The following is a 57,671-nucleotide window of genomic DNA, read 5'->3' as shown; positions in this document are numbered from 1 at the left end:
TTCGATGCCTATAGGGGAAATCAGCATAATATCGTCCATGCCTTCTGAATAGCTTGGTATATAGGGACATATTGTGAGGTGGTGGATGTATGCAAATTCATGTGGTACAGCGTGGAGATACATATGGGAGATAGCCCTCCGTTATGGGGCGGATATCAATCAGGTTGTTTTAGCGAATCAACTTAATCTTCCGGACATACTGGTGGTTGGGCAAGCATTGGTAATACCGGAGCCTGGCCGGGAGTATGTCGTGCAACAGGGTGACACACTTTGGGGAATCGCCCAACGTTTTGGAATGCCTCTAGAACAATTGGGGCAGCTCAATCAGATTTCGGACCCGTCGTTGATTTTTGTTGGTGACATGTTGGTCCTTCCTTATTTTCCACATACTGTCCAACCAGGAGAAACTTTATGGGCATTAGCTCAAACCTATAACGTACCTGTCCAGCAAATCATGCAAGTAAACCAAATTGCTGATCCATCCTTTCTTTCCATAGGCCAAGTGCTCTATATACCGAGGGGAGCAAAGCCTGTAAAAGATATTAATGCGTATACAACAGATATGAGTGAGACAGGAAGGCAGGAGGTGCTTGCACTTGGCAGGCATTTCACCTATTTAACACCATTCACTTATTCCTTCCGGGAAGATGGCTCTCTTACAGAATTGCAAGATACTCCGCTGCTGGAGGCGGCTAGGGCAAATAATGTAGCGCCATTGCTTGTATTGACCAATTTTTCGGGTGGTTCGTTCAGCTCGGACATAGCAGCTGCTGTACTGAGAAATACCGAGCGTCAGAATTCACTCATCGACCATATCCTTGAGGAGATGCAGGAAAAAGGATATACAGGAGTAAATTTCGATTTAGAGTACGTTTATCCGGAAGACAGGGAAAACTACAATAGTTTTCTCAGACGTGTAGTGGAGAGGCTGCGACCGCTGGGGTATTCTGTATCCTCCGCCCTGGCACCGAAGGACAGTGCAGACCAAGCAGGACTACTATATGAAGCACATGATTATGCCGCACAAGGGGAAATCCTTGATTTTGTCGTATTAATGACATATGAATGGGGGTGGGCCGGCGGCAGGCCATTGGCAATCGCACCTATTCATGAAGTAAGGGAAGTCCTGGATTATGCGGTGACCGTCATCCCGCGTGAAAAAATATTGATGGGAATACCCCTGTATGGTCGTGACTGGAATATACCATGGATAGAAGGGACACGTGCCCGCACCGTCAGCCCCAAGGAAGCTGTGGAGCTCGCTGCAAGATATGGAGCATCCATTCAGTATGACCAAGTTTCCCAATCTCCCTATTTTCGCTATGTTGATGAAAATGATCAAGAGCATGAAGTTTGGTTTGAAGATGCACGAAGCATGGCAGCGAAATACGATACCATTGAAGAATACGGCTTGAGAGGAGGAAGCTACTGGGTATTGGGGAGCCCATTCCCACAGAATTGGCCAGTCCTTCAAAGCTACTTTACCATACGTAAGTTATAAGGGGAGTTTGTTTTTTTGAATCAACCACCAATCAGCTAATTATCAAATGTGTGCCTATTTTCACCAATAGAATTGGGGGAAATAGGTTTTTTGGTTAACGACCACATCCTAAACTGTGGCTCCTTTGCCTATCTGGAAGAGATTAGTAGGCATAGACAATAAATAGTGAAAGCCGTATACTCTAGTTAGTTATCTGTCAATCAACGGGGGAGCAGTGAGTCATTTGCAAAAAGAAAAGTTGTGGACAAGAGATTTCGTTGCCATTTCGATGGTCAATTTTGTCACCATGCTGTCGATGTATCTATTGTTGGTAACTATGGCTTCTTATGCTGCTGATACATATGACGCTGCCACAAGTATGGCTGGATTGGTGTCCAGCATTTTCATCCTCGGGGTCTTGCTCGGGAGATTATATGGCGGGAAGGAAATCGGAAAAATAGGCAGTAAGAAAATGTTGGTTATTGGAATTTTGTTTTTTGTTACCATGACGTTGTTTTATTTACTGTCTATATCTATCTATGTCCTGCTCTTGATCCGCTTCCTGCATGGCATTGGGGTAGGTTTGGCAACCACTGCTACTGGAACCATAGCCGCGCAGGTGGTACCGGACTCCAGGAAAGGGGAAGGTATCAGTTATTTCAGCTTAAGTATCGTGTTATCAACGGCGATCGGTCCGTTAATTGGTGTCGTCCTCATTGGTTATTTTGGATATTTGAGTATATTTATATTTTCGTTAGTCGTAGGGATTATCAGTCTATTATTTGCCCTTCCGGTACGGGAACCCATAGTAGAGTATAAAGAAGCGAACAATGGGAAGAAGGGCCTGTCCTTATCCGACTTTATCGAACCACGAGCATTGCCTGTTTCCATTGTCATGTTAATCTTGGCAGTTGCGTATTCTGCAACACTATCCTTTATAACTACCTATGCGGCGGAAATCAATTTGGTAGAAGCTGGAAGTATGTACTTCTTCGTGTATGGGGTGGCAATCTTAGTATCACGGCCTTTTACAGGAAAGTTGATGGATGTAAAAGGCGGTAACACGGTTGTTTATCCTGCCTTGATTATATTTGCACTGGGAATGTATCTGCTCAGCCAAGCGGATACAAGTGTTGTCTTCTTGCTGGCAGCAACATTAATCGGTTTGGGTTATGGTAATCTACAGTCGGTCATCCAAGCGTTGGCGATCAAATTGACACCACCGCATCGAGCGGGACTGGCGAATTCCACCTATTTTATTTTATTGGATATAGGGATAGGTATAGGACCTTTCTTCTTAGGTTTCCTTGTACCAGAAGTCGGTTATAGAGGCCTGTACTTATCAATGGTTGGCTTGATAGCAGCAGGCATCTTTGTCTACTTCCTTCTGTATGGCAGAAAGGAAAGTAAGTTCACCTCCCTGGAAACCAGAGCAGATTCTTGAAGCGGAATCTAGACGATGAGTTGTATCAGAAAATCCTATGCACCTTTACCGAGATAGCGCATATAATGGCTATTGTGTGAGAAATCGAAAGGAAGGAAGAAGAGCCATGGAACAAATCGACAAACAAATAGATTTTGGAGGGTATAAAATAATATCCGTAGATATGTCCGACCCATCAGAGGGTCTATATGCAGTGTGCACACCGGTCAAAAATAAGTAATTAAACCTCACCGGAGGCCATCTTCTTGTAGGATTACATAGGGGGATGGCCTTTTGATTTTGTTATAGGTATCTGTAAACCACCTCTGTTTCCCCAATGAGCAAGCTAACTTTGGTAATGACGGAAATCTGGTAATGACGGAAATCGAAAAACTTTGAAACTATTCCCACCGGAAATCGTAGCATCTACTGACCACAATCTTTCGAATAAAACATATGGTTCTGATCAACAATCAAAGGAAGGGGAGGATTGAAATGGATTATTTTTGGCTAGCTGTAGGGATTGCCGCTTTAGGATATTTCATAGGGGATGGGTTAAAGAACTTTAAGAACCCACCATTAAAAAGCCATATGGATTTCTTCCATGAAGAAGATGACCATGAGCTGATCAAGGAAAAAGATGTTCATTATTTTCTAGGGATTTCTAAAGAGGATGCTAAAGCTTTGACCGAAGATCACCCGGACATCCCCCATATTGTCCTGAATGGGAAGGTCTATTATCCAAAGGGAAAACTGCGTAAATGGTTGGCTGATTTAGGAGAATAAGGGAAGTCAGTCATGAATGGTCGGTCTCTCAAGTCGACAGGGAATGATAAAAATAGGGAAAGCAGGTGGGAGAATATGGACAGGCGATGGTGGAAGGAAGCAGTTGTTTATCAGATCTATCCAAGAAGTTTTAAAGATTCGAACGGTGATGGAGTTGGGGATATCCAAGGTATCATATCCAAACTGGACTATTTGAAGGAACTTGGCATTGACGTCATTTGGGTTTGCCCTGTCTACAGTTCGCCGAATGATGATAATGGATATGACATCAGTGACTATAAGGGGATCATGGAAGAATTCGGCACCATGCAGGATTTTGATCAAATGCTTGAAGAAACCCATAACCGTGGTATGAAATTGATTATGGATCTCGTCATCAACCATACATCCGATGAACACCCGTGGTTCATTGAATCCCGTTCTTCCAAGCACAACCCCTATCGTGACTATTATATATGGCGTCCGGGAAAAAAAGGAAGGGAACCGAATAACTGGGAGTCCATCTTCCACGGCTCAGCATGGGAATATGATGAGCGGACCAAAGAATATTATATGCATGTTTTTTCTAAAAAACAGCCGGACTTGAACTGGGAGAATCCAGTCGTTCGCAAGGAACTGTACAGCATGGTCAATTGGTGGCTTGATAAGGGGATTGACGGATTCCGGGTTGATGCCATATCACATATAAAAAAACTTCCCGGATTGCCGGACCTTCCTAATCCGGAACAGAAAGAATATGTTCCGTCGATGGAGGGGCATAGAAACAGGGAGGGTATTCAGGTATACCTGAAAGAATTGAAAGAGGAGACATTTTCCAATTATGATATTATGACTGTCGGTGAAGCAAATGGTGTCACTGTAGAAGAAGCCGATGAATGGGTCGGCGAAAAAAATGGGAAGTTTGATATGATCTTTCAATTCGAACACTTGGATCTATGGGGAAAAAGCACGTCAGGTGGATTGGATATCCACGCATTGAAAGAGACGTTGACAAAGTGGCAGAAAGGTTTAGAAGGGAAAGGATGGAATGCTCTATTCCTTGAAAACCATGATCAGCCACGCTCTGTATCCACTTGGGGCGATGACGGGCCTATCTGGGAGAAGTCTGCCAAATGTCTGGCAACGATGTATTTCTTAATGCAAGGGACACCATTTATCTATCAGGGTCAAGAAATAGGCATGACCAATGTACGGTTCGATTCAATAGATGACTATAAGGATGTTGCCACTCATAATCTCTATCGCGCAGAGAAAAAAGCAGGGAAGAGCCACCAAGAGATTATGGAGATCATTTGGAAAAACGGACGTGATAATTCCCGCACACCGATGCAGTGGTCAAACAGGAAGCAGGCTGGTTTTACGGATGGTGTTCCATGGATCAGAGTCAATCCAAATTATCAATTCATTAATGTACAGCAGGCAATGAACCAAGAGGATTCTATATATCAGTATTATAAAGAATTGATACTGCTAAGGAAACGGGAAGAAGTTCTTGTCTACGGAAAGTATGAGTTGATTTTGGAAGAGGATGATCAGGTCTATGCCTATACACGCAGGCTGGGTGGGGAAGTAATGATCGTGATCACCAACCTTTTTAACGAAGAAACCGTGTGTGAACTGCCTAAGGGGTTACATGGTAAAAGGGCGAAAAATTGTCTAAGCAACTATGTGATCCGTGAAGAGGATAAATTAGGTACCATCAACTTGAAACCCTTTGAAGCAAGGGTTTATAAAATGAAGCAGTGAGCGGGAGAAGAAGTTTTATCGATTTTCATCATTCAGCTATTGAATGCTGGTGGGAATATTGTTACTATAAAAGAAATGAAAAGGGCTATATGTAACTGGCGAAACACGGATCACCGTGAGGGAGCATATAGTGACGATCAGCCGTTCGCCTGGGCAGAGGTAAGGGAAATTTTTCCCTTGCCTCTTTTTGCTTTTTTAGGAGGGATAGCCACGAATTGAAACCTAGAAATTGAGGATGAACGTCAGTAACACTTGTCATTTTACATTGTGTATAAGGAGGAAAAATGAAAATGGTGACCACCACATTGGATCAAGTAAAAACAATAAAAACACTCAACAACATCGCTGAACGGGGATTGAATGTCTTTGATAAGGAGCAGTATGTCGTCACGGATGATCATGAAAACCCCGACGCCATTGTTGCCCGCAGTTATTCGATGCACCACATGGATTTCCCTGATAATTTAAAGGCGATTGCTCGGGCAGGGGCCGGAGTCAACAACATCCCTGTCGACAGATGCACTGATCAAGGAATTGCTGTTTTCAATACACCAGGCGCCAATGCAAACGCGGTAAAAGAGCTGGTTCTGACTTCCTTGATTGCCTCATCCCGTAATCTTTTCGACGGTCTAAGCTGGGTGAAAGGATTGGATGGAAGAGAAGAATCGATTTCCAAACAGGTCGAAGCAGGCAAAAAGCAATTTGTCGGTAAAGAAGTGAAAGGGAAGACCTTAGGCGTGATCGGCTTGGGGGCTATAGGGGCGCTTGTTGCCAATGATGCCCTGGCCCTGGACATGAATGTCATCGGTTTTGATCCATTCATCTCTGTCAATACTGCCTGGAATCTCTCCAGGAACGTCCATCGCGCCATGACCATAGAGGAACTGTTTGCCAACTCGGATTATATCACCGTTCATGTTCCATTGACTGATGATACAACAGGAATGTTCAATGAGGAAGCATTTGCCTATATGAAACCGGATGTACATATCCTGAATTTCTCTCGTGATGGTTTAGTTAATGAAGAGGATATGGCATTAGCACTTCAAAACGGAAAAGTGGGAAAATATATTACCGATTTCCCGAACGAGAATGTATTGAACATGGAAAATGCCGTGCCGATTCCGCATCTTGGCGCGTCTACGCGGGAGTCAGAAGAGAATTGTGCTGTAATGGCTACCAAGCAGGTGAAGGAATTCTTGGAAACAGGGAATATCAAAAACTCGATCAACTTCCCGAATGCATCCTTGCCCTACACCGGTAAAAAACGTGTAACTGCATTCCACCACAATGTTCCGAACATGGTCAGCCAGATCATCTCTATTCTTTCCAGCCATCATCTGAACATTGCAGATATGGTGAACAGAAGCCGGAGAGATGTTGCATATACCATGATTGACATTGATGACGAGGTTAGCGAATATATGCTGCCTGAGCTGGAAAAAGAAATCAGTAGAATCGAGGGAATTGTATCAGTCCGTCTTATATAGTCCGGTATTTTGGATAATGATCCTGCAGCCAGGTGTATTTCTTGAAAATACGCCAGGCTGTATTCATGCGGTTAAAAGGGTTAAAAGGATATGCATATAACGTCCTACTAATCAACTGGGTGCACATAGGCATACGTACATTCTATGAACTTCACGCATAGGCTGATTCTGTAGAAACCATGAAGGGAATGAGCAATGTGTATTACGATCACCGCATGTACCCATACCCCCAGCTAGTAAACAATCCGTCATATCACCAGGGCGCTATGGTTGGAAGCAATCATCAAACAGTAGAGGCTATTCTGGAAGTGATTAAAGGAGAAGCGGAAGCGATTGATCTATACAATCGGCTTGCAAATAGTGCTTCTGAGGAACAAAAACGCGAGGAAATCTTTGGAGCTATGCAACATAGAACAGCTCGCCTTCACCATCTTAACGACTTATATATTTCCATGACAGGAAGAGTGCCTGTATACCAGTTGGATAGGGTGCCTTTCAACTCGTTTGATGAAGGGGTGCAAAAAGCTTATCACACGGTACTGAAAAATGGGGAGGCAAATCGGAAAGCTTATCTAATGACACAGTCTTCACCAATAAGCGAGGTGTTTTTGAGAGCATACCATGAGGAGACAGGGCATGCAGAACGTTTCAGTTCATTATCATCAAATCACCCAGATAATATGGAATACAAGGATTATGGGGGCCAGCCATTCGTTATAAATATTGAAGAAGCCGCTGAGAATAATAACACGTTTCGCACCGCAATATGGACGGGGGAGCATTTGCAGGTTACTGTAATGAGCATTGACGTGGGTGATGATATTGGGTTAGAAGTCCACCCGACGGTAGATCAATTCCTGCGTATTGAGGAGGGGCAAGGATTAGTGCAAATGGGAGATACAGAGGAACAACTGGACTTCCAACGGCAAGTATCCGAGGATTATGCCATTATGGTGCCGGCCGGCAAATGGCATAACTTAACCAATACAGGTCGAAAGCCACTAAAACTTTATACAATTTACGCGCCGCCGGAGCATCCTTTCGGTACGGTACACATGACAAAGGAAGATGCAATGGCAGCTGAAGAAGGTTGAACTTCCCAGTATAGGAAATATATAAATCGTCAGAGATATAAAAAACATGCGAAGAAACCTCCAGTTTCTTCGCATGTTTTTAAATTGTTTATTCACCCAGTACATCTTGGGCAATATTAACAGCATGGTCCCCGATACGCTCCAAGTTGCTTAGCATATCGACAAATACAATACCTGCCGTACCGCTGCATTGTCCTTCGTTTACACGGATAATGTGTTTTCTGCGGTATTCTTTCTCCATTTTATCAATTTCTTCCTCTTTTTTCATGACATCCAATGCCGTTTCCCTATCCATACCTTCTAAAGCTTTCACAGCCTGTTTCACTGTTAGGATGGTCAAGTCAAACATATTATTCAACTCTGTCAACGCCTGTTCTGTCAAGTGCACTTTATGGGACTTCTTATAATCGACAAGCTCAATAAGATTCTCAAAGTGATCGCCGACCCTCTCGATATCCCTGACAGAATTCATCAAAGCTGTATGCTTGCTGCTGTCAGATTCTGAGAGTGATTCCGTAGAAATGTTGACCAGATAATCCGTAATCTCTTTGTCCAGATTATTTAATGCCCCCTCAATCTGCATGGCCATCTCAGAATGCTTTGCCTGGTTTGTCGTCAGATAAAGGTTCGTTTCTTCAAGCCCATTGGCCGCATAATCACCCATTCGTACAACCTCTTGTTTAGCTTGATCAAGAGCTAGTGTTGAGGATTGCTGGATAAAGATGGGATCCAAGTGCTTCGGTTTATATTCGACCATGACATCTTCGCCTGGAACCAGCTTAGTCATCAACCATGCCAAAGCTCCAATGAATGGGAATTGCACGATGGTATTGGCTAGGTTAAAGCTTCCGTGTGCAAAAGCAATGGTCATTTCCGGATTCAAGTCGAATGTAGTCTGTAGATAGGCGACAAATTGAGTATAAACGCCCAGCAGCAGAAGAACCACGATGGTACCGACCAGGTTGAAAGTCACGTGTGTAAAAGCAGCTCTTTTAGCCGCAACAGAAGCACCGATGGAGGCAAGTACCGCCGTGATGGTTGTACCGATATTATCTCCAAATAACACTGGCAACGCAGCATCCAAGGAAATTGCTCCTTGGGCAAACAGTCCTTGTAGAACCCCGATGGTGGCTGAGGAGCTCTGTACAATGACAGTGAATACCGTTCCGATGACTACACCGAGAATAGGATTGGAACTCATGCTCACGGTCAGATCCTGGAAAGCTTGAAGTTCCCGCAGTGGGGACATGCCGCTGCTCATGAATTCGAGTCCTAAGAATAACGCACCAAAACCAAAAACCGTCTGGCCAATATGGTTTATTTTCGGATTTTTAAAGAAAAAGAGCAGGAAAGAACCTAAAGCTGCTATAGGAAGTGCGTACTCTCCAATATCAATACCAATGATGAAAGCAGTGACGGTGGTTCCTATGTTGGCTCCCATAATGACTCCGATAGCCTGTCTGAAACTCATGAAACCTGCATTTACCAATCCGATCGTCAATACAGTTGTTCCTGTACTAGATTGGATCAGTATGGTCACGACAATCCCTGCCAGTACTCCCATGAATGGATTGCTTGTAAATTTATCGAGGAGATCTCTCAGACGATCGCCGGCTGTTTTTTGCAGCCCGTCACCCATGTATTTTATACCTAGAAGGAAGATACCTAATCCTCCAATGAATTCGAAAATTAATGTCTGTACATCCAGTTCCAAAATTTTTACCTGCCTTTCCATGTCGAAGTATGCCATTTGAATGACATTCTTATTGTTAATGACAGGCAGTTATTTGTAAATAGGATGAACAGAAACTTTACACTAAATTTACACTTCTTTTTCTTAACACAAAAAACAAACGTAAAGATGATGTTTACGTTTGTGGTATATCCATATCAACGTATGAAATTTTCCACCTGCTGCGGTTTTTTCCGAGCAGGGGGGTTATTTGCGTTCAGTGGTTTGTAAAATCTGTTCCGGATGGTCAAAACGTAATGGGCTGTCCTGGTCAAAAGTGCCAAGCTGGTCACGATGGTGGTATTCCGGAGAGTTCTGCTTTCCGGTCGATCGATATCGGATATGGAACTCTTCTTCGTATTCGGTAATGTCCTCCTCCTGAGCGGGCTGTGCCATACCGGCTATCCATGCTTCGAATGGATATGTACCTCGTTCAATGATCCCGCATAGGTCCTCCAAGGATTTAGTCAGCTCCATTAAACAATCCAATCCATTATTTAAGAAAATTCCCCGCTTTTTTGCCTTTTCGATAGAATGTTCCAATCGATAGGAAGTTTCCTGATAACGAAATTCAATAAAGCAGCTTTTACGGTCCCAGTTAAAGTTGAAGTTTCTGACTCTTAACCGCTTCATCACTTTGATCAACTTTCTTTCGCATGTCACCTGGTCTTTTCGTGGGAGCCATTTCAGTAGGTCTTTCTTGAACATTCTGTTCACCTTCCTTGTGTTGTGTTGCCTTATAACAGTAATTCTACAAAAGCCTTTAAATCCCTGCTGTAATCGTTTTCCATTAATCGATGTTTTTTTACAAAAAACGGGGGGTCATTAATAATTCTACCCTCCATAACAAAGGAACTAACAATTTACAATAGAATTATTTATATAGATTTGGAGAGAGCATTAATAAGCTGCATGTGTGGTAATTACAGGTCTGACCATAATAAGAGACTTCACCATCTATCTATGGGAAGTCTCTTATAGGAACCTACATATTTCTTTGCAGCATACTATATCCAACACTTATTTTCTTTCGGTGAATATGAGTACGAAGTCATATACTGTCACTCTTCGGAGAGGGAAGGAAAGGATGAAGGTCAGACAGCAAATGAATTGATGAGATAACGTTCAATGAATTCAGCTAATCCATCTCTTTGATGATGAGTTGTGATGAAATCAGCTGCAGCTTTCACTTCAGGATGGGCATTGGCCATGGCAACTCCTGTACCGGCAGATTGCAGCATTTGAAGGTCATTAGGCCCGTCTCCGATAGCGACCGTCTCTCTACTGTTGATTCGGAAAGCTTGAAGCAGTTTATTAATGGCCGACCATTTGGATACTCCCGGTGCAACAATCTCAAACCCATCTTCCCAATCAATCACATGACCTTTGTCTTTGAATAATCGAGATAGTTCCGGACTTTGGGCACCAGTCCGTATACTATATTTCAGTACATGTTGATACTCTGCCTTTCTCAAGTCACCAATATACCGGGGAGGGATTCCACTTTCTTTGACCCATTCAGCTACTTCTGCACTATTTTGTCTGCAAAAAAGTCCGTCTGTTGTGTGGATCATAATGTTACAAGGGACACTGGCGGTTACGTAGTGGAAGTGCTCTTCATCCAGATGTATTTGTCTTGTATGGATGGCATTTCCTGTAATACCATCATGAATGGAAGCCCCATTCAGACAGATCATAGGAGTTTTAAGACCGAGTGCAGCATGATAGGGAGCGGTAATCTCATATTGGCGGCCTGTTGCCAGAAAGACCTTAACCCCCTGATTAGCCAGTCTTGAGACAGCTTCCATATTTCGCTCGGATATTTCATTGGAGTTCGTCAGCAATGTGCCATCCATGTCAATAAAAATTGCCCGTGCTTCCATGAAATGCCTCCTCTTTGTTTGGATACATTCAGCTTATCAATAGAATGTTAAGAACTGTTGAAGTGGGTGTATGGTTTTATTAAAGATTGGGTTTGGCCGACAGTTATTCTGCAGACATTTAGATACGGGGCAAATTATCGGATGTAACACAAGCCTGAAAAAAGACGAACCTTTTAAAGGGTCGTCTTCAAATCTTGCTAATGTATGAGCTCGGCGAAGGAATGTTCAAGGGGGAGGTGGAATATGTAATTAGGGAAGGAATAATATTTTCCAGAACCATCTCTTTCCTTTAGCCCCGTCTATCCATTTCTCCCTTTATCAAATGTTTCATGTATTATTTCGATGACATCTTCTTTATCTTTATCCTGATGGTTCAGCAAGAGCATCTTGTTCAATTGGTCATCATCCTTTCATTCCTAACATCCCCATTGCCGAGGTGAATTATACATGAAGGAAGTCACGATTAGACTCAAAGATGAAACTTATGAACGATTGAAAGAAATAACAGACCTCGAAAACCTGATCAATCGCCACCGGGATAAAAACCGGCGCGACGATTATCAAATGGAGGAGTTCATCGTTGGTTGCATTATTGATAAGATGGAGCAGATCAATGACTTTGGATCCGTCCATCCTTCAGCCCAAAAGGGTACGCGACCGCTGATTAAAAACCGTTTCAAGGAAATCGCCAAGGAAAAGAACATGTATATAAAAGATATTGCTGCACAGTTGGAAGTGCAAGCACCGAATCTCAGCAAAATATTTAATAATGCATCCCAGCCGCGACTTGATCTATTTGTCAAAATTTGGGTGGTGCTTGGATGCCCACCTCTCCAGCGCTGTATATATCTGGAAAGAGATTAAGTCTGACGGCTTGATCTTTTTTTTTTCTTTGAGCCACCGGGTTATAGGACAAGCGGTGGTTCACATATTCTTTATCATAAGAAAAGGAACAGAAACATATCAAAAAAGATATTGATGTTCAACAACAGAAAAAATTTGGCATCAACTGCTGGATCGGTTTGTTGTTAAACCGATTTTATCTCGGTACAAGGTACAATGTCTCATTAAATTATGATTTGCAGGGAAGGGTGACGGCCTATGACCGTTTTTGAGTCGCTAATCCTGATGGTAACGTTTGGTTCATTGGTGGCAGCCATCGTATCCGAGAAGAAGAGTAAGTAGTCAAATCGGAGAAATCCTATTTTTTCCTTGTAAACACTACCTCTTAACAGGCAAGGATGAACCTTCACCACATTTTGTAACTGCCCATTTACATTCTCCTGAAGTATCTTTCATCATATCCAAGCCGCTCTGATGCTTCTATGCCAGCCTCTATTACTTTTTTGGCAATGTCAGAAATCTTATAATCCTTCATGCGTTGGATGGGACCTACGACAGTAATGGCGCTGACAACTTTTCCGGTGTGGTCTTTGATGGGAGCGGCAACTGATTTTGTCCCTTCTGTCAATTCCTCTGTGCTGATGGCATATTTCTTTTCACGAATGGTTTGTAGCTCTTCCCTCAGCTCGACAGGATCGGTAATACTATTCTCTGTATAAGATACCAGCCCTTTACGGATGACTTCGTCGACAATGTGTTCATCACTGAAGGCGAGAAGGACTTTTCCCGAACTGGTGCAGTAGGAGGGGTTCCTTCTCCCGACATGTGTCAGGATCCTGACAGGATGATGACATTCTTCCTTATGGATATAGATCGTATCCAGCCCATCCATGATTGCCAAGTGGGCAGTCTCTCCAGTATCATTCACCAATTTATTGAGGACAGGAGCAGCTTCCTTGTGGATCTCCAAGTTATTTGTCACAATTCCGCCCAGAGTCAAAACGGAAATTCCCAGTCGATATGAATTCGTCTTCGGATCCTTGGTAACGAACCCCTCACTTGCGAGGGTGGACATCAATCTACTGACCGTACTTTTTGCCAATCCCAGGGATTCTGCAAGTTCACTGACCTTTTTTGTCGGTTCGAAAGTGGAAAAACTTTTTAGAATACGTAAGGCGTTCTGTACGGAAGAAAGTACAGTTGGTTCACTTTTTTTCTTTGTCATGACATTCACCTCTATTTAAATTAACCAAGTTCTATATACAAGAACGGTTGTTTTTGGAGTTATAGGTAATCATACCGTAATTACAAGCTATTGTTAACGCATACTGATGAATAAACAGAAAAATTTTTAAATAAATTTCTGGTTTGTTGCATATAGAGGAACAATAGCCTTTTTATCTTTTTTCTGTCTCTTTATAATGGATTTATGCTGATGGGGAGAAAGTTTCAGTATATATGAATCGCTTACTTATCCATTATAAGGAGGAATTCTTTATGCAAACGACGAAAACAGAGGTTATGAATTGTTCACATTACATTAACGGCCGGTATGTGACACCGGATAATAGTAAAACATTTGAGAATGTCAATCCAGCTACAGAAGAGGTGTTAGGCCATGTAGCAGAAGGTGGTCAACAAGAGGTTGATGAGGCAGTAAGTGTTGCCAGAAAAGCACTGAAAAGTGAATGGGGAAGCATGCCGTTAAGAGAAAGGTCCGCAATCGTCCGCAAAATCGGCGATTTGATTTTGGAAAGAAAAGATGAGCTGGCAGAATTGGAATCATTGGATACTGGAAAACCGATATGGTTGTCCACGAACGTGGATATCGACCGTGCAGCATATAACTTCCATTTCTTTGCTGACTATATGACCACATTAGGCACAGAATCCTACCAGCAGGACGACAAGGCCATCCATTATGCAATCCGTAAACCAACTGGTGTAGTCGGTCTGATCAATCCGTGGAACCTTCCAATGTTCCTGATGACATGGAAGTTGGCTCCAGCCCTAGCAGCGGGTAATACCGTCGTTATGAAACCGTCCGAAGTAACTCCAATGACTGCTACAGTTCTTGCACAGATCTGTACAGATGCTGGTGTACCGGATGGTGTGGTGAATATGGTCCATGGATTCGGTGAGACAGGGGCAGCTCTCAGCTCCCATGAGGATGTAGACGCTATCGCCTTTACGGGAGAAACTGTAACCGGAACTGCCATCATGAAGTCTGCTGCACCAACATTGAAAAAGCTGTCTTTTGAGCTTGGCGGCAAGAATCCGAATGTAATCTTTGCGGACGCTGACATGGATGAAGTGATTGACACTACCTTGCGTTCCAGTTTCATCAACCAAGGGGAAGTCTGCCTCTGCGGATCCAGAATTTATGTAGAGCGTCCAGTATATGATGAATTCTTGGAGCGTTTCGCTGCTAAAGCGAAAGAGCTTAAGGTAGGGGATCCTTTTGAAGCTGACACGAAGGTAGGCGCTCTGGTGAGCAAGGAACATTATGAAAAAGTGCTCAGCTACTTGGATATTGCCAAAGAAGAAGGGGGCAACTTCCTGATCGGTGGCAAGGCTGCAGAAGGTTTTGACAAAGGCTACTTTGTGGAGCCTACCATCATTACCGGTCTTGGAAGAGAATCCCGCTGTGTACGCGAAGAAATTTTTGGGCCAGTTGTAACAGTTGTTCCTTTCGATACAGAGGATGACGTGCTTGAGCAAGTGAATGATACTCACTATGGTTTAAGTGCAAGCCTGTGGACCAGTGATATCAAGCGTGCAACCCGTGTCAGTGCCCAAATTGAAGCAGGAATTGTCTGGGTCAACACATGGTTCCTCCGTGATTTGCGTACACCGTTCGGCGGAATGAAACGGAGCGGTATCGGACGTGAAGGTGGAGCACATAGTTTTGACTTCTATTCGGAACTGACTAATATTACCTTGAAGCTATAGGAGGAATACAATGAAAACGGAAGCCAAGACACAGAGCTATAAAGAGCACCTTGCCGAAGCTTGGCGCACAGGTGAAGGGGTCCGGCCACTGACAGAGCTGGATCCTGACCTTTCTCTGGATGAGGCATACCAGGTGCAACTGCAAACCATTGAAGACAAGGTGAAAAGCGGCCAGCAAATAACTGGAAAGAAAATCGGCCTCACCTCTAAAGCCATGCAGGAATCACTAGGTGTCGATGAGCCGGACTATGGTCATTTGTTGAATAAAATGGAATATGGAAATGGTACAACTATTCCAGCGGGAGAAGTGCTTCAGCCGAGAGTGGAAGGCGAAATCGCATTTATTCTGAAAGAGGATCTTGCCGGCCCTGATGTCACGTCATTGGATGTATTAAAAGCAACGGATGCCGTCGTACCTGCTTTGGAAATTGTCGACAGCCGCATCAAAGACTGGAAGATAACTTTGGCGGATACCGTGGCAGACAACGCTTCTTCTGGATTATACGTCCTTGGCGGAAAGCCGAAGAAGATAGGTGATGTAGATCTGAAACAGATGGGGATGGCCCTTTTCAAAAATGACCAGTTGCTGAATACTGGAGTCGGAGCGGCTGCTCTGGGAGACCCGGTGAAATGTGTGGCCTGGCTGGCTAATAAACTATCGGACTATGGAATAACCCTCAAAGCAGGAGAAGTGATACTCTCTGGAGCATTATCGGCTGCGATGGAAGCGCAACCTGGTGACCATTTTCATGCAAAGTTTGCTGAACTTGGTGAGGTGCATATCTCTTTCGTAGAATAGGGAGTTTCACAGTAGCTTAAAGGTATCGCTATCTTAAACTATACTAATGGACCGTTTGGAACTGGAGGAAAAAGATGGATACTAATAAAATCAAAGAATTGGCGAATTACGTACACCATGCAGAAAAAGAGAAGCGTGAAATTGTTAAAATCACTCAAGATTTATACCCGGAGTTGACGATCGAAGAATCATACCTTGTCCAGGAAGAGCTGATACGCCAGAAGCTCGAAGAAGGTCATACCATCGTCGGACCGAAGATGGGGATCACGAGTGAGGCTAAAATGAAGCAAATGAATGTGGATGACCCGATCTATGGTTATGTATTCGATAATATGGTAGTGGAAGAAGGCGAAGCCATCTCTATATCGGATTATATCCACCCCAAAGTAGAGCCTGAAATCGGTTTTATTTTGGATCGGGATCTTGAAGGGCCAGGGGTGACCACTCTGGATGTCATTCGGGCGACAGAGTATGTTTTCCCGGCTATCGAGATTATCGACAGCCGTTATGAAAACTTCAACTTTACGTTGCCGGATGTCATTGCAGATAATACATCTGCTGCGGGAGCTGTGTTCGGGACCTATTTCAGAAGGCCGGAAGAACTGGAATTGGATGTAGTAGGTGTGACCTTATCGCTTAATGGAGAAGTCCAGTCACTTGGAGCGGGTGCAGCTGTACTTGGACACCCAGCAAAATCTGTTGCGAGGCTTGCCAATATGTTGAGCAAAAAGGGTGGAAAGGTCAAGGCAGGAGAGCCTATCTTGACTGGAGGAATCACTGCTGCAGTACGTTTGTCTCCGGGTGACTTTGTCACAGCTAAATACGGTGGCTTGGGTGATGTGTCATTCTTTGTAAAGGAATGATCCACTGTAGTCACTATACATAAGGGGGTGACCGAGTTGCCATTGGTGAATGTGCAAATAATGGAAGGCAGGTCCAAAGAGAAAATTGAGACGATGATGGAGAATGTTACCAATACTATCAGTGAATCATTGGATGCGCCAAAGGAAAATGTACGTGTGATTGTGACCGAAGTACCAAAAAGCCATTGGGCGATCGGTGGTACGTCAGCAGAAAAACTTGGAAGATAAAAAAAGCAGGAATGATGCCACCTTTATAAATAGGCGGAGGCGTCATTCCTGCTTTTTTAATGCACTTCTTCATATTTATGGTTGATGATGGAATAGATGATTTTCTTGGCCAGGTTCTTTATTTGTGAGTTCTTTCTGTATTGCACATAGACTTCATTGGGGATATTATGAATCTCCTTTATGTTGCGGACTTTCACTTCTGTTCGATATCTATTATCTATTCCCAACTCTGGAAGGATGCCAATGCCAATATTATTTGTGACAGCCCGCAGCATCATTTCATTATTTTCTACGTCAATGCGGGTGATATCTTGAGCAGCAATCAGCTGTTGGTCAATCAACTTCCATAATTCCGAATTCCGTCTGAAGCTGATGATGGTTTCACCAGAGAGATCTTCCACGTTGATTGTTTCCTTATCTGCTAGTGGGTGGCGATTTGGAAGCACAATAACAAGTTTATTATCAAACAAGTGTTCAGAAACGATGTCATGATTATTGGAAAGGATTTTACGAGTGAAAATCAAATCAACATCACCGGATAAAGCCCTTTCATTTAAACTGACAGAATCATGGCCTTCTATCACCTGCACCTCAATGTTACCTATGGATTTGATTGTTTTCAGCAACTCTATGATGAAGGAGTAGGAGTAACCGGGTGAGAATCCGACCTTGATCACCGGGTCTTTCACCATGTTTGTAATCTCTTTGGAGTGTTTAATGTAGATAAGTATATTTTTGGCATAGTCGATGAACATATTACCTTCTTCGGTCAAGTAGATCTCATGCCCGATCCTTTTAAACAACTGACATTGCAAGATCTCCTCTAGTGCTTTAATGCGAGAAGTAATGGTAGGCTGGGTTACATTGAGAATCACCGCAGCCTTTGAAAAGCTTCTATATTTTGAAACGGTAAGAAAAGTCTGTAGCTGGCTCTCATTCATTTCAATTCCTCCTGTATAGATGCTGTTATGCGGTAAGCGGTTTCATTTCAAACAGATGAAATACTACAAGCAGCCCTGTAGTATATTGTCGATCACCATTGATTTAAGAATGTAAAATGTAATAATTTGTGAAGTAAAATAGAATAATTCTAATATATCAGTCTATGAATCGGCAAATTTATCCATAATTCACCAGAATAAGTATATTATACAGCATTTTAAAAAGAATGTGTATAAAAATTTTTTTGACTAAATTGTGAAAACTAATAAAACATCAATTGGAATCTGAATTATCAAACATCTATAATGGAATCAAGCAAGGAAATCACGAGTAAATCTTCAAGTTATATATTTGTCCGGCAAAAGAGACAGAGTCTGATAAAAGATGTAAGTGGTTACAACCAAAGAGAAAAGCTCTTATTCCGGTAACACACATCAATTAGCTTACAGAATGCTGACCGACGATTGTAATAACATTGGACCAGGCAATCTTAATAACTAAAATTGCCCATGGCAGTCGATCAGTCCGTTTCTCCGATTGACGGGAAATGTGAGCGCTAACAGGTTCGGCTTTGATTTCTACCTAGTATCTTTCCTGTTAAAGAGAAGGGAAGTTGGGGCAAAATTCCTTGATGCAACCGTGGATTCCTTGTATATGATCCAATTGAAGATGACCTCCAACACTTCATAGAAAGAGACTGGATCAATGACCATAGCCAGGGGCCTAGGACTGACTGATCCCCTAAAAAGCACTATCCCATATATGGAGGAATGACGTATAGGAAATGGATGATCAACGGAATGGGCAGGTTATGATGGTGGAAATTGACGGTTCTCAACATCAGAACCAAGTGCTTGAATGACACAAATACTTAGATGGAGGGTGCTAAATGAACGAGATTGTTCGAGACTATCCTGAAAAAAATGAATTTCTTGTCCACCGCAGCGTATTCGCCGATAAAGAGATTCTTGCTTGGGAACGAGCGGAAATCTTCAATAAATGCTGGTTGTTTATCGGCCATGAGACAGAAGTTCCTGAACCAGGCGACTTCAAGCGGAAAAAAGTAGGAGGACGCAATCTACTGCTGGTCCACAGCCAAGACGGGGAAATAAGAGTTCTTTATAATACCTGTCCACACCGAGGTGCTCTGGTCTGCCGAGAAAACGAAGGCAACCAGCGAGTGTTCCGCTGCTTCTACCATGCTTGGAGTTTCAAGAATGATGGTACATTAGCCGGGATGCCTGGTAAGGATGGATTCCCTGATGACTTCAATGCTGATGGTGCGAAAGATATGAAAGCGGTTAAACGTGTGGACAGCTATCGTGGGTTCATGTTTGTAAACTTTGATGAGAATGCAATTTCTCTAGATGAATATCTTGCTGGTGCAAAGGAATATATCGATCTGGTTGCCGATCAATCAGAAGCCGGTCTAGAAGTTCTTGGTGGAGTGCAGGAATACAGTGTAAGGGCTAACTGGAAATTGCTGGCCGAGAACAGTGTAGATTTATATCACGGGATGCCGACCCATAAAACTTATTTCGATATTAAGCAAGGTCAAGATCCTAATCTGAAGAAGGTTCAATTAGAAGGGAAAGGGATCGACCTAGGAAACGGCCACGCAGTAATGGAATATGTCGCTCCTTGGGGCAGACCTGTTGCTCAATGGACTCCAATTTGGAGTGAGGACTTGAAACGCGATATGGAAAAAATAAAGGAACGGTTGGTAGAAAAACACGGTGAAGAGCGTGCCGATCGAATTGCCAATTATAACCGTAACATCATCATCTTCCCGAACTTGGTAATTAACGACATTATGGCAATCACCGCAAGAACCTTTTATCCAACTTCTCCGGGGTATATTGAAGTTTCCGGATATTCCCTCGCTCCTAAGGGTGAAGATCCAGAACATCGTTTGGCAAGGAACAACAACTTCCTGGAGTTCTTAGGGCCGGGCGGTTTCGCTACACCGGATGATAACGAAGCGCTGGAACTGTGCCAGGAAGCTTATACCAATAACTCGGATGTGGAGTGGAATGATATCTCTAAAGGCATGGTCAGAGGGGAAGAGAATGCCCTTGCGACTGATGAGCTGCAGATGAGAAGTTTCTGGAGACAATATAAAGAGAGAATAGAAGGAGTCTTGAATCAGGATAGGGAGGTTGCTTACAAATGACGGTAACAGCGGTAACCCAGCAGGATGTTGTCAATTTCCTTTATACGGAAGCAAAAATATTGGATGAGTGGCGGCTGCTAGAGTGGGCGGATCTATTCACTGACGACGCAACCTATATGGTTCCGCCCATCGGTGATCCGGAAGCCTCTCCTACTGAATCTTTATTCTATATCCATGACAACCGTTCCCGTCTGCAGGAAAGGGCGGAAAGACTGTTGAAGAAAGAGGCCCATGTGGAATATCCGCATTCTACGACTCTTAGAAACTATACCAATATCCTGGTCGATGACTTGGATTCCGATGTGATCAAAGTTGAGTGCAACTTCGCCACACATCGTACAAAACGTGAAGTGAGTGACACGTTCATCGGCAAGTCCTACTATGAGCTCGTACAGCAGGATGGCGGCCTGGCTATTAAAAATAAAAAAGTGATCCTGCACCTGGACAGTCTTCGTCCTCATGGAAAAATCAGCTTGATTCTGTAATGACAAACATTGTTTAGAGGTGGTGTAAGGATGAGTAATGAACCGGAAATATACGATATTACGATTATAGGCGGAGGACCGGTTGGTATGTTCACTGCATTCTATGCGGGAATGCGGCAGGCTAGTGTGAAAGTAATTGAAAGTCTGCCAGAATTAGGTGGACAGTTGGCAGCATTGTATCCCGATAAATATGTGTACGATGTTGCTGGATTTCCGAAGCTAAAAGCCAAGGATCTTGTAGAGAGTTTGAGCGAGCAAATGGACCAGTTTGAAAATGAAGTGTGTTTGGGTGAAGAGGTTCAGGAAGTTGTCAAGGAAGATGATATCTTTGAAATCACGACAAACAGTCAGACACATTATTCAAGAACCATTATCATTACGGCAGGTAATGGTGCTTTCAAACCGAGAAAAATGAATTTGGAAAATGAAGCCAATTTCGAAGGGAAAAACCTGCATTATAAAATTGAGGATATCAATGATTTCAAAGATAAAGAGGTCTGTGTCTTCGGTGGTGGAGACTCAGCAGTAGATTGGGCATTGATGCTGGAAAAACTTGCTTCGAATGTGACGCTCGTCCACCGCAGAGACAGGTTCCGGGCCCACGAGCACAGTGTAGAGCAATTGAAAGGTTCTTCGGTCAATATAATGACCCCTTATGTACCAAAAGGGCTTACTGGAGAATCTAAAATCGATTGCATCAGCCTGAAACAGGCCAAAGGAGATGCAATGGTGGATCTTGAGGCAGATGAATACCTTGTCAATTATGGCTTCATCTCCAATCTAGGACCGATCAACAATTGGGGATTGGAAATAGAAAAGAATTCTATTGTAGTAAATTCCAGAGCAGAAACGAATATCCCTGGAATTTATGCAGTCGGAGATATATCCACTTATCCAGGCAAGGTCAAACTGATGGCAACTGGATTTGGGGAAGCACCGATTGCGGTAAGTAATGCGAAGGTCTATATCGACCCGAATGAATCATTGGAGACGGCCCATAGTACATCCATTATGAGCCGAGAAAAGAAAAAGAAGAAAAAAGCAGTAACTGCCAATTAGCATATGGGCAATACCGATGTATTGCCCCGATTTACACATAATTACTTAAAAATTCAGGAGGTTATTATTATGTCAAAAACGACGGAAGAAATTATTACAGGTTCATCTGCACAGGAAAGACTGGAAAGTTATCTGAGAGCTGTTGCACATCTAGGTCACGTGGAAATCAGTGTCAATAATTTTGACAAGTCCCTATGGTTCTTTACCGAGGTACTAGGACTGGCCTTGACGGAAACAGATGGCGACACTGCCTATTTGAGAGCTTGGCAGGATTTTGACCACCATACCTTAGTACTGAGAAATTCGGACAAATCTGAAGTGAATCGGATGGCATGGCGTGTCAGCTCGGACGAATCCCTGAAGCTGTTTGAAAAGCAGTTGAAACTGATGAATATCGACTATACATGGGTAGAAGGCGGCAAAAAGAAAGCATTGGGGGATGCTCTTCATTTCAAATCCCCATCCGGTCTGCCAATTGAATTGTACTGGGAGAAAGAAAAGTTCGTGACAGATGATCCACAAGTTCAATCAAAACTGCCGAGCCATCCAAGCAAATATACAGCCAAGGGAGTTTCACCACGTCGTTTTGACCATGTAAACATCATCGTGGACGATGTGAAAAAGGAGCAGGAATGGTGGACAGATCTTCTTGGAATCCATCACCGCTACTATATCCAGAACCAGGAGGATGAGCGTCTGGGTTCCTGGTTGAGCCGTACCAACATTGCTCATGAAGTAGCATTGATGCGTAATTCCAACCAGAACGGCGCCGCGTTCCACCATCTGGCTTACTACCTGGATACTGGTGATGAACTGCTTCGTGCTGCCAACCTGATGGCTGAAAATGATATCAAGATTGAGTGGGGACCAGGTAAACACGGAACAAGTGGAGCACAGTTCATCTATGTGTTCGAGCCATCCGGCCATCGTGTGGAAATCTGGACCGGCGGATTCCTTATCTTCTCCCCGGACTGGGAGCCAATCGAATGGGTATCAGAAGTTGGTCAACTTGGCCTGGAAATGTGGGGAAGCACGCCGCCTGAGTCGTACTTCACTTACGGTACTAAATTAGGAGAGTAAACAAACTATGAGATAGATCACCAGGTGGTCTATCTCCCATTTCAAAATTATGAATGCTGGGAGAGGTCGTTGTGCCACAACCATTGAAAATCGATTTTCATACACATATCATTTCCGAGGAGTTTTTGAATTTAGCTGAGAAATATGGCGATGATCGGTGGCCCGTATTGGAAAAGACCTGTGACTGCGGAGCCAAGATCATGATCAAGGGTAAAAATTTCCGGGAGATTACCAACCATGCGTGGGATGCTGATGAGCGTATAAAGGACATGGATAAGGAAGGGATTGATATCCAAGTGCTTTCCCCGATTCCTGTGACCTTCAGCTATTGGGCTGACCCAGAACAAGGGTTGGAAATGGCGAGGTTCCAAAATGATTTCATTTCCTCCACTGTTAGCGAGCACCCGACAAGGCTGATGGGTCTCGGTACAGTCCCATTGCAGGATGTAGATGCAGCAATTGAAGAAATGGAGCGAGCGATCAACGAATTGGGCCTGAAGGGGATTGAAATCGGAAGTAATGTCAATGGAAAAAACCTGGATGACCCTGAATTGGAGCGCTTCTTCAAGGCTGCGAACGACAAGAAGATTCCTTTGTTTGTCCATCCATGGCAGACAGTAGGGAAGGAACGCATGCCACGCCATAATTTCATGTATATGGTCGGAATGCCATCAGAAACCGCATTGGCTGCAGGAAGCATCATTATGAGCGGCATGCTCGACAGATACCCGGATTTGAAAATCTGTTTCGCGCATGGCGGAGGGTCCCTTCCTTATCTGTTGCCTCGAATGGATAAGGGTTGGACTGTCTGGCCGCAAATCAGGAAAACGGAGCATCCGCCGAGCCACTATGCAAAACAATTGTATTACGATTCACTGGTGTACGAGGAAGATAATCTCCAGTTCATGATTGATAAATTCGGCGTGGATCAGATCATTGCCGGCTCGGACTATCCGTTTCTCTTGCGCGAGGCACCATCGGGTAAAGTGGTGGACCGAGTCGACAGCTTGAATGAGGAAGAGAAGGCAAAAATCCACGGACTGAATGCATTGAAGTTCTTGAACGTAAGGAAGGAAGAGTATACATCACCAAGTGTATTGACTGAAAAATAAAGGAGGAGATTATCGTGGCATTTGTAATAACAGATCCATGCAGTAATGAGAAGGCTGGTGAATGTGTAGGGATCTGCCCGGTCGATTGTATTGAAGAAGGACCCGATCAGTTCTTCATTGACCCCAATACCTGTATTGACTGTGGTGCCTGTGTAGCTGCCTGTCCGGTTAGTGCTATCGTTGATGAGCATGATCTGTCGGCAGATCAGGAAGATCAATTGGAAAAGGCAGAAGCATTTTTTGGTTAAGTAGAAGAAAAATATAAGAAGCATGAAATTCTGCACGACTGAGATTTATTTAAGATACCTGCTAATAGAAGTGATATCAAGGAGATGTTGTTAACGGCTGAACAACATCTCCTTTTTATATGGGAATAGGGAATAAGAGCACCTAAAGAAGTGTGGAGCAGAAAGGAGCTGCGCAGCTGTCCGGCGAATTGTACACTATTTTCGGACGGGGAGTTACTTCCTGCCAGCCTGTTGGTAGATGAAGGCAAAGGATAAAATGATCCCACTGCAAGCCGAAAGGCCAACTGCCACACCAAATAGGCCGCTGCCTGCCCAAGGATTGAAAGCAGCTGCTGCAATGGATGCTAGAAGCAATATAGCAGCAAGGCATCCACTTATGATTGATGGCAAGTAAGTTTTATTCGATTTAGACTGGAAATAGATGGTCATGAGCCCGAACAGTAAAATATAGAGCCCGGCTATCGTCTTGATATCCACCCATTCGGCCAGCATCTCTCCCGGCCGGAAGTTTCTGTCAGGTTCCGGAAGAGACAACCGTATTGGAACTGCCTTCTCTTTATTATTATCTACGGTCATCAGCTGATAGGCAGCTGGTTTTACGGGCCAATTGCTTTGTCCAAGAAAAATCAGCCGATTCTCCTGATGGAAAAAGACAGGAGAGGTAAGCGATGCCTCATAATTGGTTAATTTCTTCTTTTCTCCAGTATTAGTGTCCATTAGAAAAAGTTCATATTGGAAGGTGCCATTAGCTGACTTTCCCGCAACAGCCGTGTAGGCAAGTTGATCGCCTGCAGGAGAAAAAACCGGATGATAGATATCGCTCGGCAGATGCTCTGAGAGGTATGCCTCTTTTGTTTGATCTTCCAAGTGATATGCATACAAGCGTTGGTTTCCATCAAAGGAATTATAAAACACAGTACTGCCATCTGGAGATACAGAAAGTCCGTTCACCGAGAATGCATCCTCATCTGTCAGCTGTTGATGATTACCATCAATGGAAACAGAAAAAAGATCGACACCGTTCTCTTGCTGTCCCTCTGCTTTCCTAAGCTCCTCTGTCGGTATTGCTGTATAATAGATTGTCTCTCCATCGGGAGAGAATGCTGCACTGAAGACATGCGTTTTTTCATTGGTCAGTTTTGTTGTTTCACTGTCCTCTACATAAAGTAGATGTTGGATGTTCTCCCTGTTTGCGGCCAAATAGAACATAGCCTTGCCGTCAGGGGAGAATTGGGGAGAACGATGATGCATCCCATCTTCCGGCTCCGTCAATTTATCAATGGAACGGTCTTCTAAGCTGCCTGTATAGATTGCTTCTGATCCGTTCAGATAATAGGAGAAAGCGATGGTCTCATCATCCTGCGAGAGTGAGAGACCGTTGCCTAGTCCGGTGAAATTTTTATATCTGCTGTGATCGCCGAACATCGCATATACTGCAGAAGCTATCATTAAAAAGGCGACTGACCAAATGAATATTAAAAGTGTACGCTGTTTTCCGATGATACTCCCTCCTGCATGTCCGTTTTATGCATTTTACAACAAAGCGGCAAATAAATAAACATAATGGTTGGGCTTCTTACAACCCGCTATATAATCCAGCATATGTATCAACAGCCTCTTTCATTAAAACAATCCATAAAACAGAGGGAAGTCAGAAACTCATTTTCCCTTGGAAGAAGAGTTTCTGACTTCCCTTATCTGGCTTTAACTGTTTCAGTATTTTCTCGTCATCAGCTGAACACTTAGAAACGGAATAGCTGTATTCCCTAAAAGGCGATTCCTAAGTTTTCCCCGCCTGATTGGTCTCTGATTTGGCAAACCGTCTCTTTATCAGAGGCAGTGTGCATGTCGTATGACTGCTGGTATCTTTCATGTCCCTTACCAGTGATAATCACCCAGTCGCCAGAGCAGCATTTCTTGATTGCCTGTTTGATGGCAAGTGTGCGGTCAGCGATAATTCGTCCATTTTGCTGCCCAAATTCTTCTTGGAGTTCTTTCAATGTACCAATCATGTCACGGTAGGAAACCTTGTTCAGATCATCCAGTGTCAAAATATATTGATCGCTTAAGGAGGCACTGATTTGCAGCATCTGTCCTCTTTTGCTGATATCCCTGTTTCCTCGGAAACCGAATACATGAAGGACGCGATTGGCACTATATTGTCTCGCAGTCTTTAGGCAGTTTTCTATGGCATCTGCCGTATGCGCATAGTCGATGACAACGGTTGGTCCCTCCGGGATAGAAATTGTCTCAAACCGTCCGTCAATTCCTTTGAAATGAGGGAGTGATGCCGCCGCAACCTCTTTTTTCACACCCGCCAATAAGGCTGCAGCATAGGCTGAAATAGTATTATATACATTATGAACACCAGCAATAGGAGAGATGATGCTAGTCTCCGCAAATTCTTTGACTATAACGGTGGATGTTTCCATGTCGTACTCCATGATCTTTAAATCATTGTTATCTGTTTTGCCTGTTGTATAAACATTCTTTTCTCTTTGTTTAAGGATAGTAGCAAGTTTACTGCCCCAGCCATTATCTGTATTGATAATGGCATTTCCATGAATTTTCATATGATCGAACAAAGACATCTTCGCCTCAAAGTAACGATCCATTGTATGATGATAATCCAAATGTTCAGGATGGAGATTGGTGAACAGACACAAATCAAACAGGACACCTTCCAGCCTCCATTGGGATAAACCATGGGATGAAACTTCAACAATAGCGATGTCATCCTTGCTTTCAGCCAGCATTCTGTGCAGATCCAGAGAGTTTGGAGTGGTGTTTGTACTTTTTCTGGATTCACCGTTGATAATATTTTGGATGGTGCCGAAGACGGCACAGGAGTAACCAGCATACTCCAGTATATGTCTAAGCAAGTAACTCGTTGTGGTTTTTCCATTTGTCCCTGTGATGCCGATCATCTGTTTTTTATGAGATGGATTTTTATAAAAATTCCGGGCGAGGATACCTAATGCTTTTCTGCTGTTTTCCACTTGGAGATAGGGGACAGGCAAATTGGAAAATTCCTGTTCCCCAATAACTACACAAGCTCCTTTATTCAACGCATCCTGGATGTAGTCATGGCCATCTGAACGGTGTCCCTTTATAGCTACGAATATATAATTGTCGGAAATGTGGGCAGAGTTGTCAGCCAATCCTTCGATGGTTAATCGTTCTGCCTCTTTTTGCAGCTCGTTTTGTATTTCCAGCCCATTTAATAGGTGTGTCAGTCTCATGATTGTTCGGCTCCCTTAAGCGATGGTACTGTTAATTCCATGTTCTATGTACATTGGTGAAAATTTGAAGAGTAATTTATTATATGAAGCAACTGTTTTGCCCGTATAGGTTACCCGTCTTGGAAATAAATTGCCAAACCTCTGATATTTCAGGCTTCTACGTTGAGGGGCTGGTCCTATTGCAATTAGGTACGGAGCGTTTGCGAGATGAAAAATAAGCTTATATGTCATTAGTCTGAGTAAAAGGGGGGGCACTATACACAGTAGTCGGTAATAATAAATGGAAGTTCTGTTTGATTTATGCAACATAGCAGAGGAGGGTGGTATAGGTGCTGGGGGAGAAATAGTGTGCCGAGGGAAAAGATAATCTGTAGCTTATAGGAAAATATGTTCTGTTTCTGGGGTCCAACCTTTGGTACAATGGAAATGTACAATAAGGTTCCCATGGGTGGCGGTTTCACTCCCTGACTTTTATCCGGAAGGGGGGTGATGCCTTGTGACGGTATTTGAATCATTGGTTCTGATGATATCCTTTGGAACATTGATGGTTGCCATACTGTCTGAGCATAAAAAATAACCACCCATGAGCCTGGCGAGCATAGTGGGTGATTATTCTTCTTATTACTGTGTAAGCCGCCCCCCTTGGAGGGCTATTGTACGAGGGCCGTTAGTGTTCCAGCACTAACGGTCTTTCTATTACTTTATGCAGGCCTTTTGATTTTATTATACCCGATATATTCTGTAATTGAAACATGTGGCTGGTTATTACGAGAGATATTGGAATATAATAGCATCCTGTCTCATTTTAAAATTTCCATGATGAAATGAAGAAAGCCTTGGACGACAACAATTTCATGGAAAGAAGTACGAGTACTAATACTTTCATTAAATTTTCACATAGAAAAGGTAAGTTAAAGGCAGAAAGGTATTATAATGGGGGTACAATCATGGCTGCGGTCAGTAAATTATTTACCATTGGCATTATTCTTCTCAGCATTACAGCAGGACTGATATCCTATCGTTTTCTGGGTGAGCTGTCAAAGGAAAAAAAGAAAAAACATATGGAAGAACTAATCTCACAGCTGATCAATTTCGTCATCTTTATCTGGCTGGCCAAAATACTGCTGAATATCAGCCTGTTTATTAGTGACCCTTTGGTTGTGTTGGCCTACCCGGCCGGTTCCGACGCCTTCTATCTTGCTGTGGTGTTCAGTGCATCCCAGTTATTCTACAAATCGAGACAGGGGCATAGGGACATGCTCTCATTTATGGATGCGTTTGTGCATACATTTTTAGTGGCTTCGTTTGTGTATGAATTTATTCAGCTGGTTTGGAACGGAGATACGTATGCATTCGGCTATTTAAGTGTGCTCATCACACTGTTGGCTGTATATATTTTGATCCACGGATATGTCAAAACGGAGATTCTCCTAATGGTCATGCTCATTGGATGGACAGCTGGGATGATCCTTTTGTCCAGGCTGCAGCCCTTTGTCTCGGTGTTCGGGTATTTAATGGAAGAATGGTTCATTTTACTCTTTTTTATGACAAGTTTGATGGTGCTTATTTTCTGCCAGAGAAAGAAGGGATATTAATGGGAATTGAAGCAGATACGATATTACTTGCCGGGGTGCTTTTAGCTATAGGGGCCGGTGCGATTTCTTTTCTTTCCCCCTGTGTACTGCCTATATTTCCGGCATATATGTCGTATATAACCGGCATCAGTGTGAAAGAATTGCAAGGGAGTCATAACTTGAAAATCCGCAGGCAACTATTAAGTCATTCGGCATTCTTCCTGCTCGGAGTCTCACTTGTTTTCGTCAGTCTAGGAGCAGGTGCATCCTTTTTGGGACAGTGGATCCAGGACATGCTGCTAGGTGACTCTGGTCTTTTCTTGCAGCGGATAGCAGGTGTTTTCATTATCTTTATGGGGCTGTTTATCGGCGGCTGGGTCCAATTGAAAGGACTGATGAAGGAGAGACGTTTCCATCATTCAAAGAAGCCGGCGGGATATGCAGGTACGTTTTTCGTCGGACTAGGTTTTGCAGCAGGGTGGACACCGTGTATCGGTCCGATTTTCGGGTCCATTCTTCTTCTGGCAGCAAGCCACCCCGGCCAAGGGGTGTTCTATACAATAATGTATGTTATTGGATTTGCGTTGCCCTTCATTATTCTGACCTTTTTCCTGGGTTCCACCAGGTGGCTCGTCCGCCACAGCCAGATCATCATGAAGGTGGGCGGTGTTATCATGATCCTGATGGGACTGGTGCTGTTCTTCGGGTTGATGCCGCGCATATCAGGGTTTATCCTTGATTTAGTACAAGACACATGGCTGGCAAAATTAGGATAGAGGATGTGACTTCCAATGAGGAATGGAATAATAATCATGGTACTGATGGTTGGCATGGTCGGGTGGGCAGTATATGATTTTGCTTTTTCCGGACAAGAAGCAGCGGAAGAGGAGAATTTAGCGGAAAGTGATATGACAACTACCACGACGGGCCAAGCGGATGTGGAGGAAAAAGATGAAGAGGGAGTTCTCCCCGGTTATATGGCGCCAGACTTTGAGTTGACCACACTGGAAGGGGATACCGTCAAGTTATCCGACTACAGGGGAAAGCGAGTCATGCTGAATTTCTGGGCAACCTGGTGTCCACCGTGTCGTGATGAAATGCCGGATATGCAGAAACTATACGACAATAAAGAGGTGGAAGTGTTGGCGGTTGACCTGTTGGACACGGAGAAGAATAAATCAGATGTCGCCGATTTTGTAGAGGAACTGAAATTATCCTTTCCTATTCTGCTTGACGAGACTTCTGAGGTAGCCGATGAATATAAAGTGCAAGCGTACCCTACCACGTATATGATTGATTCAGAGGGTCGGATCCAATCCAGGATGATGGGTGCCATGAATTATGACATGATGGTGGAACGGCTGGAAGAGATGGAATAGGTGAAGACGGGATTTCCTTTAGGAAGTTCCGTTTTTTCTTATGCGGTAGAGGGAAGGGTTAGTTGGGGGATGAATTGTGGGAATAATACAGGCTAAATAAAAGTGAAAGAATAGAAGGAGCACTGCCATGAAAATTGTTGTCATTGCTGATACCCATATGTCCGAGAAGGGGACTTGGCTTCCCGAACGATTGGAAAATGAATTGAAAACGACGGATCTTATCATTCATGCAGGTGATTGGAAGGCACTAGGTGTATATCATATGTTATCCGGATATGCTGAAGTAAAAGGTGTTTATGGCAATGTGGATGGAGAAGATATACAAGAAGTGTTTCCGGAAAAACAGTTGGTTGAACTGAATGGGTACAAAATCGGTGTGGTCCATGGTCATGGAGAGAAGAAGACGACCGATAGGAGAGCCCTGGAGGCCTTTGAAAGAGACGAACCGGATATCATCATCTTTGGTCATTCCCATATTCCATTGCTGCGGTACTATAAAAAGAAATTGCTTTTGAATCCTGGATCACCAACAGATAAGCGTACGAATCCTTACTATTCCTTTGCCGTTCTTCAGCTAGGAAGGGAATTGAAGGCAGGGCATGTCTTTTATAAGGATAAGACATAAATCCAGGGATTGCTACAAGATTCACTTACCTAGTATATAAGGCGGTGGGATTTCTGCTTGTACTGGAAAATGGCGATAGATCAGATTTTGCTGCAGAAAGAACAGATATCTCTCATAATGGACGGTTTTATGGTAAGCATGCGATCGATTGCCCGGGAAATAAACTTGCTCCACGGAAGGGGATTTTGTCGACTTTTCAGAGGGGGGGTAAAAGGTTATATCACCCCATGTTCGATAGGGAATATTGGAAGGAGAAGCATTTTATACACCTGGTATGAGCGGCAATTGGTTGAAAATGAAAAGGCAGGGTATGGTTTCAGGATTGGAAGTGAGATGACAGTACACTTCCATTGAGTTTGCCCACGGTTTGTACTATCATTATAGATTGGATAGAGAATTGACAGAAAAGAAACACCTCGTTTACATAAGCAAGCTGTAATCCTTCAGCATGCATGGATATCATACAGATTATAAAGGAGCGCTTATAAGTGGAAATAGGAATCGATAAAATAGGTTTTTATGCACCTCATCTTTTTTTAGATATGAACAAGCTGGCCGTGGAGCGGAATGTTGAACCAGCCAAATTTACTATCGGAATCGGGCAAGAGAAAATGGCGGTACCACCAATTACTCAAGATTCCGTCACATTGGCAGCCAATGCAGCCTTGAACATTTTGGATGAAGAAGATCAGGAGAAAATTGATGTTGTCCTGTTTGGAACAGAAACGGGCATCGACCACTCCAAGTCAGGTGCAGTCTATGTTCACCGTTTGCTTGGCATAAACCCGAATGCGCGTGCAGTAGAAGTGAAACAGGCATGTTATGGAGCAACAGCAGCCATTCAGATGGCGAAGGGCCATATTGCTTTGAATCCAGAAAGCAGAGTCCTGGTTCTTGGTTCGGATATCGCGAGGTATGGCTTGAATACTGGCGGTGAAGCAACACAGGGGGCTGGAGCAGTCGCAATGATCATCAGTGCTGAACCTCGCGTAATGGCCTTTGAAGGACCGAGCGCTTATCTCACAGATGATATCATGGACTTCTGGCGTCCCGTATATTCTGATAAAGCTATGGTAGACGGGAAGTTCTCCAATGAACAATATATCTCCTTTTTCAGCAAAGTATGGGAACAGTATAAGAAAAAGACAGATTTGACATTGGCAGACTTTGAGGCTATCTGCTTCCACCTGCCTTATACGAAAATGGGCAAGAAGGCGTTGCGTGCAGTCATAGATGAGACGTCAGAAGCGGTACAGGAACGGTTGATGGAAAATTACCAAGTCAGCACCCAGTATAATCGTAATGTCGGAAATATCTATACAGGTTCACTGTACCTGAGTCTCCTTTCGCTCCTTGAAGAAAAAGCAGAGCTGGCGGAAGGGTCACTGGTCGGGTTATTCAGTTACGGCTCGGGTGCTGTCGGTGAATTTTTCGCAGGACGTCTCCAACCGAATTATCGAAAACACTTGTTCACTGAGCAGCACCAGGAACTGTTCGTCTCACGCAAAGAAATATCTGTGGAAGAGTATGAGGAAATTTTTGAAGAGACTCTTCCTTCTGACGGTAGGTCCATTGAATTGGATATCCATGAAGACCCTGCCGCCATCTGCTTATCCGGGATCAAGGAGCATTCAAGGCAATATATAAATAAACAGCGAGATGTAAGTACATGGAAAGGTGAAGAATCCCGCTGACTATAGTGAACAGCCCCGGCACTTTGCTGGGGCTGTTTTTGTCCAGGATGCTATAATAAGGGTGGAGAAGAAATCAGCGGTAAGTTTCACCAGTCCAATACTGTTACTGGAGGTATCGTGATGAGTTTTTGTGAGTTGTGTGGACGGCAAGAGGTAGAAACGACGGTACACCATCTGATTCCCAAGGAAATGGGAGGGACATTCGGTCCTACTGCCGACTTATGCAGACCATGCCATAAGCAAATTCATGCATTGTACAGTAATCAGGAGATTTATACCAGGCTTACAACGTTGAAAGAATTGAGAGCGGACGACCAGCTATCCCGGTATATAAAGTGGATACGCAAGCAGCCCCCAAAGAAAATGATCAGGACCAAAAAGTCAAACAATCGGCGAAATAGAAATTAAAGACCATAACAAGTATACATTGTCTGTGCTTCCCTCGAACTGTGTCACAAAGTTGAGTACATATTCATCCAGCTCCTGGCAACGATATAGGGTGAGGCTTTCAAGCTCAATACAAGTAATGGAGGTTTTACATGATGGCACAGCAAAATCAACAGCAGCAGATGCAGCAAGCGGCACAGCAAGTTCAGCAAGCTCAACAAGCGGTACAACAAGCAGAGGCAAGTGCAGATCCTCAGCAGCTACAGCAAGCACAAGCACAGCTCCAACAGGCACAACAGGGACTTCAGAATGCACAGGCCCAAGCAGGAGCTAATTCCCAACAAAGCCAGGTGTTCCAGCAGGCACAGCAACAGTTGCAGCAAGCACAGCAGCAAATTCAACAGGCACAGCAAACCCAGCAGCAAGCACAGCAAAATAATAATATGCAATAAGGAAGATGAAAGGGTCGCCAATTGTCAACCAGCTAACAACTGGCGCCCCTTTGATTGAAGGAAAGCCCTCCAGCTTTTGTATATATTAGGGCAAATAAATTAATGGACAATTGGACAGGTATATTTTTTCACCCAATTAAAACACTATAAATACTCCCCTAAGTTTATATAGGGGCTTAAATCAAAAATAAAGGATGAAAAATGCCATGAATAATCGTCCAGGAATGATGACTTCCCTGCTAACAATTGGGGCGGCAGGCGCCGCCATCTATGGTATTAGGAAGGGAGTCCGAAACGGCACTTTCCAACGTTTGCCACAAACCGTTACGAATGCTATGAACAACCCACAAATGCAACAGATGGCTAAGCCACTACAAAATATGTTGCAGAACAACCAGAATCAGAACAACCAAAACAGCCAATACAATCAGAACGCTCAGCAAATGCTTGAAACTTATACTGGTACCAACACAAGTCCGCAGCAATCCGACAGTCAATATAGCTGATCAGCTTGTTTAAAAGCAGCTTCCTAAGAGGGAGCTGCTTTTATTCATGCGTCAATGGAATAATTCGATCCTTATCAGTTAACCCCCTAGCATAATCGAGCATTCTTCCGTGGGCTCTTCCAATTTTATGCTAAAATGGAGGAAGCAGAAATGGAAGGGGCAGTGTGTATGTGCGATTCTGCAGATAGGCAGCATCAACTGAGGCTGGTAGGGATATTCGATTCGCTGGACAGCTTGGCTGATAAAATAGGTGAACTATTGGAATGCCCGGTTACTATCGAAGACTCCAATCATCAGATCCTTTCATACAGCAAGCATCATGAGGATATCGATGATGTGCGGAGAGCAACCATCATGGGCAGGAAGGTTCCTGATAATGTAGTTAGTGCTCTCTGGAAAAAAGGCTATATGACAAAGTTGTTTGACAGTGATGAACCTGTTGCCATTCCTGTTATTGAGAAGGTTGGGCTCAGTAATCGAGTCGCGGTATCAGTACGTCGGAATAACGAAATCCTCGGTTTTATTTGGGCACATACAGATGGAAGCACAATCAGTGACGCGAAACTGCAATTGTTGAAAGAGGCGGTGAGGAAGGTAAAGAATCTCCTGTTGAAGGACCGCAGCAGAGTAAGAGCAATTTCAGCCAGTTACAGAGGGCTTTTCTGGCAGCTGTTGACCGGCGATTTAGAAGAAGTTAAGGATATGAAAGACCAAGCGAGAAGGCTTGGGATGCAATTGGATGGACGCTTATCCATGGTAATAATGGAGTTTTCAGAGGAAGTGACTGAGACAATTGAAAAGCATGCCAATTATTTGGCCGAGACACTTGATGATGTCCAAGTCGTCTGCAGAATGTTTGACCACAATCAACTGCTTCTTCTTGTCCGGCTGCCTAGGCAAGGGGACACAGGGGATTATTTAAATAGGTATATCGATGATTTCACTCAATTGATTTCGGCCCGCCTTCATATAGACGCCGTGCATGGTTCTGGAGGAAACATTTGCCATTCGGTACGTCAGATACCTAATAGCTATAGTGAGGCCTTGCATGTATTGGAACTCAAAAGGAAGTTTCCGGAAGAACTGGCGAGGATCAACCTATATCAAGAGCTGGGAATCTATCAGTTTATTGAAGATCTTCTGGATATGCAGATGAACAGTCGCTACAAGAATATAAAGCTGGAGCGGCTAAAGGAATATGACAGAAAGAATCACACAGCCATGCTGCAGACCTTGAAGGCTTATCTGGAATTTGACAGCAATGTCCAGCAAGCAGCCAAGCATCTACACGTCCATCCCAATACATTGAACTATAGACTGAAGCGCATCTCCGAGGTAGGCGGAATAGACTTGATGAGCCCTGACCAAAAGGTGACAGCCTATCTAGATTTGAAGGTAGAAAATATACGAAAAGGGTTTGATTTGTGAAATTCCACAAATCAGTGACTATTCTTTTATCGATTCACCTATATGCAGATGGGGATGTAAACGTATACAATAACCATATAGATTTATATACGAAGGAGTGATCGTATGATTATCGGGGTTCCAAGAGAAATAAAGAATAATGAAAACCGTGTGGCCATGACACCTGCAGGGGTAGTCAACCTGGTGGAAGCAGGAAATACGGTATTGATGGAAAGCGATGCAGGACTGGGAAGCAATTTCAAGGATGAGGAATACAGGAAAGCTGGCGCGGAAATCATCCAGGAAGCTGCGGATATATGGGAACAAGCAGAGATGATTATGAAGGTGAAGGAACCTTTGGAATCTGAATATCAATATTTCCGAAAAGGCTTAATCCTGTTCACCTATCTTCACCTGGCAGCAGAGCCGAAGCTAGCCAAGGCACTCGTAGACTATGAAGTGACAGCGATCGCCTATGAAACCATTACGGTAAATAACACTCTGCCACTGCTGACACCGATGAGTGAAGTTGCCGGACGGATGGCTTCTCAGCTAGGTGCGCAGTATTTGCAAAAGTCAGAAGGCGGGAGTGGGATTCTGCTCAGTGGCCTTCCTGGAGTGAAACGAGGCAAAGTCACTATTATTGGCGGGGGAGTAGTTGGAACCAATGCAGCCAAAATCGCTTTAGGATTCGGTGCCGATGTGACTATTATCGATTTGAATCCTATTAGACTCCGACAGCTGGATGATCAGTTCGGTTCTACTATTCAGACAGTGATGTCCAATCCATATAATATTGCCGAAGCGGTGAAAGAGTCCGACTTGGTAATTGGTTCAGTCCTTATCCCAGGAGCGAAAGCACCAAAGCTTGTAACAGAAGACATGGTCCGCTCGATGAAGCCTGGGTCTGTGATTGTGGATGTTGCCATCGATCAGGGCGGCAACTTTGAGACGGTTGACCATCCAACGACTCATGATGCGCCCATCTATGAAAAACATGGCGTGCTGCATTATGCGGTAGCAAATATCCCGGGAGCAGTCCCTCGTACGGCGACAGTAGGATTGACGAATGTCACCGTTCCATACGCACAGCAGATTGCCGCAAAAGGTATACGGCGTGCTGTTGATGAAAGTACAGCTATCATGGCTGGGGTCAACACAGCCGGTGGGCAAGTGACCTATGAAACGGTTGCTCGTGATCTCGGGTTTGACTATGTACCTGTTCAGGAAGCAATGAAGTCCATTAATGGCTAAAGACGGCCCTTCTGTTACGGCAGAAGGGTTTTTTATATTGCTATCAAAAAAATCTCTAAGATACTCCCTGTATTGGAAGATTACATGTTAAAGTATTAAATAGATTTCTCTTTGGATCAATCTCTGGGTTAAGCCTTGATCACGGCCTTTGTCAGTTATAAGGGTTAATATACAGCATGGAGGGAACGGTATGGAAAACGGCAGTTATCGTCCGACTTGGGCGGAAATTTCACTGGATGCAATCAGCAGTAACACGAAAGCTTTCAAAAATTATATTCAAACATCTACTAAAATGATGGCTGTTGTCAAAGGAGATGGTTATGGACATGGTTCGGTTCAGGTTGCTGAAACCGCTATAGAAGCAGGGGCGGATTATTTAAGTGTCGCCATCCTCGATGAAGCGATTTTACTACGAGATGCCGGTATTGATCACCCATTGCTCGTGCTCGGTTATACTCCCCCGGATGCAGTTCATGTCGCTATCAAGTATGATATTACTCTGACGGTTTATACACAGGAAGCGGCAGAGAGGATTGTTCAGGAAGCTGAAGCGCAGAAAAGGAAGGTCCGGGTTCACCTGAAGGTAGACAGTGGGATGAACCGGATAGGCATTCAGGAGACAGCAGAGGCTCTTACCCTTGCAGATATGCTTTCATCCAATTATGTCGTACTGGAAGGGGTGTTCACCCACTTTGCAGACGCGGACAATTTAGACCCTTCTTATACACATAAGCAATTCGAACGGTTCATGAGAATAGTGGATTCTTTGGAAGAGAGCTATGGTCGAATTCCAATCAGGCATTGTTGCAACAGTGCAGGGACTATCTCCCATCCTGAGAAGCATCTCGATATGGTTCGAGTCGGCATCAGCTTATATGGGCTGTATCCAGAAGAACATATGCGAGAGAAGATCCGTCTTCAGCAGGCAATGAGCCTGAAAACAAAACCAGTATTGGTGAAAACTGTGAGGTCTGGAGAACCGATCAGTTATGGCTGCACCTATCAGCCTGAACAGGACGCACAAATCGCCACTATCCCTATAGGGTACGCCGATGGCTTCTCCCGGCTGCTTTCTAATCGAGGAGATGTTACCGTACGTGGAAAGAGGGCGCCGATAGTCGGAAGGATTTGCATGGATCAGTCCATGATTGACATCACCGGCGTAGATAACGTGAGCCAAGATAGTGTAGTGACCCTGTTTGGCGAAAAGGAAGAGGGATATGTGCCGCTCGCTGAGGTGGCAGATTTGATGGGAACTATCCATTATGAAACCGTATGTCTGATTGGCAAGAGAGTACCACGTATTTATATTAAAAACAGTGAAGTAATTAAAAAGAAAAGCATGTTAACGTAAGGCAATTATGAGGTATGATCTGGGATATATTAGCCTTTGGGCAGGCTTTTAAGCATTAGAAAAGAGACATTACTCAAAGGTGATGTCTTCTTTTCATGGGCAATTATTGTGCCGCCATCTACCAGCGCGGTAATACCGTGTACAAATTCATTATCAATGTCACTTCATACCCCCTACTATTCAGTTCTTTTTCTACATGTTTTCCGCCTTCTGAACCGTAGTCGGCAATGACAGCGTTTTAAATATCCACACCAACGAAGCTTTTCTTATGATATAATGGGGAATATTAGGAATATTTATGTTTTATAAACTTTGCTTTAAGATTTTGTTAAGGAGGTAAGTGGATGAGCACTGGATGGAAACTGATGCTGTTTTGGACGTTGGGATTCCCTGCAATACTTACCAGTCTCCGTATTCTAACAGATGTATTTACAATTGAGGAAATCATCTGGGTGGATTACACAGCTGTTTTCCTGGGGGCTGCTGTTGCTGGTCTATTATTTGCCGGTCCTCTCCGTATATTAATGGAAAAGGCGAAAGAAGAGTGAACAACTGTAAAAGTGTTTGCAATCATGTCAACTCCTCCTTCCCATGCTATAAGGCCGAAACATGTAAGTATATTTTCAATGTATAAGATCAATTGATGCTCAGCCAGCTTTATCAGCGAGTTCTTTATGGTAGGCAAATAGCAGCTGGTCCATTTCACTGAGCATTTCCATGTTCGGATTTGCTTTTTCCAAGGCTTCCGTCAATATAGCCAATTCCTGCTCTCCTATTTCAATGACCAAATTTTTATTGGCCGACGATTGATATTTCATAATGATCACCTGCGAATGGTATTTTTTTACTGGTTAGTAATCAGTACCCGGTAGAACTATTTTTAAACGAATATGACAACATTTTTACATGTTAATTACAAAAAGTGAATGTTTCATAAAAGACTGCTGTTTTTCTGACAGCAGTCTTTTACTCTTGTGGCAAGTTAGGGCTAGACAAGCATATTCCTTTTTCACGGAGGTTATCCAAACATTCTTTCAAGTAGACTTGACCATGTTCAGGATAGATGGGCCAGCTGTTGATTGCGGCTGCGTCATGTTGATACAAGCTTTCATCGGAATGCTCCGAAGTGATTTTGCCTCGGTAGTAGGGGTTGTCCCATAGAGGATCATGTTTGTATCCTCTTTTGTCCATCTCCCTCATAATTAGTTGGTGGTACCTGTAAAGGCGATAGGGAGAATATTGGAATACATAATTTACCGTGGCATGGGGCTTTGCCCAACCTTTTCCTCTCAGGGCACAACACTCCCTATGTTGGCCAAGAAGCTGTTGCCTTGGAAGATGAGGTATCAAGTTTTCATGTCAAAGGCGCACTAATAACCCCTCCATATTCTAATTGGTTTCTACTGGTGTTCCCCTTTGAATACTTGTTGATTCTTCATCTACTTATATGCTATATATCCGGTTCTTTGATTTTCCCAGCTTTGCTTATCCATTCCGTATAATATCCAAGGAGAGGGCAGCTCAAATGGATGGTGCTCAGGTAGTGACTTTGCTTGTTCTTTTGTCATATCTACCCAGATATACGTGTTGTCCTCGCCAGTTCTCTTTTTGAGTTGTTTGTAATCCGAAGAAATGGTCGCCCATAGTCCTGGTTGTGAGTTCAGGTCCTTCCATGGATAGACTGCATGCAGGTAATGGTTCTTCTTCTGATCATGGTTTGTAATCACCATACGAGTGCCTTCCTCATTCTCATGGAAATTCCATTTCTGCAACACTTCCATAGAAAAAAGATCCTTTGTTGCTGGGAAAGGGTAGTAACATTCGTATGGAAAAAAGGACTCTGCCTGCAAAAATGCTTTCTCTACCCACTCCATCTTTCTATAGAGGCTACTCACCCGATTCCATGGTGCGTGTCCACCATGCAACCTAGACACATCTTTGGAGACGGCTCCATGCAGAACGGTTTGCTTGGTTAATCCAGTCTTTTCAATCACTCGTTGGGCGGGAAAGTTGTTTTCCTGGGTATTTGCTCCAACCCATTGAATACTTTCCCGATGAAATACCTCATCAAGCATATGGCGCATCAACCTGGTTGAATTGCCATTACCTTTATAGGCTGTATGGCTTCGCAGTCTGCCCAGCATTGCATACCGTCCAGCATAAATGGAGTAACCGCTTATACTGACCAGCCCACCATCTTTAAACAGTCCGAACATCCTATTTGGGTGTTGAGAAAGCTTGTCAAAAATACGTGGGACATAATCATTTTCCAATTCGGTCTCCATACTCTTTACAAATGGGTAATCATCTTCTGTCAGTATTCGAATTTCTGTATCCACATCGTTCCCTCCTCATTGTTTCGCATTGTCTATAACTTATAACTCCTCTCATTATAAACGGGTTGCACTAAGCAGGCATATATCCAATTGACATCTGTCGTTTCGCTAACATAAAAAGTAAATGATATTCACCTAATTGTAATTTATATATTGCATAATGCAATATAGTTGCATATACTAGGTTTAAAACAAGAAGGGGGAAAGCGTATGGGGATATTCCGGAAAAATAGAATGGAAGATGAACGGGTAACAGCTATGCAAAATAAAATATACCGGGAGTTGTATTGGTTGGTCCTGGTCATTTGCATTGTTTCCATTTTCCTGAAGTTTTCGCTGTACGGATGGCACTTGGAACGAATCTACACAGAACTTGCCATACTGATAGGACAAGGAAGCTATTATACGCTTCGTGTGATCCGGTTAGGAATTTATTCTGATGAAGTGGAACTGCATGACAGGAAAAGCAGGTGGCCAAGAAGAAAAAAAGAGGCAATTATTGGATTGCTTGGTGGTGTAGGGCTTTCTTTGTTCTTTGGAATGCGCAGTGCATTAGTTTATGGAGAAGGGACCACGGAATCCGTTTCGTATTTCTTCCTCGTATTTTTTGTGTCACTGTTGATCTACGTGCCATTACTGGCAGGGGGAATCGGCATCAGCCATATTCTAATGAAGAGGGCAAGCGACAGCTCTGCTGGCAAACAACTTGATAATAATGGTGGTTCAAATGAAAAACATTAACATGAAAATGGCCAGAGTGGAGAGGGACCTTTCTCAAGCAGAGCTTGCCAAACGTGTCGGAGTGACAAGGCAGACAATCGGGTTGATTGAACAGGGAAAGTATAATCCCTCCCTAAAATTATGTATTTCCATCTGCAAGGAGCTCTCCCGTACACTTGATGATTTGTTTTGGGAAACAGAGTAACCTTTATGTATATTTGTCGTCATGTACACGATGGACCGCATAATATATATGGATATAGTCTGAAGGAGGTGGCCGCAAATGCCAACGAATGATGATCGGTTGTTCGCCATGCTGATCTACGTCGTCAGCTTCTTCTTTCCAGTACTCGGACCTCTGATTATTTGGCTGATGAAACGCGATCAATCCGAGTTTGTAGATTACCATGGAAAGGAATATTTCAATTTTTTGATATCCTATACGATTTACAGCATTGTAGCAGGAATATTAATACTTGTGTTGGTGGGGATAGTCCTGCTGATTGCATTAGTGATTCTTGTTTTCTTGTTTACGATTATTGCTGCAGTAAAGTCTTACCAAGGAGAACATTACCGCATACCGTTGACCATTCATATGATCAAGTGAGCAATCCATACGGTACATGAATAGCCGGAGTCAAAAACTCCGGCTGTTCACTAGTCAATAATTGACTACACCATATTTCCGCATTTTGTTATAAAGGGTAACCCGAGAGATTCCGAGCATCTGAGCAGCTGCCGTCTTATTTCCACCAGCTTGTTGAAGTGCCTCTTCCAGTCGTTTTCTTTCGATGTTCTCCTTTTCTTGGGGAAGAGATCTCTCAGGGAACTGTGCCGATTTGTTTTCCTGTTGGTTGGACGGTTGGAAAAATCCTAGCAGGTCCTGTTTCCTGATCAATGAAGAGTCGGACAGGATAATGATCCGTTCCACTATATTGCGCAGCTCCCTGACATTTCCGGGCCAATGATAGTGAAGCATTGCTTCCATGGCATCAGTCTCAAGAGCAGGCGTTGGAACCTGATACTGAGAGGCAAACTGCTTTAGAAAGCTTTGTGTCAGTGCAGGAATATCATTGATTCTCTGGCGAAGTGGAGGCATAGTGATTTGGATGACATTCAGCCGATAGAAAAGGTCGGAGCGGAATTGGTTCTCTTCCATTCGCGCTTCCAAGTTTTGATTCGTTGCGGCTATGAACCGAACATTTACCGGCGTCCCGGTAGAGCTTCCCACCCGGTACAATTCCCTTTCTTGTAGAACCCGCAGGAGTTTGACTTGCATTTCCAAAGGGAGCTCGCCAACTTCATCAAGGAATAAGGTGCCATTGTTCGCCATTTCGATTTTGCCCTTCTTCCCATTTTTTTCTGCCCCAGTAAAAGCCCCTCCTTCATATCCGAACAGCTCACTCTCAAATAATGCAGCCGGTATGGCACCACAATTGACAGGAATAAATGGACCCTCACGGCGTGGGCTGGCTTCATGGATGGCTCTGGCACAGACCTCTTTACCTGTACCGCTTTCCCCCAAGATCAACGTTGTGGCGTCGGTCTTGGATGCTTTCATGGCAATTTGGATTGTCTGCTGCAACACTTTGCTTTTCCCCTTCAACTTGGAAAATGGAGTTGCTTCATTATTGGTATAAACCATCTGACGAAGCTCATTGAGTTCGGTGCTTGTTGTCAAAAGGTTATCGTTCAACTTTACGATTTGGGTGATATCCCGCTCCACAGAAATAGCCCCGATCAGCTCATTCTGTTGACTGAAGATAGGGGAAGCATTAACAACAACGTGCTTATCTTTGCGGGGACGGTGGTAGGCGCTTTGAACCGGTTGTTTTGTTTCCAATACATTGAGAATCATCAAGTCGTCCGTATCGAAGAATTCTTGAATAGGCCGGCCGATAATATCGTCATTCGTTATGTCATATGTCTGAACAGCAGATTCATTCCAAAATAAAACCTTTTGATCTGCTCCTATAATAGTAATTGCATCATCTTCTGCAGCCAGTACAGCTTCCAGGTAGGCAAGTAGATTAGAAACCAAGAGAGGGAGCCTCCTTTTTTATAGGGAAAGTGTTAAGTATATTAACAAAACTGTTAACTAAAGTGTAAAGTCTATTTACACATTTGTAAACAAAAGTCCAGACTTTTTGCCAAATCTGTAGTTTTATTTTTTATAGAAAAAATTTTTAATCAATTGAAAGCGCTTATATATCGGGGGTTTAGAAGACTCATTTAAACGTTTCAAGGCACAGATTATTAAATTGGCACGTTTTTTGCATATATATAAGTGAGGACTCAGAATAACTGAGCTGCCATTTATAAAGTTAGTTGCATTTCAAAACATGCCACAGGAGGGTTTTTATATGGTATTACCATTCAAACATGAACCATTTACGGATTTTTCAATCAAACAAAACAGGGAGGAATTCGAAGCTGCTTTGAAAAAAGTGAAAGGGCAGCTGGGACAGGAATATCCATTGATTATAAACGGAGAGAAAATTTATACCGATGACAAACTCATATCATATAATCCCGGGAATAAAAAAGAGATTGTCGGAAAAGTTTCTAAAGCGACGAAGCAGCATGTAGATCAGGCGATGGAATCTGCTGAAAAAGCATTCAAAACGTGGAGGAAGTGGACAGCGGTCGAGCGTGCAGAGATACTTTACAGAGCTGCGGCAATTGTACGCCGCCGGAAACATGAATTTTCAGCATGGCTTGCGTACGATGGCAATAAACCATGGGGGCAAGCGGATGCCGATACGGCAGAGGGCATTGACTTTATGGAATACTATGCACGTCACATGATTGAGCTTGCTAAAGGGAAAGAAATCAATGACCGTGTCGGAGAAGAGAACACTTATTTCTATCAAGCAATGGGGCCTGGCGTAACCATTCCACCTTGGAATTTTGCATTTGCAATCGTAGCGGGTACAACTGTGGCACCAATAGTTGCCGGAAACCCGGTATTGCTGAAGCCATCCGAAAACACACCGGTAATTGCTTATAAGCTGGTCGAGGTGCTTGAAGAAGCTGGTCTGCCAAAAGGCGTCCTCAGCTTCCTTCCGGGAGACCCGGCTGAAATCGGAGATTATTTGGTGGACCATCCTAGTACACACTTCATCAACTTTACCGGCTCCCGTGCCACCGGTACGCGTATTATTGAACGTGCTTCCAAAGTACAGGAAGGCCAGAAACACCTGAAACGTGTGGTGGCAGAAATGGGTGGCAAGGATACCATTATAGTGGATGACAATGCAGATCTCGACGTAGCTGCTGAGGCCATTCTCTACTCTGCATTTGGCTTCTCCGGGCAGAAATGCTCTGCTTGCTCTAGAGCAGTCATTCATAAGGATGTTTATGATGAAGTTCTTGAAAAAACGGTAAAGCTTGCTGAAGACATTACTGTCGGCAACCCCGCGGAGGAAGATGTGTATATGGGAGCCGTAGTCAACCAAAAGCAGTTTGACAAGATCAAAGAGTATATTGAGATTGGCAAAAACGAAGGGGAGCTTGTTTTCGGTGGAGAGGCAGACGACACAGAAGGTTATTTTGTCCATCCTACAATCTTTAAAGATATCGACCCGGAAGCCCGCTTGATGCAGGAAGAAATATTCGGACCTGTGGTGGCCTTCACAAAAGCGAACGATTTTGATGAGATGTTGGATATTGCCAACAATACGGAATATGGTCTGACTGGTGCTGTGATTTCCAACAACCGGGAACACCTGAACCGTGCACGTTATGACTTCGATGTTGGTAATTTGTACTTCAATCGTGGATGCACCGGTGCAATTGTTGGATATCAACCATTCGGGGGATTCAAGATGTCTGGTACAGATTCCAAAGCAGGCGGACCGGATTATCTGCAGCACTTCCTGGAAGCTAAGACGCTTTCCCAAGCATTTTAATGAACTATTAAACTATCAGGAATAGTTGCAGCGGCATCATTTCGCTGCGACTATTCATATGATATACAATAAGGGTAAGCGCATTCAGCTAAGCCAGGGCTTATTCCAACTTAGCAGTAAACTGCAATTGGGATTTTTATTACATTATTATTGTTTAATTATACATTTTTTTGTATAATTATAAGCAATTAGATAAAGGAGCTGCTGGATATGGCGAATTTGACAAAAGACTTTTTCATAGGCTTATCAAATAATAGAGTTTTAAACGAAAGTGCAAAAAAATGGGGTTTCCGTATGGGAGCTGAAAAATTTGTAGCGGGTACCAATATGGATAGCGTTGCTGATACAGTACACGAATTGAACCGTCGAGGAATCTGCTGCACACTTGATCATTTGGGTGAATTTGTAACGGAAAAAGAAGAAGCGCTGGAAGCTAAAGAAGAGTGTATTCATATCTTGGAGAAGATCCATGCAGATGAACTAGATTGTCACTTGTCAGTGAAACTTACCAAGCTGGGGCTTGATATCGATGAGTCGTTTTGTATCGAAAATATGAAAGAACTGCTTGCCGTTGCAGAACAATATGGCATATTCATCAATATCGATATGGAAGATTATTCCCATTATCAACAAACAATAGATGTACTTCAGCTGTTGAGAAAAGACTATGAGAATGTGGGCACGGTCGTCCAATCTTACCTGTTCCGTACGCAGAATGACTTGGAGGGATTGAAGGATGTGCGACTTCGTCTGGTGAAAGGTGCATATAAAGAAAGTCCGGATGTCGCTTATCATGACAAAAAGGCTATTGATGAAAATTTTCTATCCATTGCTAAACAGCGCCTGCTTGGCGATGCTTTTACGTCCATTGCGACACATGACCACTTCATCATCAGTGAATTGAAGGATTTTGTCAAAGAACATCAAATTGACAAAGATACCTTTGAATTCCAAATGTTATACGGATTTCGGAATGACCTGCAATTTGCTCTGGCAGAGGAAGGATATAATTTCTGCACCTATATTCCTTTCGGTACGGATTGGTTCGGCTACTTTATGCGCCGACTTGCTGAACGCCCACAGAATATGAATTTGGTCCTTAAAGACACCTTCTACACAAAAGATAATAAACTGAAAAAAGAACCATTGATTGCAGGAGGATTGGCTGCTGGCACGCTCTTGCTTATGCTGGGACGTAAAAAGAAAGTGAAATAGGGAGAGTAAAAATGACCACACGATTCTGTGCCTGGTCATTTTTTATCGCCCCTAAAAAGGCCCCTGGCATAAGTGGGGAAGCCCTGATTGCCTAAATTGCCCCCTCTTTTAGGCATGTCTCGTCGGATTCATGTTTCCCTTGCGGAGCGAATATAATGGTCGGAGGTTGTCCCGAGGCAGGGTAGGAGGAGGGGGATTGATGAACCGATTCATGTGGAAGGGTGGACTAGTTGTTTTAGGCGGTACTATACAGGGATTCGGCATGGGCTTATTTCTGTTTCCCCACTTCATTCCATCTGGTGGGGCAGGCGGTCTAGCCGTATTGCTGAACTACACATTCGGCCTGGGCATGGGAGCAGCCCTTTGGGTTGTCAATTTCACTTTTCTATTGCTTGCAGTGAATTATTTTGGGAAACGGTTTGTGGTTTGGACCGTAATCGCAATCACGATTACTTCATTATCCGTCGATTTTTTCCAGCAGCAAAATCTAATTGTCAATCGGCATTTATTATATGATTTGGTTTTAGGATCTGTTTTCTTAGGAACAGGAGTAGGGATCCTAATGCGTCAAGGTGTGTCGAATGGCGGAATTGGTGTAGTGGCTCTAATGATTTCCTCCGGAAGGAATATTCTCCCGGGTAGACCTCTGTTCTTGTTGAACGGATGTATCTTTGTGATTACGGCTTTGATCATCGATTTGAGATTGATCTTTCTGGCACTTATCAGCCAATGGATATCAACCAAAATGGTGGATTTGATTTGCCAGCTTCAATTTTACCGACTTTACACCCTTGGCTTTAGAAAAAAGCCATAAATGCTTAAATATATTTGTATCGAATCGGTGTATTCTTCTTTTCCTTGCCATCTCTGCCTTTTACATGGAGCAGAAGGAGGACAAGCAGTCCAACAAGAAAAGTGAGAGATGCAATAGACAAGAACATACCTGTTTTCGACCACTCCATCAGCCTGGTAAATACTGGTGGCCCAAGCGCTACCCCGAGAAAGCGGACAGATCCATATAATGAGGTGACGAACCCCCTTCTTTCTTTTCCGACTGCACCTGTGATAATACTATTTACACAGGGGAGGACAAGTCCCGCGCCGACACTGCTGACAGCAAGGACCAATAGAAATGGTATGATTTTATCGAAATAAACGAGCAAGCCATAAGAGATGGTCATCAGTATAAAACCCGTCACAGTAAGACTTTTCATCTTCTCGAGGTTTTTGCCAATCTTGCTCCCGGTAATATAGGCTATAGTGACCATTACCAACAGAGGTATGGCCAAAATAAATCCTTTGGGAACACCGTCTATCGAATATTTTTGCTCTAAAGTATCCGATAGAAAAAACAGGATGCCGAATAATGTGAACAGGACAGTTCCTCCGGCTAAATATGTGGTGAACAGCCATCTTCCCTCATGCTTAAAAACATTCAATAGTCCCCTCACATATTTAGGGAAGGGGGGAGGTGCCTGGCGATTGCTTTTTTCCTTGATAAACAGCCAGACCAGAATAGCTGAAAGCAGACTGAAAGCAGGAAAAACAAAGAAGACGGAAAACCAAGCGATTAATCCGACCAGAGCACCTAAGATGGGGGAGAGAACCTTTCCAAGTCCGTTAGAAGCTTCGAAAATTCCTAATACACGACTCTGTTCTCCGCCCTTGAACAAGTCACCAGTAAGTGCCATGGCAATTGGGGCAGTACCAGCTGCACCGATTCCTTGGAGGCCTCTCCCGATTAATATCCAAACATAGGAATTGGAGAATATAGCAGAGGCAAAACCGGCCAGCAGCCCTCCAAGTCCAAATAAAATGAGCGAGGGAAGGATAATGATTTTCCTGGAGAATCTGTCAGACAAATAGCCGATGATCGGGATAAAGATCGCCGCAGCAATAGAAAATACAGTTATGGTCATACTCACCTGGAATTGAGAGAGATCTAGAGAAGTTTTCATTTGGGGGAAAATAGGTATCAACATGGAATTACCCAATGTCATCATCAATGGGATCGAACCGATGGCGACGATTGCCATGCTTTTATTTTTCTTTCTCACTTATTCCCCACTCCTTGCTCTTGTTCATCATTTTATGTTGATTGGAGGTGATGTCAGCCAACCCTTTTCCTTCATCACCTTTAATAGTTTTACTTCATACTCTTCTCTTTCTGTATGGAATTCTGAGAACATTGTTTTGATGTCTTCTCGCATGGATATCCCGGTAACATAACTGCAGAGCATTTTTCCGCTGAGAAGCTCCTTTTGAACCAAACGAGCGATTTCCGAATCATTAAAACGGGCCCCGGCAGGGATATCCTGCAATTCTACATTAGGACGATCAGGCGGAGCTGGGGGCAAGCGAATCCCTGTATTCTTAAGCAGTGTCTCCACTTGCTGCTCTTCCTGGGTAAATCCATTCTCCAGCATGTCTTCAAGAAGCACTTTCAGGTCATGATCTCCTGTATGGTTGATCAGCACCTGCATGGTCACCAGCACCTCTTTGGCTGACTGTAGATAAGACCATAAGTGGAAGACTTCACCAGAATGCAATGGTATGTCCTGTGGTGTTTCACCTAGAATCCCCATGAAGTTATGACCTCCTACAAATTATTTGTTCCATTAGTATCCCTGAAAGAAAAGAAATTATTTAGTGTAATTTCCATAAAAAAGATGAGCAAGAGTATCGGCTCCTGCTCATCAGTGATGATATCCAAATTAATATACCTTGTCGCCATTGAAAATGGAATTCTTGACTACTACATAATCAACATTACGGATCGCTTCCAGCTTTGTCCCACCTGCATAGGAAATAGCCGATTGAAGGTCCTGCTCCATTTCAGCCAATGTATCATGAAGAGAGCCCTTATGTTCCACGTACATTTTCTTTCCCTCTACATTCTTTTTCTCGCCTTTTTGGTACTCTGAAGCAGATCCAAAATATTCTTTGAAAAGTTTCCCATCTTTTTCAACCGTTTGGCCTGGAGATTCCTCGTGCCCAGCAAAGAGGGAACCGATCATAACCATTGTAGCTCCAAAGCGGATGGATTTCGCGATATCCCCATGGGTGCGGATACCACCATCAGCGATAATTGGCTTGCTTGCTGCTTTAGCGCACCAGCGAAGTGCCGCCAGCTGCCAGCCGCCAGTTCCAAATCCTGTCTTTATTTTGGTGATACAGACCTTACCGGGACCGATTCCTACTTTCGTAGCATCTGCTCCTGCGTGTTCCAATTCACGCACAGCTTCAGGGGTACCGACATTCCCTGCAATCACAAAGCTATGTGAAAGATGCTGCTTAATGTGACGGATCATTCGGATAACTGCTTCAGAATGGCCGTGGGCGATATCAATCGTAATATACTCCGGGTCAAGGCCATCGGCAGCCAGTTGTTCAATGAATCCATATTCTTCATCTTTCACGCCGACACTGATGGAGGCAATCAATCCTTTATTTTTCATATCGCGTATGAATGAAGCCCGACGCTCCGGTTCAAACCGATGCATGACATAGAAGTATCCATTTTCGGCCAGATAGCTGGCTATACTCTCATCAATGATTGTCTGCATATTCGCCGGAACTACAGGTAACTTAAACGTATGCTTGCCCAACATTGCCTTCGTATCGCATTCAGACCTGCTGTTTACTACACATTTTGCGGGAATTAATTGTATATCTTCATAATCAAATACGTTTTCCATTCATTACACCCCTAAAAACGAATAATATGCTAATGATATTTTTAAACGTTCGCATATTTGTAATTTACCTTATTTGGAGGGGGTTGTCAAAATTTTTATGTGTCAATAATACGTGCTTGCCATAGAGTGTGGGAGGACAAAAAGGCTTTACAAGCCTGTAAAGCCGATGAACCCATCCTATTTGCGTTTACATAGATGTTTTAATCCTGATGGAGGCCACATTCTTTTTTTGCAGAACCAGACCATCGTCCGGAACGGTAGTCCCCATTCAGAGCTACAGGCAAGGTGCACATTTCACAGCCGATACTCGGATAGTTTTGGTTATGAAGTTCATTGTAAGGAAGCTCATTTAATTCAATGTAATTCCATACATCTTCCCATGTCCAGTGAATCAAGGGGCAAATCTTCACTTTCTGGAATGTATGGTCTTTATTAATAAATTGCGTATTCTTTCTAGTTATGGACTGATCACGGCGGAGCCCCGAAATCCATGCATCCACATTAGCCAGCTCCTTTTTCAAAGGCTCGATTTTGCGCAAGTAGCAACATGTATCAGGGTCGCTCTCCCAAAGTCTATCCCCGAACTCTTCTGCCTGCTGATCCAGAGAGTAGTTGGACCGAGCCATTCGTATATTCAATTTTGGATATTTTCCTTTTGTTTTTTCGATTAGATCATAAGTCTCTTTGAAATGAAGATCCGTATCTAAAAAAACTATGGTGGCATCGGGGGTCACTTTGGAAATCAAATCAATAAGTACCATGCCTTCTGCTCCAAAACTGCAGGCATAGAGGATTCTGTTCTGATACGCACGATAGGCCCATTTAATAACACCCATGAAATCGCTGAATCCGTTGTTCAGCTCTTCCTGAGTCTGGTCGCTCCATTGGTCGAAAGTCAGTTTTTGTTCCATATACTCTCCCCGCTTCATGTGAAATTTGATAAGCAAGTGCCTTCTCAAGACAGCAAAATACTTTGGGTATCTGTCTTGAATCAAAGTATTCAGCATTTGGGAGTTTGTTCCGAAATAGAGGGACATGGCAGATATCAGAATACTGTTCCGGGTGGACCATCGGAATAGGCTGGCTGCTTCTTTGTTATTCACGCTATTTTGCTGGGCGAATATACATAGGGTGAGCGAATATAAGTCATGTTGGAATCTTTTCCACTGGGACCTGATGGGAGGAGAGGGTAGTTGCAGATTTCGATTTATCAGGGGAGTGGGCCTCAGGCTGCCGCGGATGCAGTGATAGTAATAGATGTCATCCGGGCTTTTACGGTTGCCCACTATGCCTTTTTACAGGGGGCAGAGCGAATCTATCTTGCGCAGACGATAGAACAGGCATTCAAGATCAAGGAAGGCAATCCGGATTATCTCCTGGCTGGAGAGGTGCATGGTGAGGCTATTGAGGGTTTTGATCTTGAAAACTCACCTGATCAGGTAGCAAGAGCGCATCTGTATGGAAAGTCACTAGTTCAGAAGACGACAAATGGCGTGAGGGCAGCTTTGAACTCTTTGAACTCCAAGCATGTATTTGTCACTGGATTCACTAATGCAGAGATGACGGCCAAATTTATCAGGCGCGGAATGGGAGAAGGACTCGAAACCATCCAGATCATTGCCTCTCATCCGACGGGGGATGATGACCTTGCTTGTGCCGAATATATTAGAAGCCTCATAAAAGATGACACCTCCATTACAAAGAATCAGGTACGGGAGAGGATAATCCGATCGGAAGCAGCCGAAAAATTCTTGGCTGACAGTACCATCTTCCGTCCTGAAGATATTACGAGATGTTTGAAGGAACTGGACACTGACTTTGTCATGAAAATCAATCAGTCTGGAAAGATACCAATGATAGAGAGGGTTCATTTATGAGAGATGTCGATCTGAAGCTTCCTTTTAGAGAAGCTAAACCAAGAAACGCAGGAATGACAATCGTCATTGATAACGGGGCATCAATCCAATCTTTCAAGGATGTTGTCAACAGCTTCCATATGTATATTGACATGGTGAAGTTCGGCTGGGGAACTTCATTGGTCACGGATTTTCTTGATAACAAAATAGAATTTTTAAAAGATAATAACATTGGATTTTTCTTTGGCGGAACCCTGTTTGAAAAGTTTTTAAGCCAAGACAAAATCGATCAGTACTATGAATATTGCCGGCACTACGGCTGTACCCATGTCGAAATATCAAATGGGACCATTCTCCTTTCTAATAAAGATAAGGCCCGATTTATCACTGATTTTTCTAGAGATTTCACCGTTTTCAGCGAGGTTGGGAATAAGGATCCTCGCACAGCTGCAGCCCAAAGTTCGGCTGAATGGCTGGCTTGTATTCATGAAGATATGGAAGCAGGAGCAGACAAAGTCATTACTGAAGCACGAGAAAGTGGCACGAGCGGTCTGTGCGGAAGCGATGGAGAGGTGCGAGATGATGTGTTAGGCGGGATAGAAACCTCTCGTATTCCAATGGAAAAACTGATCTTTGAGGCCCCTACGAAAAAAATGCAAAGTTTGTTTATAAATAGGATTGGTCCCCATGTGAATCTCGCGAATATTGCCCTGTCTGATGTCATTTCCCTAGAGACATTGCGATTAGGCCTGCGGTCAGACACATTTTTTGTAATGAGAGAACAGGAGGAGAGATGAATGAGAAATACAAATAAAGTGTTTCATTTGGCAATTCCTTGCAAGGATTTGGATGAAACGGCAGAATTCTATCAGAAGCTGGGATGCAAATTAGCAAGAAGGTACGATGACCGGGTAACTTTCGATTTCTTTGGTGATCAAGTCGTCTGCCATTTAAGTCCACATCAAATTGATGAGCAACCAAAGATGTACCCTCGACATTTCGGTATTACTTTTCTGGACAGAGAAGAATATGAGGAGACGTTGGAATATGCTATTAAGGAGGAACTCCCATTCTTCAAGAAACCGATGATACGGTTTGAAGGGAAACGGGAGGAACACCTGACATTTTTTCTGATTGATCCGTCGAATAACTTGCTGGAATTCAAATATTACCACGAGGCTGCAATGGCCTACTGATTAAATTGTAGAGCAACGGGAGGGTGAGGGATGCACACGGTAATTCTTCACCTTTCTAAGCTCGACAATCTCCTTTATATAAGGCCACTAATCATCAGCCGGATAATTTTTTCAGCGGTAAGCAGCCATGCGGCAATGGTGATTCCCTCCACTCCAGTTCATGCTTCTCTGCTAGGATAAACGGATTTTCGAGGTAATCTTCAGGCACTGCTAGTAATTAGGGGAAAATCGGGCAGAGTAATAAAGGGTGATCATAATGAAAGCTAACGATGAAGAACGTAACCGTTTTGACAAAGCAGTAGATGAAATTCTTGATCTGTTCAATAACTTGGAGGATGATCAGCCGATCATTCATTTTAGTGAAGATGTCATGGAAAATATCGAACGTGCAAAGAAAAAATATGGTGACGATATGGTAAATGGGAAAATTAATACGGTCGTAAGAGAAATGCTGTCCTGGCTGGATTTAGAGAATGTGGATCTGGAAGAGAAAGGGAATGACGACCCCCACAAAGTCGATGGGAAGAAGGAATGACCAGTGTTTTGGAAATCACTGGTCAGGTGTTACATCATTTTTTTGAAACCTTTAGTAAGAAACCCCGTATAATTTAAGAAGGCAACCGCTTTCCATATCTGTTATCATAGATTAAGAGAAATGCGATTGCAATGAGGGGGGTCATTTTTGGACAATACAAATAATATCAATCCAGAACAATTAGAGAGGATGAAGCGTTTCGGTAAGAAGATAGGAATCATAGCAGGGATTGTGTTGGTACTTGGAATTCTTCTTCTTCTGTTTTTCAGCTGGATTACAGATTACATATGGATGGAGAATTTAGGGTTTTCCAATGTGTTTACAACGATCATAGGAAGCAAGATACTATTAGGTGCTATTGGTTTCATCCTTTTTTCGGTGCTGACATACATTACCCTGTCTTGGATACGTAATGCATATGCAGGCCACTTTCATAAGAATCAACTGCCGCCTTTCCTTGAGAACCGTAAAAAGAGCAGACCTATACTGGTCGGTCTCTCGATCGTTGTGGGGATGATAGGCAGCAGTGTAGTACAAGGCATCGGTTGGGAACCTTGGCTCAAGTTGTGGAATCATACTTCATTTGGAGAAACTGATCCGTATTTCGATATGGATATTTCCTTTTATATGTATGTATTGCCGTTCATGGAATTGGTGCTTGGCATCCTGTTGGGACTGGCTGTTTTTTTCCTGTTGGTCGAGATCGGATTCTATTCTGCCTTCAACATGTATCGGATGAGTCGTACTGCCCAAATGCATATGGGCGTGACGCTTGGTTTTATCGGCCTCTTGCTGGCAGGCATCCACGCACTTGAACCATATGGAACATTGCTAACCAATCAGGTTAACCTGTTTCAAGAAAGTGTGGTCCATGGGCTCAGCTATACGGATCGGGTGATCAATATTCCTGCATCCTATGTACTTGCAGCAGTTGCGGTCATCGGAAGCATTTGGATGATCATTTCCCTTGTACGCGGAAGGATGAAATCCATTCTGACACCGGTTATCGCCTATGTGGCAGTGGTGATCCTTGCTCAAGGTGCATCCATTGTGGTGCAAAACTTTATGGTGTCCCCAAATGAATTTTCCAAAGAGACGCCATACCTGGAACATAATCTGGAATTCACCCGGGCTGCCTATGATTTGGATGTAATTGATGAAAGGGAGCACCCGGGGGAACAAACCTTGGATGCTGATATGGCTGAACGTAATCAATTGACATTAAATAATGTTCGGATCAACGACGCACGACCGATACTGGATGTATATAATCAACTGCAGACTTTCCGTACGTATTATCAGTTCAATGATATCGATGTGGACCGATATGAAATCGATGGAGAGTATCAACAGGTGTTCCTTGGTGCGAGAGAATTAAGTACTGCGGATCTCCCATCCCAGGCCCAAACATGGGTCAATCAGAATCTTCGTTATACCCATGGTTATGGAGTAGCGATGAGTGATGTAAATGAGATCACTTCACAGGGACAGCCGGAGTATATGCTGAAAAATCTTCCGCCCCAAGGCGATATGGAAATTTCCAGACCACAGATCTATTTTGGCGAACAGAATTATAATAGTGTGATCGTCAACAGTGCTGTAGAAGAATTCGACTATCCATCCGGTGATGAAAATATGTCGACAACATATGAAGCAGATACAGGGATTCCATTGTCTGGTATCAACCGTCTGCTGTTTGCACTGAATGAGGGATCGTTCCGCATGTTTGTTTCCGATCAAGTGACAGGAGAAAGTCAACTGCTGGAGACACGAAACATTATGGACAGAGTGGAACGAATTGCTCCATTTTTTGATTATGATGATGATCCATATATTTTTGTGCGGGATGACGGAAGTCTAGCTTGGATGATTGATGCTTATCTTACAGCAGATCGCTATCCGTATTCGGAGCCTCACCAGGGAAATGAAAGCTATATTAGGAATTCAGTAAAAGTGACGGTAGATGCTTATACGGGGGAAGTGGATTTTTACCCGGCAAATCCGGAGGAACCACTATTCCAAACCTATGAAAGAATCTTTCCGAATCTCTTCACATACGATGTTCCAGAGGATGTGAGGTCCCATTTCCGGTATCCAGTCGATTTGTTCAAGATACAGGCATCCATGTACGGAACCTATCATATGACGAATCTAGAAGTCTTCTATAACAGGGAAGACCGATGGGAATTCCCGACGGAAAAATACTTCAATGAAGATATTGAAATGGAACCATATTATGTGACGATGCGGCTCCCAGAGTACGAAGAGGAAGAGTTTGTATTGATGATGCCGTTTACACCGAGGAACAGGCAGAATATGATTGCCTGGATGGGTGTTCGCAATGATGGGGACAATTATGGCGAAACATTTGTTTACCAATTCCCTAAGCAGCAGAACGTCTATGGACCGCAACAAATCGAGAACCGGATCAACCAGGACAGCACCATTTCTCAGCAGTTGAATCTCTGGTCACAAGGTGGGTCTGAAGTCATTCGCGGCAACCTGCTGGCAATTCCAATAGAGGACACCGTAATGTATGTAGAGCCAATTTATATCGAGTCCTCTAATGAGACATCTCTTCCTGAAGTGAAGCAAATCATCCTTGCTTATGGTGATCGAATCGTAATGGAAGCCACTTTTGAGCAGGCCCTTGAACGGATGCTCAGCCTTATTGATCCAGGTGTGGAACCGGGAGAAGGGGAAGAAGAGGGGCAAGACGGGGTTGAAGACCCAAATCAGCCGATGATGGAATCAGAAGAGACATTGCGAGAGATCTCCGACTTGTTTGAGGCATACCAAAATGCACTTTCCAATGGAAATTGGGAAGAGGCTGGAGGTATTATGAAAGACATTGAAAACAGACTGAGTGAGTTGGAAGAATAGAAGGAATTCAGAGCGCTCCCAGTAGGGGGCGCTTTTCTTATCTTTTCCAGTTCAATAGGATAGTTTTCATCCAGCAGGACTAGCGCTGTCCGTATTATGATATACTGATGCCTTATTACAGTAGATGTTTGGAGAGGAGCCGATAATGAGAATACTATGGGTCATGATTGGAGGATTTTTCGGTTCTGTTGCCAGGTATGGTCTCGGTGAGTGGATTTCAATAGGGGGAGGTTTCCCGCTCGGCACACTGATGATCAATCTTATCGGATGTTTTTTGCTGGGATGGTTTTTGACTATCATCACGCAAAGGAGTAGGAATAGGCAACCATATATGTTGGTGATCGGGACAGGATTCATTGGTTCATTTACGACATTTTCCACCTTTTCGGTTGAATCCGTGGAATTATTGAAAGCTGATACCATATGGTTGGCTGTTTTTTACATAACCGGAAGCATTATCGGAGGACTATGGTTTGCCTATACAGGATATAGATTGGCTGGAAGAAAGGGGGACCGACCATGATGATCTTGGTAGGCATTGGAGGCTCTCTTGGGGCCGGGGCACGTTTTTATCTCGGAGGTTTACTGAACAATAGATGGGGAGTTTTTCCGGCAGGGACTTGGCTGGTTAACATTATGGGCTCTCTACTGCTGGGGATGATGGTAGGCTTACATACACAAGGCCTGATTCCAGGGTGGCTATGGGTGCTTGGAGGAGCAGGATTTTGTGGGGCATTTACTACTTTTTCTACATTTGGCCATGAAACAGTCTTATTACTGCGTCGAGGAAAGATAGGTATGGCCTCAATCTATGTCATCACTTCTTCCGCGCTGAGCATACTTGCAGTGTTCCTTGCTGTATGAAATAAGCATTTATCATTCATGGTGAGAGTTCAAGTAACAATAGGATAAAAGAGAGTAAAAGCAAACCAAGATGGAGGTAATTTCCATCTTGGTTTTTATGTGTGCCCGGCATGTGCGCACGCTTTAGGGTTCGAGTCCCGAGCGGTGAAGGTCATTGTAGCCGTT

58 protein-coding genes, 1 pseudogene and 1 riboswitch are annotated in these 57,671 nt (G+C 43.6%); of the genes and pseudogenes, 44 read left to right on the top strand and 15 right to left on the bottom strand.

From position 1 onward, the window contains the following. Positions 1–89: 89 nt before the first annotated feature. The 6 genes and pseudogenes from ACFOGI_RS09625 (at position 90) to ACFOGI_RS09600 (ending at position 8,019) form a co-directional block, all read left to right on the top strand. Positions 90–1,501, top strand: a pseudogene (locus tag ACFOGI_RS09625) (LysM peptidoglycan-binding domain-containing protein). A gap of 214 nt (positions 1,502–1,715) precedes the next feature. Next, positions 1,716–2,924 carry an MFS transporter gene (locus tag ACFOGI_RS09620; RefSeq protein ID WP_390271799.1) on the top strand — a complete coding sequence of 403 codons (1,209 nt, stop codon included), beginning with the start codon at positions 1,716–1,718 and terminating at the stop codon, positions 2,922–2,924. Positions 2,925–3,398: 474 nt separating this feature from the next. Next, the gene (locus ACFOGI_RS09615; RefSeq protein ID WP_390271797.1) at positions 3,399–3,689 is read left to right on the top strand and encodes a DNA-binding protein; all 291 of its coding nucleotides are present in this window, start codon (positions 3,399–3,401) and stop codon (positions 3,687–3,689) included. A 75-nt stretch (positions 3,690–3,764) separates the two neighbouring features. Continuing rightward, the gene (locus ACFOGI_RS09610; RefSeq protein WP_390272172.1) at positions 3,765–5,435 is read left to right on the top strand and encodes a glycoside hydrolase family 13 protein; all 1,671 of its coding nucleotides are present in this window, start codon (positions 3,765–3,767) and stop codon (positions 5,433–5,435) included. 81 nt (positions 5,436–5,516) lie between these two features. Next, a riboswitch (ZMP/ZTP riboswitch) is annotated at positions 5,517–5,597 on the top strand. A gap of 128 nt (positions 5,598–5,725) precedes the next feature. Further along, positions 5,726–6,925: a phosphoglycerate dehydrogenase gene (locus ACFOGI_RS09605; protein ID WP_390271795.1), complete on the top strand. Its 1,200-nt coding sequence runs from the start codon at positions 5,726–5,728 to the stop codon at positions 6,923–6,925. 266 nt (positions 6,926–7,191) lie between these two features. Beyond that, positions 7,192–8,019, top strand: a complete 828-nt coding sequence (locus tag ACFOGI_RS09600) for a cupin domain-containing protein (RefSeq protein WP_390271793.1) — start codon at positions 7,192–7,194, stop codon at positions 8,017–8,019. Between the two features lie 88 nt (positions 8,020–8,107). Here the strand turns inward: ACFOGI_RS09600 and ACFOGI_RS09595 are convergent, their stop codons facing one another. The 3 genes from ACFOGI_RS09595 to ACFOGI_RS09585 form a co-directional block, all read right to left on the bottom strand. Continuing rightward, complete coding sequence (locus ACFOGI_RS09595; RefSeq protein WP_390271791.1) at positions 8,108–9,769, bottom strand: Na/Pi cotransporter family protein; 1,662 nt, start codon at positions 9,767–9,769, stop codon at positions 8,108–8,110. Positions 9,770–9,958: 189 nt separating this feature from the next. After that, positions 9,959–10,459, bottom strand: coding sequence for a hypothetical protein (locus tag ACFOGI_RS09590; protein WP_390271789.1), 501 nt, complete (start codon positions 10,457–10,459; stop codon positions 9,959–9,961). Between the two features lie 386 nt (positions 10,460–10,845). Then, positions 10,846–11,634: an HAD family hydrolase gene (locus ACFOGI_RS09585; RefSeq protein ID WP_390271787.1), complete on the bottom strand. Its 789-nt coding sequence runs from the start codon at positions 11,632–11,634 to the stop codon at positions 10,846–10,848. 447 nt (positions 11,635–12,081) lie between these two features. Between ACFOGI_RS09585 and ACFOGI_RS09580 the strand changes: the two genes are divergently transcribed. Further along, positions 12,082–12,498 (top strand): helix-turn-helix domain-containing protein, encoded by a 417-nt coding sequence (locus tag ACFOGI_RS09580; protein ID WP_390271785.1) that lies wholly within the window; start codon positions 12,082–12,084, stop codon positions 12,496–12,498. Positions 12,499–12,735: 237 nt separating this feature from the next. Beyond that, positions 12,736–12,819: a putative holin-like toxin gene (locus ACFOGI_RS09575; protein ID WP_390272170.1), complete on the top strand. Its 84-nt coding sequence runs from the start codon at positions 12,736–12,738 to the stop codon at positions 12,817–12,819. Positions 12,820–12,907: 88 nt separating this feature from the next. Here the strand turns inward: ACFOGI_RS09575 and ACFOGI_RS09570 are convergent, their stop codons facing one another. Next, positions 12,908–13,702: an IclR family transcriptional regulator gene (locus tag ACFOGI_RS09570; protein ID WP_390271783.1), complete on the bottom strand. Its 795-nt coding sequence runs from the start codon at positions 13,700–13,702 to the stop codon at positions 12,908–12,910. A gap of 272 nt (positions 13,703–13,974) precedes the next feature. Here ACFOGI_RS09570 and ACFOGI_RS09565 point away from each other — a divergent pair, with 272 nt between their 5' ends. The 4 genes from ACFOGI_RS09565 to ACFOGI_RS09550 all read left to right on the top strand — a co-directional run bounded on the left by ACFOGI_RS09565 (position 13,975) and on the right by ACFOGI_RS09550 (position 17,319). Then, a complete protein-coding gene (locus ACFOGI_RS09565; protein ID WP_390271781.1) occupies positions 13,975–15,429 on the top strand; it encodes an aldehyde dehydrogenase in 1,455 nt (484 codons plus the stop codon). 10 nt (positions 15,430–15,439) lie between these two features. Then, complete coding sequence (locus tag ACFOGI_RS09560) at positions 15,440–16,228, top strand: 2-keto-4-pentenoate hydratase (protein WP_390271779.1); 789 nt, start codon at positions 15,440–15,442, stop codon at positions 16,226–16,228. 74 nt (positions 16,229–16,302) lie between these two features. Beyond that, positions 16,303–17,091 carry a 2-keto-4-pentenoate hydratase gene (locus ACFOGI_RS09555; RefSeq protein ID WP_390271777.1) on the top strand — a complete coding sequence of 263 codons (789 nt, stop codon included), beginning with the start codon at positions 16,303–16,305 and terminating at the stop codon, positions 17,089–17,091. A 36-nt stretch (positions 17,092–17,127) separates the two neighbouring features. Then, positions 17,128–17,319, top strand: a complete 192-nt coding sequence (locus ACFOGI_RS09550) for a 4-oxalocrotonate tautomerase (RefSeq protein WP_390271775.1) — start codon at positions 17,128–17,130, stop codon at positions 17,317–17,319. Between the two features lie 56 nt (positions 17,320–17,375). Here ACFOGI_RS09550 and ACFOGI_RS09545 read toward each other — a convergent pair whose 3' ends face one another. Then, positions 17,376–18,260: a LysR family transcriptional regulator gene (locus tag ACFOGI_RS09545; protein WP_390271773.1), complete on the bottom strand. Its 885-nt coding sequence runs from the start codon at positions 18,258–18,260 to the stop codon at positions 17,376–17,378. An 890-nt stretch (positions 18,261–19,150) separates the two neighbouring features. Between ACFOGI_RS09545 and ACFOGI_RS09540 the strand changes: the two genes are divergently transcribed. The 6 genes from ACFOGI_RS09540 (at position 19,151) to ACFOGI_RS09515 (ending at position 24,418) form a co-directional block, all read left to right on the top strand. Beyond that, the gene (locus ACFOGI_RS09540; protein WP_390271771.1) at positions 19,151–20,434 is read left to right on the top strand and encodes an aromatic ring-hydroxylating oxygenase subunit alpha; all 1,284 of its coding nucleotides are present in this window, start codon (positions 19,151–19,153) and stop codon (positions 20,432–20,434) included. Continuing rightward, positions 20,431–20,919, top strand: a complete 489-nt coding sequence (locus ACFOGI_RS09535; RefSeq protein ID WP_390271769.1) for an aromatic-ring-hydroxylating dioxygenase subunit beta — start codon at positions 20,431–20,433, stop codon at positions 20,917–20,919. The genes ACFOGI_RS09540 and ACFOGI_RS09535 overlap by 4 nt, the downstream gene beginning before the upstream one ends. A 30-nt stretch (positions 20,920–20,949) precedes the next feature. Then, positions 20,950–21,978 carry an NAD(P)/FAD-dependent oxidoreductase gene (locus ACFOGI_RS09530; protein WP_390271767.1) on the top strand — a complete coding sequence of 343 codons (1,029 nt, stop codon included), beginning with the start codon at positions 20,950–20,952 and terminating at the stop codon, positions 21,976–21,978. Between the two features lie 69 nt (positions 21,979–22,047). Then, the gene (locus tag ACFOGI_RS09525; RefSeq protein ID WP_390271765.1) at positions 22,048–23,058 is read left to right on the top strand and encodes a VOC family protein; all 1,011 of its coding nucleotides are present in this window, start codon (positions 22,048–22,050) and stop codon (positions 23,056–23,058) included. A gap of 83 nt (positions 23,059–23,141) precedes the next feature. Then, entirely contained in the window at positions 23,142–24,170 is a 1,029-nt protein-coding gene (locus ACFOGI_RS09520) for an amidohydrolase family protein (RefSeq protein WP_390272168.1), read from the top strand. A 14-nt stretch (positions 24,171–24,184) separates the two neighbouring features. Then, the gene (locus tag ACFOGI_RS09515; RefSeq protein WP_390271763.1) at positions 24,185–24,418 is read left to right on the top strand and encodes an indolepyruvate ferredoxin oxidoreductase subunit alpha; all 234 of its coding nucleotides are present in this window, start codon (positions 24,185–24,187) and stop codon (positions 24,416–24,418) included. A gap of 213 nt (positions 24,419–24,631) precedes the next feature. On the opposite strand, the gene ACFOGI_RS09510 is transcribed toward ACFOGI_RS09515, so the two are convergent. Both ACFOGI_RS09510 and ACFOGI_RS09505 read right to left on the bottom strand, forming a co-directional pair. Further along, a complete protein-coding gene (locus ACFOGI_RS09510) occupies positions 24,632–25,867 on the bottom strand; it encodes a TolB family protein (RefSeq protein WP_390271761.1) in 1,236 nt (411 codons plus the stop codon). Positions 25,868–26,184: 317 nt separating this feature from the next. After that, on the bottom strand, positions 26,185–27,660 hold the full coding sequence (locus ACFOGI_RS09505; protein ID WP_390271759.1) for a UDP-N-acetylmuramoyl-L-alanyl-D-glutamate--2,6-diaminopimelate ligase: 1,476 nt from the start codon (positions 27,658–27,660) through the stop codon (positions 26,185–26,187). A 496-nt stretch (positions 27,661–28,156) separates the two neighbouring features. Between ACFOGI_RS09505 and ACFOGI_RS09500 the strand changes: the two genes are divergently transcribed. The 13 genes from ACFOGI_RS09500 (at position 28,157) to ACFOGI_RS09440 (ending at position 38,840) form a co-directional block, all read left to right on the top strand. After that, a complete protein-coding gene (locus ACFOGI_RS09500; RefSeq protein WP_390272166.1) occupies positions 28,157–28,237 on the top strand; it encodes a putative holin-like toxin in 81 nt (26 codons plus the stop codon). 370 nt (positions 28,238–28,607) lie between these two features. Continuing rightward, positions 28,608–29,255 carry a hypothetical protein gene (locus ACFOGI_RS09495; RefSeq protein ID WP_390271757.1) on the top strand — a complete coding sequence of 216 codons (648 nt, stop codon included), beginning with the start codon at positions 28,608–28,610 and terminating at the stop codon, positions 29,253–29,255. After that, a complete protein-coding gene (locus ACFOGI_RS09490) occupies positions 29,255–30,010 on the top strand; it encodes a cytochrome c biogenesis CcdA family protein (RefSeq protein ID WP_390271755.1) in 756 nt (251 codons plus the stop codon). The genes ACFOGI_RS09495 and ACFOGI_RS09490 overlap by 1 nt, the downstream gene beginning before the upstream one ends. A 15-nt stretch (positions 30,011–30,025) precedes the next feature. Next, positions 30,026–30,613, top strand: a complete 588-nt coding sequence (locus ACFOGI_RS09485; RefSeq protein ID WP_390271753.1) for a TlpA family protein disulfide reductase — start codon at positions 30,026–30,028, stop codon at positions 30,611–30,613. A 127-nt stretch (positions 30,614–30,740) separates the two neighbouring features. Further along, positions 30,741–31,238 carry a metallophosphoesterase family protein gene (locus ACFOGI_RS09480; protein WP_390271752.1) on the top strand — a complete coding sequence of 166 codons (498 nt, stop codon included), beginning with the start codon at positions 30,741–30,743 and terminating at the stop codon, positions 31,236–31,238. A 488-nt stretch (positions 31,239–31,726) separates the two neighbouring features. Further along, positions 31,727–32,932 (top strand): hydroxymethylglutaryl-CoA synthase, encoded by a 1,206-nt coding sequence (locus ACFOGI_RS09475; RefSeq protein ID WP_390271750.1) that lies wholly within the window; start codon positions 31,727–31,729, stop codon positions 32,930–32,932. Between the two features lie 120 nt (positions 32,933–33,052). Next, on the top strand, positions 33,053–33,340 hold the full coding sequence (locus tag ACFOGI_RS09470) for an HNH endonuclease (RefSeq protein WP_390271748.1): 288 nt from the start codon (positions 33,053–33,055) through the stop codon (positions 33,338–33,340). 134 nt (positions 33,341–33,474) lie between these two features. Then, complete coding sequence (locus ACFOGI_RS09465; protein ID WP_390271746.1) at positions 33,475–33,771, top strand: hypothetical protein; 297 nt, start codon at positions 33,475–33,477, stop codon at positions 33,769–33,771. Positions 33,772–33,977: 206 nt separating this feature from the next. Then, positions 33,978–34,277 (top strand): hypothetical protein, encoded by a 300-nt coding sequence (locus ACFOGI_RS09460; RefSeq protein ID WP_390271744.1) that lies wholly within the window; start codon positions 33,978–33,980, stop codon positions 34,275–34,277. 150 nt (positions 34,278–34,427) lie between these two features. Next, entirely contained in the window at positions 34,428–35,705 is a 1,278-nt protein-coding gene (locus ACFOGI_RS09455; protein ID WP_390271742.1) for a PucR family transcriptional regulator, read from the top strand. A 105-nt stretch (positions 35,706–35,810) separates the two neighbouring features. Then, on the top strand, positions 35,811–36,938 hold the full coding sequence (ald, locus tag ACFOGI_RS09450; protein ID WP_390271740.1) for an alanine dehydrogenase: 1,128 nt from the start codon (positions 35,811–35,813) through the stop codon (positions 36,936–36,938). A 190-nt stretch (positions 36,939–37,128) separates the two neighbouring features. Then, complete coding sequence (gene alr / locus ACFOGI_RS09445; protein WP_390271738.1) at positions 37,129–38,292, top strand: alanine racemase; 1,164 nt, start codon at positions 37,129–37,131, stop codon at positions 38,290–38,292. Between the two features lie 344 nt (positions 38,293–38,636). After that, a complete protein-coding gene (locus ACFOGI_RS09440) occupies positions 38,637–38,840 on the top strand; it encodes a hypothetical protein (RefSeq protein WP_390271736.1) in 204 nt (67 codons plus the stop codon). 99 nt (positions 38,841–38,939) lie between these two features. Here ACFOGI_RS09440 and ACFOGI_RS09435 read toward each other — a convergent pair whose 3' ends face one another. The 3 genes from ACFOGI_RS09435 to ACFOGI_RS09425 all read right to left on the bottom strand — a co-directional run bounded on the left by ACFOGI_RS09435 (position 38,940) and on the right by ACFOGI_RS09425 (position 40,631). After that, positions 38,940–39,110, bottom strand: a complete 171-nt coding sequence (locus tag ACFOGI_RS09435; RefSeq protein WP_390271734.1) for a hypothetical protein — start codon at positions 39,108–39,110, stop codon at positions 38,940–38,942. Positions 39,111–39,258: 148 nt separating this feature from the next. Continuing rightward, a complete protein-coding gene (locus ACFOGI_RS09430) occupies positions 39,259–39,642 on the bottom strand; it encodes a TIGR02328 family protein (protein WP_390271732.1) in 384 nt (127 codons plus the stop codon). Positions 39,643–39,731: 89 nt separating this feature from the next. Then, a complete protein-coding gene (locus ACFOGI_RS09425) occupies positions 39,732–40,631 on the bottom strand; it encodes a GNAT family N-acetyltransferase (RefSeq protein WP_390271730.1) in 900 nt (299 codons plus the stop codon). A gap of 207 nt (positions 40,632–40,838) precedes the next feature. On the opposite strand from ACFOGI_RS09425, the gene ACFOGI_RS09420 reads away from it, so the two are divergent. The 3 genes from ACFOGI_RS09420 (at position 40,839) to ACFOGI_RS09410 (ending at position 41,955) form a co-directional block, all read left to right on the top strand. Continuing rightward, a complete protein-coding gene (locus tag ACFOGI_RS09420) occupies positions 40,839–41,369 on the top strand; it encodes a DUF6773 family protein (protein ID WP_390271728.1) in 531 nt (176 codons plus the stop codon). Then, the gene (locus ACFOGI_RS09415; protein ID WP_390271726.1) at positions 41,356–41,553 is read left to right on the top strand and encodes a helix-turn-helix transcriptional regulator; all 198 of its coding nucleotides are present in this window, start codon (positions 41,356–41,358) and stop codon (positions 41,551–41,553) included. The genes ACFOGI_RS09420 and ACFOGI_RS09415 overlap by 14 nt, the downstream gene beginning before the upstream one ends. Before the next feature lie 78 nt (positions 41,554–41,631). Then, positions 41,632–41,955, top strand: a complete 324-nt coding sequence (locus tag ACFOGI_RS09410) for a DUF4870 domain-containing protein (RefSeq protein WP_390271724.1) — start codon at positions 41,632–41,634, stop codon at positions 41,953–41,955. 54 nt (positions 41,956–42,009) lie between these two features. On the opposite strand, the gene ACFOGI_RS09405 is transcribed toward ACFOGI_RS09410, so the two are convergent. Further along, on the bottom strand, positions 42,010–43,389 hold the full coding sequence (locus tag ACFOGI_RS09405; RefSeq protein ID WP_390271722.1) for a sigma-54 interaction domain-containing protein: 1,380 nt from the start codon (positions 43,387–43,389) through the stop codon (positions 42,010–42,012). Positions 43,390–43,711: 322 nt separating this feature from the next. Between ACFOGI_RS09405 and pruA the strand changes: the two genes are divergently transcribed. From pruA to ACFOGI_RS09390, 3 genes are all read left to right on the top strand, one after another. Beyond that, positions 43,712–45,259, top strand: coding sequence for an L-glutamate gamma-semialdehyde dehydrogenase (gene pruA / locus ACFOGI_RS09400; RefSeq protein ID WP_390271720.1), 1,548 nt, complete (start codon positions 43,712–43,714; stop codon positions 45,257–45,259). Positions 45,260–45,469: 210 nt separating this feature from the next. Further along, positions 45,470–46,474 (top strand): proline dehydrogenase family protein, encoded by a 1,005-nt coding sequence (locus ACFOGI_RS09395; protein ID WP_390271718.1) that lies wholly within the window; start codon positions 45,470–45,472, stop codon positions 46,472–46,474. Positions 46,475–46,673: 199 nt separating this feature from the next. Continuing rightward, positions 46,674–47,288 carry a YitT family protein gene (locus tag ACFOGI_RS09390; protein WP_390271715.1) on the top strand — a complete coding sequence of 205 codons (615 nt, stop codon included), beginning with the start codon at positions 46,674–46,676 and terminating at the stop codon, positions 47,286–47,288. Positions 47,289–47,292: 4 nt separating this feature from the next. On the opposite strand, the gene ACFOGI_RS09385 is transcribed toward ACFOGI_RS09390, so the two are convergent. The 4 genes from ACFOGI_RS09385 to ACFOGI_RS09370 form a co-directional block, all read right to left on the bottom strand. Further along, complete coding sequence (locus ACFOGI_RS09385) at positions 47,293–48,510, bottom strand: MFS transporter (protein ID WP_390272164.1); 1,218 nt, start codon at positions 48,508–48,510, stop codon at positions 47,293–47,295. A 48-nt stretch (positions 48,511–48,558) separates the two neighbouring features. Beyond that, positions 48,559–49,059: a DUF3231 family protein gene (locus tag ACFOGI_RS09380; protein ID WP_390271713.1), complete on the bottom strand. Its 501-nt coding sequence runs from the start codon at positions 49,057–49,059 to the stop codon at positions 48,559–48,561. 129 nt (positions 49,060–49,188) lie between these two features. Then, positions 49,189–50,172 (bottom strand): GMP reductase, encoded by a 984-nt coding sequence (guaC, locus tag ACFOGI_RS09375; RefSeq protein ID WP_390271711.1) that lies wholly within the window; start codon positions 50,170–50,172, stop codon positions 49,189–49,191. A 200-nt stretch (positions 50,173–50,372) separates the two neighbouring features. Further along, a complete protein-coding gene (locus ACFOGI_RS09370; RefSeq protein ID WP_390271709.1) occupies positions 50,373–51,083 on the bottom strand; it encodes a phosphoadenylyl-sulfate reductase in 711 nt (236 codons plus the stop codon). 282 nt (positions 51,084–51,365) lie between these two features. On the opposite strand from ACFOGI_RS09370, the gene ACFOGI_RS09365 reads away from it, so the two are divergent. The 7 genes from ACFOGI_RS09365 to crcB (ACFOGI_RS09335) all read left to right on the top strand — a co-directional run bounded on the left by ACFOGI_RS09365 (position 51,366) and on the right by crcB (ACFOGI_RS09335) (position 57,506). Continuing rightward, a complete protein-coding gene (locus tag ACFOGI_RS09365; RefSeq protein ID WP_390271707.1) occupies positions 51,366–52,049 on the top strand; it encodes a 2-phosphosulfolactate phosphatase in 684 nt (227 codons plus the stop codon). After that, the gene (locus ACFOGI_RS09360; RefSeq protein WP_390271705.1) at positions 52,046–52,825 is read left to right on the top strand and encodes a phosphosulfolactate synthase; all 780 of its coding nucleotides are present in this window, start codon (positions 52,046–52,048) and stop codon (positions 52,823–52,825) included. Before ACFOGI_RS09365 ends, ACFOGI_RS09360 begins: the two co-directional genes overlap by 4 nt. After that, complete coding sequence (locus ACFOGI_RS09355; protein WP_390271703.1) at positions 52,826–53,224, top strand: VOC family protein; 399 nt, start codon at positions 52,826–52,828, stop codon at positions 53,222–53,224. 256 nt (positions 53,225–53,480) lie between these two features. Then, the gene (locus ACFOGI_RS09350) at positions 53,481–53,759 is read left to right on the top strand and encodes a hypothetical protein (protein WP_390271701.1); all 279 of its coding nucleotides are present in this window, start codon (positions 53,481–53,483) and stop codon (positions 53,757–53,759) included. 189 nt (positions 53,760–53,948) lie between these two features. Beyond that, entirely contained in the window at positions 53,949–56,642 is a 2,694-nt protein-coding gene (locus ACFOGI_RS09345; RefSeq protein WP_390272162.1) for a UPF0182 family membrane protein, read from the top strand. 145 nt (positions 56,643–56,787) lie between these two features. Further along, the gene (gene crcB / locus ACFOGI_RS09340) at positions 56,788–57,165 is read left to right on the top strand and encodes a fluoride efflux transporter CrcB (protein WP_390271699.1); all 378 of its coding nucleotides are present in this window, start codon (positions 56,788–56,790) and stop codon (positions 57,163–57,165) included. Continuing rightward, the gene (gene crcB, locus ACFOGI_RS09335) at positions 57,162–57,506 is read left to right on the top strand and encodes a fluoride efflux transporter CrcB (protein ID WP_390271697.1); all 345 of its coding nucleotides are present in this window, start codon (positions 57,162–57,164) and stop codon (positions 57,504–57,506) included. Before crcB (ACFOGI_RS09340) ends, crcB (ACFOGI_RS09335) begins: the two co-directional genes overlap by 4 nt. The last annotated feature ends 165 nt before the right edge of the window (positions 57,507–57,671 follow it).

The sequence above is a fragment of the Virgibacillus xinjiangensis genome, from assembly GCF_042643145.1.
Taxonomy (GTDB): Bacteria; Bacillota; Bacilli; order Bacillales; family Amphibacillaceae; genus Virgibacillus_O; species Virgibacillus_O xinjiangensis.
The sequence above is the reverse complement of the archived record's forward strand: the minus strand, read 5'-3'. Positions and strand labels throughout refer to the sequence as shown.

Coding starts and splice junctions, on each gene's coding strand:
- ACFOGI_RS09615 (WP_390271797.1), top strand. CDS start 3,399: ATGGATTATTTTTGGCTAGCTGTAGGGATTGCCGCTTTAGGATATTTC.
- ACFOGI_RS09610 (WP_390272172.1), top strand. CDS start 3,765: ATGGACAGGCGATGGTGGAAGGAAGCAGTTGTTTATCAGATCTATCCA.
- ACFOGI_RS09605 (WP_390271795.1), top strand. CDS start 5,726: ATGGTGACCACCACATTGGATCAAGTAAAAACAATAAAAACACTCAAC.
- ACFOGI_RS09600 (WP_390271793.1), top strand. CDS start 7,192: ATGGTTGGAAGCAATCATCAAACAGTAGAGGCTATTCTGGAAGTGATT.
- ACFOGI_RS09595 (WP_390271791.1), bottom strand. CDS start 9,769: ATGGCATACTTCGACATGGAAAGGCAGGTAAAAATTTTGGAACTGGAT.
- ACFOGI_RS09590 (WP_390271789.1), bottom strand. CDS start 10,459: ATGTTCAAGAAAGACCTACTGAAATGGCTCCCACGAAAAGACCAGGTG.
- ACFOGI_RS09585 (WP_390271787.1), bottom strand. CDS start 11,634: ATGGAAGCACGGGCAATTTTTATTGACATGGATGGCACATTGCTGACG.
- ACFOGI_RS09580 (WP_390271785.1), top strand. CDS start 12,082: ATGAAGGAAGTCACGATTAGACTCAAAGATGAAACTTATGAACGATTG.
- ACFOGI_RS09575 (WP_390272170.1), top strand. CDS start 12,736: ATGACCGTTTTTGAGTCGCTAATCCTGATGGTAACGTTTGGTTCATTG.
- ACFOGI_RS09570 (WP_390271783.1), bottom strand. CDS start 13,702: ATGACAAAGAAAAAAAGTGAACCAACTGTACTTTCTTCCGTACAGAAC.
- ACFOGI_RS09565 (WP_390271781.1), top strand. CDS start 13,975: ATGCAAACGACGAAAACAGAGGTTATGAATTGTTCACATTACATTAAC.
- ACFOGI_RS09560 (WP_390271779.1), top strand. CDS start 15,440: ATGAAAACGGAAGCCAAGACACAGAGCTATAAAGAGCACCTTGCCGAA.
- ACFOGI_RS09555 (WP_390271777.1), top strand. CDS start 16,303: ATGGATACTAATAAAATCAAAGAATTGGCGAATTACGTACACCATGCA.
- ACFOGI_RS09545 (WP_390271773.1), bottom strand. CDS start 18,260: ATGAATGAGAGCCAGCTACAGACTTTTCTTACCGTTTCAAAATATAGA.
- ACFOGI_RS09540 (WP_390271771.1), top strand. CDS start 19,151: ATGAACGAGATTGTTCGAGACTATCCTGAAAAAAATGAATTTCTTGTC.
- ACFOGI_RS09535 (WP_390271769.1), top strand. CDS start 20,431: ATGACGGTAACAGCGGTAACCCAGCAGGATGTTGTCAATTTCCTTTAT.
- ACFOGI_RS09530 (WP_390271767.1), top strand. CDS start 20,950: ATGAGTAATGAACCGGAAATATACGATATTACGATTATAGGCGGAGGA.
- ACFOGI_RS09525 (WP_390271765.1), top strand. CDS start 22,048: ATGTCAAAAACGACGGAAGAAATTATTACAGGTTCATCTGCACAGGAA.
- ACFOGI_RS09510 (WP_390271761.1), bottom strand. CDS start 25,867: ATGATAGCTTCTGCAGTATATGCGATGTTCGGCGATCACAGCAGATAT.
- ACFOGI_RS09505 (WP_390271759.1), bottom strand. CDS start 27,660: ATGAGACTGACACACCTATTAAATGGGCTGGAAATACAAAACGAGCTG.
- ACFOGI_RS09495 (WP_390271757.1), top strand. CDS start 28,608: ATGGCTGCGGTCAGTAAATTATTTACCATTGGCATTATTCTTCTCAGC.
- ACFOGI_RS09490 (WP_390271755.1), top strand. CDS start 29,255: ATGGGAATTGAAGCAGATACGATATTACTTGCCGGGGTGCTTTTAGCT.
- ACFOGI_RS09485 (WP_390271753.1), top strand. CDS start 30,026: ATGAGGAATGGAATAATAATCATGGTACTGATGGTTGGCATGGTCGGG.
- ACFOGI_RS09480 (WP_390271752.1), top strand. CDS start 30,741: ATGAAAATTGTTGTCATTGCTGATACCCATATGTCCGAGAAGGGGACT.
- ACFOGI_RS09470 (WP_390271748.1), top strand. CDS start 33,053: ATGAGTTTTTGTGAGTTGTGTGGACGGCAAGAGGTAGAAACGACGGTA.
- ACFOGI_RS09465 (WP_390271746.1), top strand. CDS start 33,475: ATGGCACAGCAAAATCAACAGCAGCAGATGCAGCAAGCGGCACAGCAA.
- ACFOGI_RS09460 (WP_390271744.1), top strand. CDS start 33,978: ATGAATAATCGTCCAGGAATGATGACTTCCCTGCTAACAATTGGGGCG.
- ACFOGI_RS09455 (WP_390271742.1), top strand. CDS start 34,428: ATGGAAGGGGCAGTGTGTATGTGCGATTCTGCAGATAGGCAGCATCAA.
- ald (WP_390271740.1), top strand. CDS start 35,811: ATGATTATCGGGGTTCCAAGAGAAATAAAGAATAATGAAAACCGTGTG.
- alr (WP_390271738.1), top strand. CDS start 37,129: ATGGAAAACGGCAGTTATCGTCCGACTTGGGCGGAAATTTCACTGGAT.
- ACFOGI_RS09440 (WP_390271736.1), top strand. CDS start 38,637: ATGAGCACTGGATGGAAACTGATGCTGTTTTGGACGTTGGGATTCCCT.
- ACFOGI_RS09435 (WP_390271734.1), bottom strand. CDS start 39,110: ATGAAATATCAATCGTCGGCCAATAAAAATTTGGTCATTGAAATAGGA.
- ACFOGI_RS09420 (WP_390271728.1), top strand. CDS start 40,839: ATGGGGATATTCCGGAAAAATAGAATGGAAGATGAACGGGTAACAGCT.
- ACFOGI_RS09415 (WP_390271726.1), top strand. CDS start 41,356: ATGAAAAACATTAACATGAAAATGGCCAGAGTGGAGAGGGACCTTTCT.
- ACFOGI_RS09410 (WP_390271724.1), top strand. CDS start 41,632: ATGCCAACGAATGATGATCGGTTGTTCGCCATGCTGATCTACGTCGTC.
- pruA (WP_390271720.1), top strand. CDS start 43,712: ATGGTATTACCATTCAAACATGAACCATTTACGGATTTTTCAATCAAA.
- ACFOGI_RS09395 (WP_390271718.1), top strand. CDS start 45,470: ATGGCGAATTTGACAAAAGACTTTTTCATAGGCTTATCAAATAATAGA.
- ACFOGI_RS09390 (WP_390271715.1), top strand. CDS start 46,674: ATGAACCGATTCATGTGGAAGGGTGGACTAGTTGTTTTAGGCGGTACT.
- ACFOGI_RS09385 (WP_390272164.1), bottom strand. CDS start 48,510: ATGGCAATCGTCGCCATCGGTTCGATCCCATTGATGATGACATTGGGT.
- ACFOGI_RS09380 (WP_390271713.1), bottom strand. CDS start 49,059: ATGGGGATTCTAGGTGAAACACCACAGGACATACCATTGCATTCTGGT.
- guaC (WP_390271711.1), bottom strand. CDS start 50,172: ATGGAAAACGTATTTGATTATGAAGATATACAATTAATTCCCGCAAAA.
- ACFOGI_RS09370 (WP_390271709.1), bottom strand. CDS start 51,083: ATGGAACAAAAACTGACTTTCGACCAATGGAGCGACCAGACTCAGGAA.
- ACFOGI_RS09360 (WP_390271705.1), top strand. CDS start 52,046: ATGAGAGATGTCGATCTGAAGCTTCCTTTTAGAGAAGCTAAACCAAGA.
- ACFOGI_RS09355 (WP_390271703.1), top strand. CDS start 52,826: ATGAGAAATACAAATAAAGTGTTTCATTTGGCAATTCCTTGCAAGGAT.
- ACFOGI_RS09350 (WP_390271701.1), top strand. CDS start 53,481: ATGAAAGCTAACGATGAAGAACGTAACCGTTTTGACAAAGCAGTAGAT.
- ACFOGI_RS09345 (WP_390272162.1), top strand. CDS start 53,949: ATGAAGCGTTTCGGTAAGAAGATAGGAATCATAGCAGGGATTGTGTTG.
- crcB (WP_390271699.1), top strand. CDS start 56,788: ATGAGAATACTATGGGTCATGATTGGAGGATTTTTCGGTTCTGTTGCC.
- crcB (WP_390271697.1), top strand. CDS start 57,162: ATGATGATCTTGGTAGGCATTGGAGGCTCTCTTGGGGCCGGGGCACGT.